Genomic DNA, 57454 nt, shown 5'->3' on the forward strand with positions numbered 1-57454 from the left:
TCCTCAACGAGCGCGCGGGGGGTGCGGGGGAAAGGTTGCTTGTACCCAGCCGGGGGTTCGGGGGGGGGTCACGATTCCGTTCGGGCCCGCCGGCGCCCGCCGGGGCCCCCCCCCCGGGGCGGCGGCGGGAGGGCGCGGTACGGCGCTCCGGGCGCCAGGCCCGGCCCCGGCTCGGGTGGAGCAGCGCGCCGAGGACGTGGCCTCCGGAGGCGCCGATGATCTCCCGGATGCGCTCCAGGTCGCTGCGGTGGACCTGGCGGGGGTCGCAGACGATCATGACGCCCTCCACCCGGTCGACCAGGGCGACCGCGTCCGCGTAGGACAGCACGGGCGGGGCGAGCACGATGACGACGCCGCCGGGCCGGTCCGCCTCCGCGACGATGCGGCCGACGGGCGGGGAGGTGAGGGCGCGCGGGACGTTGTCGACCGTGACGCCGGGGACCAGGGCGAAGGCCCCCGAGCCGGGGACGTCCACGTTGCGGCGGCCGCCGGCGGGCCATGCGCGGCGGCCCTCGTCGGCGGCCCAGTGCGGCGGGCGCGCCTCGGGGGCGGCGGGCCCCAGCTCGCGGGCGAGGGAGGGGGTGCGCAGGTCGGCCTCGATCAGCAGCACCTCGCGGCCCATCTCGGCGAAGGCGGCGGCCAGGTTGGCGGCCGCCGCTGCCGCCGCCGCGTTGTCGCCGCGCGGGGAGGTGACCAGCAGGCGGCGGCTCTCGGCGAACGACGGGTCGTAGGCGAGCCGGAAGGCGACCGCCCGGTACTCCTCCGCGAGCCGGGAGGAGCCCCGGCCGATGGCGAGGAGGCCCGGCTGGGCGGTGCGCTCGCGGGGGAGGGTCCCGAGCAGCGGTGCGCCGAGCGAGCGGACCAGTTCGCGGGTGGAGCGCACGGCGGGGTCGAAGACGAGGCGGACCCAGGAGAGCAGGAGTCCGAGGGCGATGCCGACGACGCCGCCGAGGCCGAGCAGCAGGGGCAGGCCGGCGCCTGCGGGCTCGGTGGGGGCGACGGGCTTCTTGTTGAGGTAGCCGGGGGTGGTGTCCAGCGCGTTCAACTCGGAGATCTTGCGGGTCAGTTCCGATATGGCGACGATGATGTTGGCACGGGCGCTGCTGACGTCGTCCGCCGCGGTGGCGCCGATCTGGTCCTCCAGCAGATCGCGTTTGTCCTCCAGCGGGTGGAGCTGCGCCCGGTAGCCGTCCGCCATGTTCTTGATGCTGTCCTCGGTGCGCGCCTTGCGGTGGGTCAGGTAGGCGTTGGCGAGGGCTTCGGCGCGGGCGCGGGCCTGCTCGGGGGCGGCCCCGGTGTAGGCGAAGCGCAGGGTGAGCGTGTTGGGCGGGTTGGTGACCTGGAGCCCGGCCAGGAGCGTGCGGGCGGCGACGGCGTCGCCCTGGTCGCGGAGGGTGTCGGCGGCGAGGGCGCCGACGGTGTCGCTGACGGCGGTCTGGCGCTCGGAGCCGATGTTGATGCCCTTGTCGGCGGAGGCGCCGGTGGCGAAGGGGTCGGCGGTGGCGGAGCGGACCTGCACTTCGCCGGTGGCGGTGTAGACCTCCTCGCCGCTGAGGGCCAGATAGCCGCCGCCGAGCAGGCCGATGGCGACTCCGGTGGCCAGCAGCGGCCGGTAGCGCAGGAGTTGGCGGAACTGGTCGCGGAGGAGCGCCGGTTCGTCCTGGTCGTCCAGGGTGCGGCTGGGCTGGGTCATCGGTGGCGGCTTTCCGTCGCGTCCTGCAGGATCTCGGCGAGCAGGGCGTCGAAGCGGGCCAGGCCCGCCGCGCTGCTCAGGTGGCGTTCGACGTACCGGGGCCCGTGGGCCCCGAGCGCGTCCGCGGCGGCCGGGTCGGCGGCGAGCCCCCGTACGGCCGCCAGGAGGGCGGCGGGGTCCTCGGGGGCGACGAGGACCCCGGCCCCGGAACGGCGGACCTCGTCGGCGGTGCCGCCCCCGTCGGCGACGGAGGCGACCACGGGGCGTCCGGCGGCGAAGTACGAGGTGAGCTTGGAGGGCACGCTCATGTCGAGGACGGAGGCGCGCTGGGTGACGGCGAGGGCATCGGCGGCGGCGAGGACGTCGGTGAACTCCTCGGCCCCGGCGGGCTCCAGGAAGTCCACGTTGGGCAGCCCCGCCGCGCGGGCGCGCAGGGCGTCGCGCTGGTTGCCGTCGCCCATCAGGACCACGCGGAGGTCCGGCGCCAGGCGGGCGGTCTCCACGAGGACGTCGAGCCCCTGCTTGAGGCCCATGTTGCCGGAGTGCAGCAGGACGGGGACGCCCTCGCCCCAGCCCAGCCGGGCGCGGGTGGCGGCCCGGTCGGCGGTGGGGCCCTGCACATGGGTCCAGTTGGGGACCAGGCGGATGCGGCCGGGGTCCACGCCGAGGGCGGTCACGCCGGGGACGAAGCTCTCGTGGATGACGCCGACGAGGGCGGCCCCGCGCAGGGCGTGGCGCTCGGCGGCGGCGGCGAGGGCGGCGGCCCGGCCGCCGCCCCGGATGCCGCTCTGCGCGGCGGCGGCGGCCATCAGGTCCTGGACGACGGGGAGGTAGGGGACGCGGTGGCGGCGGGCGAGGCGGGCTCCGATCACGCCGCCCGCGAGGCTGGGCGTCTGGGCGACGACGGCGTCCGGTCGGCCGGCGGGCGGGGCGAAGAGCCCGGTGGCGAGGACGCTGGCCTCGAACGCCGCGCGGCGCAGGGCGCTCTGCCGGGTCGGCACGTAGTGGCGGCGGCGGTGGACGGCGACGCCGCCGCGTATCTCCACCGTGCGCCACACGCCCCGGTAGCCGCGCTCCACCCGCCAGGACGGGTAGTGCGGCAGCCCGGCGAGCACGTCGACGCGTGCGCCCGACGCGGCCCAGTGCTCGGCGAGTTGGGCGGCGTACGGGCCGATGCCCGTGACCTCCGGTGCGTAGTTGGTCGACACCACCAGGAGACGGCGGTTCTGCAGCGGCTCGGGCCCTGCGACATCGGACATCGGACGATCGCCTTCCCCACGACGGTCGCCGCCCCCACCGGGGAGCGGCACCCGTCGAGCTTATCCGTTCACGGCTTGCACAAGTGTTCTTCACAGTAGGGTCGTTGGAGCATCGCCGGTCAGGTTCACCGCGGGGGGAGATACGGATGGCGCAGCACAGGGTGGGGTACGCGCCCGGAGTGTACGACCTGTTCCACGTGGGTCACCTGAACATCCTGCGGCACGCCCGCAGCCAGTGCGACTACCTGGTCGCGGGGGTCGTCTCGGACGAGATGGCCGCGCTCGCCAAGGGCCACACGCCCGTGATCCCGCTGCGCGAGCGGCTGGAGATCGTCCGCAGCGTGCGGTTCGTGGACGCCGCGTTCGTGGAGACCGTACCGGACAAGGTCGAGACCTGGCAGCAGGTCCGGTTCGACGTGATCTTCAAGGGCGACGACTGGCGGGGCACGGACAAGGGGGAGAGGCTGGAGCGCGACTTCGCGGAGCTGGGCGTCGAGGTCGTCTACTTCCCGTACACCGTGCACACCTCCAGCACCCAGTTGCGCCGGGCGCTGGAGGTGCTGGTCAACCGGCCCGGAGCGCTCTCAGCTCCCTGAACCACTTGGCGAGGAAGGCCGCCAGGAACAGGGCGTGCACCACCGCGAGGGCGGCGTACCCGGCGCGGAAGGCCGCGGGCGCGCCGAGCAGCAGGAAGACCAGGCAGAAGACGCCGTAGTCGGCGGGCAGCAGCGCCACGGCCCGCAGCCGGGAGGGCGGCGCCGTGTCCGCCGGGGCCCGCACCCCGCCGGACGCCGCCGCCCTGCCGAGCTGTTCGCGCAGCAGTCCCGCGCAGAACGTCAGCACGGCGGCGAACTGGAAGCCCAGCGGCACCAGCAGCCAGGCGCCGGAGGGCAGGTCGCCGAAGCGGTGGAAGGAGATCAGGACGGCGGTGTGGACGAGGAGCAGCTTCCCGCAGTCCACGACGTGGTCCAGCCATTCGCCGTCCGGGCCGCCCCCGCCGGTGAGCCGGGCGAGCTGGCCGTCGGCGGAGTCGAAGGCGAAGCCCGCGGCGAGGGCGGCGTAGACCCCGGCCGCGAGCCCCCACGACGGCTCGACGAGGGCGACGCAGGCCAGCGCGCCGTACGTGAACAGCGCGCTGACCACCGTGACCTGGTTGGGCGTCAGTCCCAGGCGGTACGCCGCCGCGGCCAGCAGCCGCCCGGCCGGGCGGTTCACGTACCGCGAGTAGAGCGAGACCCCTTTGGCGCTCTTCTGCGCGCCGCGCAGCGCGCGCAGCACCGTGTCCGTGCCTTCCATCCGCCCCCCAGCGTCCGACATGGTGCGCATCATGGCACGCGCGGCCGGGTCGGCGGACGGCCGTCCGGGACGGACGGTGCGCTGCGGGCGGTCAGACCCGTTCCAGCGGGCGGTGCGGCAGTGCGGGGAGTTCGGCGCGCACCGTGTCGCCGGGGCGGATCACCCCGCCCTGGCGCACCACGCTCATGACCCCGGCCTTGCGCACGACGGCGCCGGACTCGTCCCGGCCCACGACCTGCTTGAGGAGCCCTTCCCGGAAGACCTCGATCTGCCCGCAGGGGTTGCGCAGGCCGGTGACCTCGACCACGGCCTCGTCACCGATCCGCAGCAGTGCGCCGGTGGGGAGCGCGAGGAGGTCGACGCCCCGCGTGGTGACGTTCTCGCCGAGCTGTCCGGGCTCGACGGTGTATCCGGCGTCGGCCAGCTCGGTGAACAACTCCGCGTGGATCAGGTGCACTTGGCGCAGGTTGGGCTGGGTGGGGTCCTGCGCCACGCGGGAGCGGTGCTTGACCGTCTCCCCCGCGTGGGCGTCCCCCTCCACTCCGAGGCCGGCGAGCAGGGTGAGGCTGTCCCGGTTCGCCTTGCCGAACGTGTGGGAGCCGCTGCTGCTGACCGCCGTGACCGTTCCGTCCGCCATGATCCCCTCGTTCCCGCTCGGTGTGCGCGAACTCCCGACCCTAGGCGATCGCGCGGCGGCCGTCACCGCCCCGCGTCGGGCCGCTGCTCGGACCGCTCGCGGTCGGTGAGCTGCTCGTCGAGTTCGTCGAAGAGCAGGTCGCGGTGCTCGATCTGGCCGGTGCGGTACGCGGCGCGGGCGACCAGGTGCGAGGCGACCGGGCCGGTGAGCATCTGGAAGAAGGCGACGAGGGCGAGGGTGGCGAGGTCCATCCCGCTGCGCAGCCGCAGCGCGACCCCGGCCAGCACCAGGATGACGCCCAGGGTCTGGGGTTTGGTCGCCGCGTGGCTGCGGGCGAGGACGTCGGGCAGCCGGATCATGCCGACCACCCCGAGCAGGCAGATCGCGGCGCCGAGGAGGATCAGGGCGGCGCCGGCGGTGTCGACGATCTGGAGCCAGACGTTCACCGCGGACCCTCCCGGGCGTCGTCGGAACGGGGCGGGCGGGGCCGGTCGCGTACGGCGATGAAGCGGGCGATGCCCACCGACCCGGTGAACCCGAGGAACGCCAGCACCAGCATGATCGAGAAGTAGAAGGGGTCGCGCGCGAAGGCGGACTTGACGCCGAGGCCGCCGATGATCAGGGCGGCGATGACGTCCAGCGAGATCGCCCGGTCGAGCATGGAGGGACCGCGCCAGATGCGGGCCAGCAGGAGGCCCCCGGCGAGGAGGATCAGTACGGCGGCGGCGGTCAGCAGGACGCGGTCGACCTGTTCGGGTGCGCTCATGGTCCCGTCCTCGCGGTGCTGAGCTGGGGCGGTGGCGGCGGTTCGGCGACGCGGGCGATCTCGTCGGCGGTGCCGAAGGCCCGTACGGTCAACTCCTCCACGCGCCACACCGAGCGGCGCGCGGCGTCCAACTCCTCGGGCCGGTCGGCGTCCAGGACGTGGACGAAGACGGTGGCGGTGGCCCGGCGCACCTCGACGATGGAGCCTCCGGGCACGTTGGAGACGGCGACGGCCGTGGCGGCGAGCATCAGGTCGCTGCGGCAGCGCAGCGGGACCGCGATGACGGCGGCCCGGTGGGGCAGGCCGGCGAAGGTCTGCCCGGTGACCTTCACCGCCGAGGTGTACATGTCGTAGAAGAGGTAGCCGGCCAGGCAGAGGATGCCCCAGGGGTGCAGCCGCAGTCCGAGGTCGACCCGCGGCAGCGGGAAGGCGAGGCAGACGGCGACCGAGACGACCAGGCCGGTCAGCACGTTGGCCCAGGTCAGGGTGGACCAGAGCAGCACCCAGATGAAGGTGAGCCAGCAGATCAGCGGCAGGTCCAGGACCCGCTTGCGCCCCTTGCCGAACTCGCAGCTCAGCGGGGGGAGGTCGGCGGCGCGGAACGACAGCCCGAGGATGCGCCTCATCCGCCCAGCACCTCCTGGATGTAGGGCGTCCGCTGGAGGATCTCGGCGGCCGCGCGGTCGGTGTAGGAGGTGAAGGGGGCGGCGAAGACCGTGAAGGCGAGGCCCAGCGCGACCGTCGCCGCGGTGGCCGCGGTCATGGGGTGGGGCAGCCGGCTGGTGGTGGTGACGGATCGGACGCGCAGCGTCGCGGCGGCCGCCCGCCCCTCGGGCCGGCCCCGCGGTCCCACGGGCTCGTCGCCGGTGCCGGGGATGCGGTCGGGGCCCGCGTCGGAGTCGTCCTCGCTGTCGTCGCCGGACTCCAGGACCGTGCCGGCGGCCGCCAGGCCGGGCGGGGAGGCACGCCAGAACGCCAGATTCCACACCTTGGCGACCACGTACAGCGTCAGGAGGCTGGTGGCCGCCGAGCCGGCGACCAGGACCCAGGCCCAGCCGCCGCCGTCCGCGACGCCCGCGCGCATCAGGCCGAGCTTGCCGATGAAGCCGGACAGCGGGGGGATGCCGGCGAGGTTCATCGCGGGGACGAAGAACAGCACCGCGAGCAGGGGGGCGGCTCTGGCCAGGCCGCCGAGCCGGGTCAGCTCCGTGGTGCCGCCGCGGCGCTCGATGAGCCCGGCGACGAGGAACAGGGTCGTCTGGACGGTGATGTGGTGGGCGACGTACACGATGGCCCCGCCGTACCCCAGGCGCGTGCCGAGGCCGAGACCGAAGACCATGTAGCCGATGTGGCTGATCAGGGTGAAGGAGAGCAGCCGCTTCAGGTCGGTCTGGGCGACCGCCCCGAGGATGCCGACGACCATCGAGGCCAGGGCGACGGCCATCAGCAGGCCGCCGAGGCGGTTGCCGGGGAAGAGCAGCGTCTCGGCGCGCACCATGCAGTACACGCCGACCTTGGTGAGGAGGCCGGCGAAGACGGCGGTGACGGGCGCGGGCGCGGTCGGGTACGAGTCGGGCAGCCAGGCGGCGACGGGGAAGACGGCGGCCTTGATCGCGAAGACGGTGATCAGCATCGCCTCGATCAGGGTCTGCACGCCGATGGGGAGGTCCGGCAGGCGCTGGGCGAGCTGGGCGAAGTTGGCGGTGCCGGCGGCCGCGTAGGTCATGGCGATAGCGGTGAGGAAGAGCATCGAGGAGAACAGCGAGATGATCACGTACGTGGAGCCCGCCCGCATCCGGGGGCCGGTGCCGCCGAGGGTGAGCAGGACGAAGCTGGCGACGAGCATGATCTCGAAGCCGACGTAGAGGTTGACGAGGTCGCCCGCGAGGAAGGTGCAGGAGACCCCGGCGACGAGGATGAGGTAGGCGGGGTGGAAGACGGCGAGCGGGGTCTCCTTGTCCCGGTCGGTCATGCCCTGGCCGAGGGAGTAGACCAGCACGCAGAGCGTGACGGCCGACGAGACGGTGAGCATCAGCCCGGTCAGCCGGTCCGCGACCAGGGTGATGCCGAGCGGCGGGGCGAAGTCCCCCAGGTGGACCGAGAGCGGGCCCTCCCGGTCGGCGGCGATCATCAGGATCACCGAGAGCGCCGTGACGGCGGTGAGCACGGCGACGCTGATGAAGCGCTGGAAGCGCTGGAGCCGGGTGCCGAAGGCGAGGCTCAGGCCGGTGGCGCACAGCGGCAGCAGCACCGGCAGCGGGACGAGCGCGTTCATCCGGTGGCTCCTCGGTCGCGGGGGTAGCGGTCGTCGGCCTTGGCGTCGCCGCCGCGTTCGTCCTCCGGCGGGTCCGCGCCCAGGACGTCGTTCCAGAGGTTGCCGGAGGCGTCGCGGCCGCGGGCCTGGCGGGCGCGGTCGGCGCGCAGCCGTTCGCGGAGTCTGCGGCGCTCCTCGCGGTAGCGCTCGCGCTCCTCGTCGGTGGGCTCGTCGCCCGAGCGGAACTCCTCGCGCAACTGGGCCCGCTCCCCCATCACCTCGGCGCGCAGGACGATGCGCCGGTCCTCCAGGTCGTCGTGGACCTCGTCGGTGCCGGTGATCTGGTGGCTGCGGTAGGCCATGGCGAGCAGGAACGCGGTGGTGCCGAGGGTGATGACGATGGCGGTGAGGGCGATGGCCTGGGGCAGCGGGTCGGTGATCCGGTCCAGGTCCACCCCGTACAGCAGGGGTTCGGCGCCCGCGCGGCCGGTCGAGGCGAGGACGAGGAGGTTGATGCCGTTGCCCACGACGACGGCGCCGATCAGGATGCGGGTCAGCGGACGGGTGAGCATCAGGATGCCGCCGACGGCGCAGAGCACCACCGCGGTGGCCAGGAGCGAGGCGCTGACGGTCATCGTGCGACCCCTCCCGCCTCGGGCCCGCCCTCGGGCGCCAGGACGCCCGCCGCGCGTTCGATCTGCCGGTCCACCTTCGCGCCGAGGGCCCGCACGATGTCCAGGACGACGCCGAGGACCAGCAGGTAGACGCCGAAGTCGAAGAGGACCGGGGTGCTCATGTGGTAGTCGCCGAAGACCGGCAGGCGCCCGTGGTGGGTGAAGGCGTGCAGGACGGTGCCGTCCAAGAGTCCGAGGAGGGCCACCCCGGTGGAGATGAACAGCCCGAGGCCGGTGAAGAGGCCGGGTTGCAGGGGGGCCGCCTCCGCGAGTTCGAAGCGGCCGCCCGCCAGGTAGCGGATGATCAGGGCGATCCCGGCGACGAGTCCGGCGACGAATCCGCCGCCCGGCAGGCTCTCGGCGCAGAACAGCAGGTACAGCGAGAAGACCAGGATCGGGTGGAACAGCAGGCGGGCCACCACCTCGAAGACGACCGAGCGGTGTTCGGGGGCGAGGGTGGAGCCGGCGGCCAGCCAGTCGCGCTCGGGGGCCGCGTCGTCGCCCTGCGGCAGCCGGGAGGTGTGGTGCGCCGAGAGGGACCAGGCGGTGCGGCCCCGCAACTCCTCCGGGGCCATGGCGCCCTCGCTGCGGCGGTGCAGGTAGATGAGGCTGGTGACGCCGACCGCGGCGGCGGCGAGCACGGCGGACTCCCCCATCGTGTCCCAGGCCCGCAGGTCGACGAGGATGGTGGCGACGACGTCCTTGAGCCCGTGGTCGGCGACCTCCCGGACCATGGCGGCGCCGGCCGGTTCGGCGGTGCGCGCGGCCGCGGCGACCCACACCACGACGCCGATGGTGGCGGCCGCCGCGAGGGCCGTCGGGACGCGGGCCGCGCGCCGCCAGGTGCTGACGGTCTCGTGGAAGTGGACGGGCATCCGCCGCAGCACCAGCACGAAGACGATCATCGCGACCGTCTCGACGCAGAACTGGGTCAGCGCCAGGTCGGGCGCGCCCTGCACGACGAAGAGCAGGGCCGCGCCGTACCCGGTCAGGCCCGCGAGGACGACGGCCTTCATCCGCCGCCGCACGGTCAGGCAGAGCAGGGCGGCGGCACAGGTCAGCACGGCGACGGCGCCCTGGAGGGGGGTGTCCCAGAGGCGGGGCGGGTCCGCTCCCCGCCAGGGCCGGTCGACGAGGAGGACGGCGAGCTGTCCGGCGAGCATGACCAGCAGGGTGGTGGCCAGGTACACCGAGAGGGAGCCGCGCTGCATGAACCCGGTGACCTGGAGGGCGAGGCGTTCCTGCCCGAGCAGCAGGTGGCCGAAGACGCTGTCGGCGGTGGGCCAGGCGATCCGGCGGGAGAGGCGGGTGACAGTGGTGCGGCCGAGGAAGAGGGCGGCGCCCGCGGCCCAGGCGAGGGCCGACAGGAGCAGGGCGGCGCCGAACCCGTGCCACAGGGCGAGGTGGGAGGGGTGCTCGGGGGCCGGGAAGGCGTCCGCGTACGCGCCCAGCAGCCGGTCGGTCCAGCCGACGCCGGGGCCGAGGACCAGGCCGAGCACGGCGAGCAGGGCGGGCGGGGCGAGGAAGGCGGCGCCGACGCGGTGGACGGGGGTGTCGGGGACGCCGGGCTTGCGGGCGAACGCTCCCCAGACGAACCGCAGGGTGTACGCGGTGGTCAGCGCGGAGCCCGTGACGACGGCGGCCAGCGCCCACCGGTCGGCGGTGGAGCCGTGCAGCAGCGCGTCGAACGCGCTCTCCTTGGCGGCGAAGCCGAGCAGCGGCGGCAGGGCGGCCATGGAGGCGGCGGCGAGCGCGGCGACGGCGGCGACGTACGGCAGGGAGCGCCCCACTCCGGAGAGCCGGCGCAGGTCGCGGGTGCCGGCCGCGTGGTCGACGATGCCGGTGACGAGGAAGAGCGGCGCCTTGAAGAGGGCGTGCCCGAGGGTCATGGCGGCGGCGGCGAGCGCGGCGTTCCGGTTGCCGGCGCCGGAGAGCAGGACGAGGAAGCCGAGCTGGCTGACGGTCCCGTAGGCGAGGACGAGCTTCAGGTCGTTCAGGCGCAGCGCCCGCCAGCCGCCCAGCAGCATGGTCGCCCCGCCGAGGACGAGGACGACGGGTCGCCAGACGGGGACGTCGGCGAAGGCGGGGGCCAGCCGGGCGACCAGGTAGACCCCGGCCTTGACCATCGCCGCGGCGTGCAGGTAGGCGCTGACGGGCGTCGGGGCGGCCATGGCGTTCGGGAGCCACATGGAGAACGGCCAGATCGCGGACTTCGACAGGGCCCCGCACAGGACCAGGACGAGGGCGACGGAGACGGCGAGGGTGGTCTCGGGCGGGTCGGCGACGATCGCGGAGATCCGGTAGGTCCCGGCGGCGTGGCCGAGGATCAGGAAGCCGACCAGCATGGCCAGTCCGCCGAGCGTGGTCACGACGAGGGCCTGGAGGGCGGAGCGGCGGCTGTGCCGGCGCTCGCTGCCGTGGCCGATCAGCAGGTAGGAGAAGACCGTGGTCAGCTCCCAGAACACGTAGAGCGTGATCAGGTCGTCGGCGAGGACGAGGGCGAGCATCGCGCCCGCGAAGGCGAGGAGGTTGCCGGCGAAGCGGGCCAGTTGCGGGGTGTCGTCGGTGAAGTACGAGGCGCAGTAGAGCAGGACCAGCGCGCCGATCCCGGCGGCGAGCAGCACCATCAGTTCGGCCAGCGCGTCCAGGCGCAGGGCCACGAAGACGCCGTAGTCCGGAATCCACTGCCAGGACCAGGTGACCGCGTCGCCGGAGGCGGTGGTGTTCCAGCGGGTGAGGGCCCAGACGGCGGCGGCCGCCGGGGGCAGGGCGAGCACCACGAAGGCCCGTCGGCCGAGCCGGTGCACCAGCGGGCCCGCGCAGGCCGCCAGTGCGAAATGGCAGACGACGAGCGCGATCACCGCTGGAGGTCCGGAGGGGAGGGTGGGGCAACCGGGATGAAAGGCACTGAATACTCATATATCCCTCGGGCCGCTCAACCCGTCCGGCGCGCCGCAGACCGCCCGGACCGGTGGGGAGCGCGCCTCCCCCGCCACCGCGCGAGGCGTCGCCTCACGGCAGTACGGCGACCCCGTCGATCTCGACCAGCGCCTGCTCGTCCCAGAGCCGGGCCACGCCGATGACGGCCATCGCCGGGTAGTCGCGCCCCGCGAGCGTGCGCCAGATCCGGCCCAGTTCGGCGGCGTGGGACCGGTAGTCGGCGACGTCGGTGGCGTAGACGGTCACCCGCGCCAGGTCGGCGGGGGCGCCGCCGGCCGCGTGGAGCGCGGTGAGCAGATTGCCGAGGGCGGTGGCGAACTGCTCCGGCAGGGTCTTCCCGACGACCCCGCCGCGCGGGTCGAGGGCGGTCTGCCCGGCGAGGAAGACCAGGTGGCCGCCGGTGGCGACGACGGCGTGCGAGAAGCCGGTGGGCGGGGACAGCTCGGGCGGGTTGATCCGGTGGGACGGGCTCATGCGGAGGGCTCCTGGGTCGGGGCGGCGGGCTCCGGCGCGGCGGCCGGGGGGACGCGGCCAGCGCGGTCCGGGGCGGCCGCCCGGTACAGCTCCTTGGCGATGACGGTGCGCTGCACCTCGCTCGCCCCCTCGTAGACGCGGGGCGCGCGGACCTCGCGGTAGAGGTGTTCGAGGAGGTGGCCGCGGCGCAGGGCGCGGGCGCCGTGCAGTTGGACGGCGGCGTCGACCACGTACTGCGCGGTCTCGGTGGCGTACAGCTTGGCCATGGCCGCCCGACGCGGCACGCCGCTCTCCCCCGCGTCGTACGCCGCGGCCGCCGCGTACACCAGGAGGCGGGCGGCCTCGGTGCGGGTGGCCATCTCCGCGACCTGGTGCGCGACGGCCTGGAGGGCGCTCAGCGGGCCGCCGAACGCGGTGCGGCGGGCGGTGTGCTCCAGGGTCGCGTCGAGGGCGGCGCGGGCCATCCCGACGGCGAAGGCGCCCACGCTGGGGCGGAAGAGGTTGAGGGTGTCCATCGCGACCCGGAAGCCCGCGTCGGGCTCTCCGAGCACGTCGTCGCGGGTCACCGGCACGCCGTCGAACTCCAGGGTGCCGATGGGGTGCGGGGAGAGCATGTCGAGGGCGGACCCGGTGAGTCCGGGGCGGTCGCGGGGGACCAGGAACGCGGTGATCCCCCGCGCCCCGGCGTCGGCGGTGGTGCGGGCGAAGACGGTGGCGAAGTCGGCCTCGGGGGCGTTGGAGATCCAGCACTTCTCGCCGGTGAGCCGCCAGCCGCCGGGGGCGGGGTCGGCGGCCAGGCTCAGCGCGGCGGCGTCGGAGCCCGCGCCCGGCTCGCTCAGCGCGAACGCCGCGACGGCGCGGCCGGTCCGGACCTCGGGGAGCCAGCGTCCGCGCTGGGCGGGCGTCCCCGCCCGGACGATCGGGGCGGCGCCGAGCCCCTGGAGGGCGAGGGCGGTCTCGGCCTCGGTGCAGCCGCGGGCCAGGGACTCGCGCAGCAGGCACAGGTCGAGCGCCCCGGAGTCGAGCATCCGGCCGAGCAGCCCCAGCTCGCCCAGCGCGGTGAGCAGCGGCCGGTTGACGCGGCCGGGCCGGCCCCGTTCCGCCAGCGGGCGCAGCCGCCGCGCGGCGAGGGCGTGCAGCTCCTCGCACCAGGCGGTTTGTTCCGGTTCGAGGGAGAATGCCGTCATGGCGGCGCCTCTCTGGTCGCGTCTCGTCGGTTCGGGCCCGGTCGGGTCGCCCGCGCGCTCTCCGTACGGCCGCGCCCCGGCTTATCGCGGACCGTTGACTACCGTCACCCAAACGATACGCTCCAGAGGCGACAAGGGGGCGATCCTTCATGGAGCCGAATTCCTCGCCGAACACGCCCGCAGCCGCCGCCGACGCGTCCGCACGCGTCACCGGCGCGCCTCCCGCACCGTCCGCGCGCGTCGCCGGCGCGCACACCGACACGTTCACGCGCGACCACCTCCCGCCGCCGGAGCAGTGGCCCGTCCTGCTGCTGGACCGGCCCGAGCTGCGCTACCCGGACCGATTGAACTGCGGCCGCGAACTGCTGGACCGCACCGTCGAGGAGCGGGGGCCCGACCGCCCCGCGCTGCGCGGCGGCGACGGCGGCGTCTGGAGCTACGGCGAGCTGCGGGCGACGGTGGACCGGATCGCCCATGTGCTGACCGACGACCTGGCCGTGGCGCCGGGGAACCGGGTGCTGCTGCGCGGGCCCACCACGCCCTGGCTGGCCGCCTGCTGGCTCGCCGTCATGAAGGCGGGCGCGGTCGCGGTGACCGTGCTGGCGCAGGCGCGGGCGGGCGAGCTGGCCACCGTCTGCTCGCTGGCCCGGATCGGCCACGCGCTGTGCGACGCCCGGTCGGTCGACGACCTGCGGGCGGCCCGCGCGGTGGGGCTGCGCATCACGCCGTTCGGCGGGGAGGGGCCCGAGGACCTGACCCGGCTGGCCGCCGCCCGCGCCGGGGCCGGCCCCTACCGGGCGGTGGACACGGCGGCCGACGAGGTCGCGCTGATCGCGTTCACCTCGGGGACCACCGGCCGCCCCAAGGGCTGTATGCACCTGCACCGGGACGTGCTGGCCGTCGCCGACACCTTCTCCCGCCACGTGGTGCGCCCGCTGCCCGACGACGTGTTCGCGGGCAGCCCGCCGCTGGGCTTCACCTTCGGCCTCGGCGGGCTGCTGGTCTTCCCGCTGCGGGCCGGCGCGTCCGCGCTGCTGCTGGAGCGGGCCGGGCCCCGGCAGTTGCTGCCCGCGCTGGCCCGGCACCGGGTCTCGGTGCTGTTCACCGCGCCGACGGCGTACCGCGCGATGCTGGGGGAGGTGGCGGACCACGACCTCTCGGCGCTGCGGCGCTGCGTGTCGGCCGGGGAGGACCTGCCCGCGGCGACCTGGCGCGCCTGGTACGAGGCGACCGGGCTGCGCATCATCAACGGCATCGGGGCCACCGAACTGCTGCACGTCTTCATCTCCGCCGCCGACGACGCCATCCGGCCGGGGACCACCGGGGTGCCCGTGCCGGGGTGGCAGGCGCGGGTGGTCGACGAGCGCGGCGCGGAACTGCCGGACGGGGAGCCGGGGCTGCTCGCCGTGCGCGGCCCGGTCGGCTGCCGGTACCTCTCCGACCCCCGGCAGACGGAGTACGTCCGGCACGGCTGGAACATGACCGGGGACACGTTCGTCCGCGAACCGGACGGCTACTTCCGCTACGTCTCCCGCGCCGACGACATGATCATCTCCTCCGGGTACAACATCGCGGGCCCGGAGGTGGAGGACGCCCTGCTGCGCCACCCCGATGTCGCGGAGGCCGCCGTGGTGGGCCGGAGGGACGAGCTGCGCGGCGAGGTCGTGGTGGCGCACGTGGTCCTGCGCGAGGGCGCGGAGCAGACGGCGGAGTCGCTGCGCGCCCATGTGCGGGCGGTCCTCGCGCCGCACAAGTGCCCGCGCGTCTTCGTCGTCCGCCCCTCGCTCCCGCGCACCGCGACCGGCAAGCTCCAGCGGTTCCTGCTGAGGGAGGAGCCCGGCTCCCCGCCGCCGACCCGCCCTCTAGAGTGACCACGTGGCCGAGTCGCGCACCCCCCGTTCCCTGATCGTCACGCTGTACGGCGCCTACGGTCGCCCGTCCGACGACGCCCCGTTCCCGGTGTCGGAGCTGGTCCGCCTGCTGCACGCGGTGGGCGTGGACGCCCCGTCCGTACGCTCCTGCGTCTCGCGGCTGAAGCGGCGCGGGCTGCTGGTCGCCGTGCGGACGGCCGGCGGCTCGGCGGCCTACGCCCTGTCGCCGGAGGCCCGCCAACTGCTGGACGACGGCGACCGGCGCATCTACCGGCCGCCCGCGCCCCGGCCCGCCGAGGGGTGGGTGCTGGCGGTGTTCTCGGTGCCCGAGGCGGAGCGCGACAAGCGCCACCTGCTGCGCTCCCGGCTGGCCCGGCTGGGGTTCGGCACGGTCGCGCCCGGCGTGTGGATCGCGCCCGCCGCGCTGTACGAGGAGACCCGGCACACCCTGGAACGGCTCGAACTGGCCGCGTACGTCGAGCTGTTCCGCACCGAGCACCTGGGCTTCTCCGCGACCCGCGAGGCGGTGGCCCGCTGGTGGGACCTGGAGGCGATGGCCCGCCTCCACCGCGACTTCCTGGAGGTGCACGAACCGGTGCTGCGGGACTGGGAGTCGCGCTCGCCCGCCGATCGCGCGGCCCTCCCGCGCGCCGCCTACCGCGACTACCTGCTGGCCCTGGACGCCTGGCGCAGGCTCCCCTACGCCGACCCCGGCCTGCCGCCGGAGCTGCTGCCGGAGGACTGGCCGGGCGGCCGGGCGGCGGCGGTGTTCGGGCAGTTGCACGCCCGACTGCGGGACGCCGGGGAGCGCTTCGTACGACCGTGAGCCCATCGGGGGGCGTACGCGGCCAAGCCGCTGCCGGCCGTCGCGGCGGGCGTGGCGCGGGGCGCCCCACCGCTGCCGCGAACGCCTCAGCCCCCCGGTGTGGTCCGGGGTCCGGGGGCGTCGGCGCGGCCGGTGGGCGGGGGGCGGCTGCCGGCGCGGTACGGGAGGGGCCAGCGGGCGCCCGGACCGCTGTAGCCCTGCTCGGCGGCGGCGTGCAGCGTCCAGTGCGGGTCGTACAGGTGGGGTCGGCCCAGGGCGCAGAGATCGGCGCGGCCCGCCAGGAGCAGGGAGTTGACGTCGTCCCAGGAGGAGATCGCGCCGACCGCGATGACGGGGACGCCCACGGCGTTGCGGATGCGGTCGGCGTAGGGGGTTTGGTACGAGCGGCCGAACTCGGGGCGCTCGTCGGGCACGACCTGGCCGGTGGAGACGTCCACGGCGTCGGCCCCGTGCTCGGCGAAGGCGCGGGCGATCCCCACGGCGTCCTGCTCGTCGATGCCGCCCTCGGCCCAGTCGGTCGCGGAGATCCGGACGGTTGCGGGCCGTTCGTCCGGCCAGACGCGGCGTACCGCGTCGAAGACCTCCAGCGGGAAGCGGAGCCGCTTCGCCGGCGATCCGCCGTAGGCGTCGGTGCGCCTGTTGGTGAGCGGGGAGAGGAAGCCGGAGAGCAGATAGCCGTGGGCGCAGTGGAGTTCGAGGAGGTCGAAGCCGCTGCGCGCGGCGCGCCGGGCGGCCTCGGTGAACTGGTCGCGGACCCGGTCGAGTCCGGCTCGGTCCAGCTCGGTCGGGACCTGGCTGACGCCGGGCCGGTACGGGAGGGGGGAGGCGGCGGTCAGCGGCCAGTCGCCCCGGTCCAGCGGTTGGTCGACGCCCTCCCACATCACCTTGGTCGCGCCCTTGCGGCCGCTGTGCCCGAGCTGGACGCCGATGGCCGCGCCGGGGGCGTGGGTGTGGACGAAGCCGGTGATCCGCCGCCAGGCGGCGGCCTGTTCGTCGGTCCACAGGCCCGCGCAGCCGGGAGTGATGCGGCCCTCGGGACTGACGCAGACCATCTCGGTCATGGTCAGCCCGGCGCCGCCGAGTGCGCGGGAGCCCAGGTGGACGAGGTGGAAGTCGCCGGGGACCCCGTCGACGGCGGAGTACATGTCCATGGGCGAGACCACGACGCGGTTGCGCAGTTCGAGGCCGCGCAACCGCAGCGGGGTGAACATCGGCGGGGTGCCGGGCGGGCAGCCGAACTCCTCCTCGACGGCGGCGGTGAACGCGGCGTCGCGCAGGCGCAGATTGCGGTGGGTGACCCGGCGGCTGCGGGTGAGCAGGTTGAACGCGAAGCGGCGGGGCGGCTGTTCCACGTACGCGGCCACCTCCTCGAACCAGCGGAGGCTGGCGGCGGCCGCGCGCTGGGTGGACGCGACCACCGGGCGGCGTTCGCTCTCGTACGCGGCGAGGGCGGCGGGCAGGTCGGGCCCCTCCCGCACGCGGGCGGCCAGCGCGAGGGCGTCCTCCACGGCGAGCTTGGTGCCGGAGCCGATGGAGAAGTGCGCGGTGTGCGCGGCGTCCCCGATGAGCACGGTGTTCCCGTACGACCAGCGGGAGTTGGCCACCGTACGGAAAGCCGTCCAGGCCGACCTGTTGCCGCGCAGGGGCCGCCCGCCCAGGGCCCGGTCGAAGAACGCGGCGCAGCGGGCGGCGGACGCCTCCGGGGTGCAGGCGTCCAGCCCGGCGGCGCGCCACACCTCCTCGCGCATCTCGACGATGGCGGTGGAGGCGTCTGCGGCGTAGGGGTAGGCGTGCAACTGCATGACGCCGTACGGGGTTTCGGCGATCTCGAAGCGGAAGGCGTCGAGGGCGAAGTCGGCGGCGAGCCAGATGTAACGGTTGCGGTGCCCGGTGACGACGGGACCGAAGGCGTCGGCGTGCGCCCGGCGGGTGGCGCTGTGCACGCCGTCGGCGGCGATGACCAGGTCGTGGTGGGCGGCCAGCTCCGCGGCGGGCGGGGCCTCGGCGCGGAAGCGGAGGTCGACGCCGAGGGCGGCGCAGCGCTCGTGCAGGATCTCCAGGAGCCGGCGGCGTCCCAGCGCGGCGAAGCCGTGGCCGCCGGAGGTGTGGGTGCGGCCGCGGTGGACGACGTCGATGGTGTCCCAGCGGACGAACTCGCCCCTCAACGCCCGGTACACCTCGGGGTCGGCGTGCTCGATGCCGCCGAGCGTCTCGTCGGAGAGGACGACGCCGAAGCCGAAGGTGTCGTCGGGCGCGTTGCGCTCGTGGACGGTGACCTCGCGGTCCGGTCCGAGCCGTTTGAGCAGGGCCGCGGCGTAGAGCCCGGCGGGGCCGCCGCCGATGACCGCGATCCGCCGCACGGGCGGGGGCCGCCGGGCGGCGGCGGTCCGGCGCGTCGGGTCCACAGGCGGCACGAGGTCACCTCCCCCGCCACGTCGGCGGCCGCTTCCCGGTGAAGGCGGCGTGGAACTCGGCGTAGTCCTCGCCGTGCATCAGGAGGGCCTGGGTCGCGGCGTCCATCTCGACGGCGGCGGCCAGCGGCATGTCCAGCTCGGCGGTGAGCAGGGCCTTGGTCTGGGCGAGGGCGAGGGCGGGGCCGTCCGCGAGGCGGCGGGCCAGCTCGGCGGCGCGGTCGTCGGCCCGCCCCTCCTCGACCAGCTCGCCGACGAGCCCGATGCGCTCCGCCTCGACGGCGCCGACGGCGTCGCCGAGCATCAGCAGACGGGTCGCGTGGCCGAGGCCGACGACGCGGGGCAGCAGGTAGGCCGCGCCCATGTCGCCGCCCGAGAGGCCGACGCGGGTGAAGAGGAACGCGAACCGGGCCGAGGGGTCGGCGACGCGGAAGTCCGCCGCGAGCGCCAGGACGGCCCCGGCTCCGGCCGCGACCCCGTGGACGGCGGCGACGACCGGGAAGGGGCACTCCCGCAGGGCCCGTACGACCTGTCCCGTCATCCGGTTGAAGTCGAGGAGCCGCGCGGTGTCCATCGCCAGTGTGGCGCCGATGATCTCGTCCACGTCGCCGCCGGAGCAGAAGCCGCGCCCCTCGCCGGCGAGGACGAGGGCGCGCACGGAGCGTTCCCGTGACAGCTCGGCGAGCAGGTCGCGCAGGTCGGCGTAGGCGCCGAAGGTGAGCGCGTTGAGCTTCTCGGGGCGGGCGAGGGTGACGGTGGCCACACCACCGTCTCGGGTCAGCCGGAGGTGGCGCCATTCCTCGACGCGTGGGGCGGAGCTGGGAACCGGACTCATGGCGCAAATCCCCTCGGCGATCGGGCGGGTGCCGGCCGTGCGCGGACCGCGATCCGCTCCGAAGTTATCACCCATATGTGACCGTCGTCACGAGGGCGTCATACCGTAGTCATGAGACCGTTGTGGCGAAGGTCCCTTTCGTTCCGGCCGACCGCCTCTATGACCGCGCCGGAGTGGTTCGTATGGTTGAAACCAGGAAGTCTTGACCCGAGGACCGTCGACGGACCGTCGACGGTCCTCGGGGGGCCGTCCGGCTCTCGTACCACGAGGCCGTGCTGCCGTGAAGGCGAGACCGCGCAGTCGAGACCTCCCGCTACGAGGAAGCCCCCGCTCCCGAACGGAAACCCCCGCCCGTGCCGCCCGATGCCACCGTCCCCGCCTCCTGGCGCATCACCCTGCCGCACTCGACGGCGGCGGTGCCGATCGCCCGCGCCCTGGTCCGTACGGCGCTGTCGGACATCGACACCCCGGCCGACAGCGACACCGCCGAGCTGCTGACCGCGGAGCTGGTGGCCAACGCGGTCGAGCACACGCCGGGCGGCGACCCCATCGAGCTGGTCGTGGAGCTGCTGCCGACCGGCTGCCAGGTGGAGGTGCACGACCGCGACCCCGCCCCGCCGGGGGACCTCACCCGGCCGCAGCCGGGCTGCGAGGTCGATCCCTGGCAGGAGCACGGCCGCGGCCTGCTGCTGATCCGGACCCTCAGCTCGGCGTGCGGTCACCGCACCACGGAGCAGGGCAAGGCGGTGTGGTTCACGCTCCCGGCGGTACCGGCGCAGCCGGGTCCGTCACCGCTGAGCTGACCAGCCGGGAGCGCTTGCGGCCGTAGCCGGCGTACAGCAGCGAGCCCGCGGCCAGGAAGACCGCGAACTGGACCCAGGTCGTCCAGCCGGTCCCGTACATCAGGTACAGGCAGAACGCGACCCCGAGCAGCGGGCTCACGGGGTAGAGCGGCACCCGGAAGGGCCGCTTCAGCTCGGGGTGGCGGCGGCGGAGCAGCACCACCGCGGCGTTGACGGCCACCATCGTGGCGAGCGTCCCGATGGTCGTCAGGTTCACCACCACGTCGAGCGAGGAGAAGGCCGCCGGGACGGCGAACACGGCGGCGACGATCCAGGTGTTGGCGACCGGGGTGTGGGTCCGGGGCGAGACCCGCTCGAAGACGCGGGGGATCAGGCCGTCGCGGGACATCGACATGAGGATGCGGGTCTGCCCGTACATCACGGCGAGGACCACGGAGGCGATGGCCACGACCGCGCCGAAGGCGATGATGCCGCCGCCGATGTGGGAGCCGGTGACCTGGTTGACGACGAGCGAGAGGGCGGCGGGCTTGGCGGACACGTCGTCCGCGCCGAGCGCGCCGATGGCCGAGAGCGCCACCGCGCAGTAGAGCAGCGTGACGATGCCGATGCAGATCAGGATGGCGATCGGGATGTTGCGGCGGGGGTTCTTGACCTCTTCGCCGGCGGTGGTGATGGCGTCGAAGCCGATGTACGAGAAGAACGCCAGCGAGGCGCCCGCGGTGACCCCGCCGAGCCCGTGGGCCGCGAACGGCACGAGGTTGCCGTCCTGGAACGCGGTGAACGCCACGGCGCAGAACGCGAGCAGGATGCCGATCTTGAGGACCGCCATGGCGGCCGTGGCGGTCGCGCTCTCCCGCACGCCGCGCACCAGCAGCGTGGCGGCCATCGCGATGACGACCACGGCCGGGAGGTTGACCACGCCTCCGTCGCCCGGCCCGGAGGAGACGGCGGCGGGCAGCTCCCAGCCGACGAGGCTGTTCAGCAGCTCGTTGACGTACTGGCTCCAGCCCACCGCCACGGCGGAGACCGAGACGCCGTACTCCAGCAGCAGGCACCAGCCGACGAGGAAGGCGGTGCGCTCGCCGAGGGCCGCGTAGGCGAAGGAGTAGGAACTGCCGGAGACCGGGATGGCGCTGCCCAGCTCCGCGAAGGAGAGGGCGGTGAAGATGCAGGTGATCGCGGCGAGGACGAACGAGACCACGACGGCGGGCCCGGCTTCGGCGACGCTGTCGGACAGCCCGACGAAGATGCCGGTCCCGACGATGGCGCCGACCCCGAAGCAGACGAGCTGGAAGAGGCCCATCGTGCGCCGCAGGCCGTGGCCCTCCAGGTCGCCGCCGGATTCGGCGATGAGCTGGTCGGGGCTCTTGCGCCGAGGACCCGACCCGGACGGGCCGCCGGCCCTCCGAAGACGTCGGGACGGGCCGGAAGGCGGCGTGCCGGGGTTCATGGGGGCGGTTCTCATCTCTGGCGGTGCAGGTGGGGGGAGGGTTCCGTGCGCGTACGGAGGCCGTGGGGGGCCCGGACGGCACGGGGGTCGACGGGGTCCGGGCGTGCGAGCCCGAACCCCACCAAGAGCGACATGGTAGTCACCCCAGCACATGTTCACCCAATCGGGTGTATGGCCATGCGGACCCGGTCTACTTCCCGGCCAGCGTAGCCACCAGCACGGCCTTGATCGTGTGCATCCGGTTCTCCGCCTCGTCGAAGACGAGGGAGTGCGCGGACTCGAAGACCTCGTCGCTGACCTCCAGCTCGGTCAGCCCGTGCGCGGCGTGGACGTCCCGGCCGACCTGGGTGCCGAGGTCGTGGAAGGCGGGCAGGCAGTGCAGGAACTTCACGTCCGGGTTGCCGGTGGCGCGCAGGACGTCCATCGTCACGGCGTACGGCGCGAGCGCGGCGATGCGTTCGGCCCACACCTCCTTGGGCTCCCCCATCGAGACCCAGACGTCGGTGGCGACGAAGTCGGCGCCCCGGACCCCCTCGGCGAGGTCCTCCGTGAGGAGGATCGTCGCGCCGCTGCCCTCGGCCAGCTCACGGGCGCGCGCCACGACGGCCGCGTCCGGCCAGTACGCCTCGGGGGCGACGATCCGCAGGTCCAGACCCAGCAGCGCCCCGGTGACGAGGTAGGAGTTGCCCATGTTGAAGCGGGCGTCCCCGAGGTAGGCGAAGGCCGTCCCGGCGAGGGGCTTGTCGCTGTGCTCGGTCATGGTGAGCACGTCGGCCAGCATCTGGGTGGGGTGCCAGTCGTCGGTGAGCCCGTTGAAGACCGGGACCCCGCCGTACGCGGCCAGCTCCTCCACGACCCGCTGGCTGTCCCCCCGGTACTCGATCCCGTCGAACATCCGGCCGAGCACTCGAGCGGTGTCCTTCACGGACTCCTTGTGCCCCATCTGGGAGCCGGAGGGGTCGAGGTAGGTGGTGGAGGCCCCCTGGTCGGCCGCGGCCACCTCGAACGCGCACCGCGTGCGGGTCGAGGTCTTCTCGAAGATCAGCGCGATGTTCTTCCCGCGCAACCGCTGGACCTCGCTCCCCGCCTTCTTGGCCGCCTTGAGTTCGGCGGCCAGCGCGACCAGGCCGAGGAACTCCTCGGAGGTGAAGTCCAGCTCCTTGAGGAAGTGACGGCCGGTGAGGTCTATGGCCATGATGGCTGCTCCTGGGTCGGGCGGATGCGGGCGTGATCGGACGGGACCGCGGGACGGCGCGGACACGGGAAAGAATACGGAAGTCTATACGAGGTCGTGTATCTCTATACAGAACGGCCTCCCTCCGCGGCACCGCCGCGGCCCCTCCGCCCGAACCGAGCGGCCGTCGCTCCGTGCGCCGGAGGCGCGGGGCTGCGCTGTACCGCGCTCGGGCGCGGGGGTGCTGTACGGGGCCGCCGCCCGTTCTACGCCGGGCCGCCGACGGGGTCGCGTTCCACCGGGCAGCTCATGCAGCGCGGCCCGCCGCGTCCCCGGCCCAGCTCGCTCCCCCGGATCTCGATGACCTCGATGCCCTGCTTGCGCAAATAGGTGTTGGTGGTGGCGTTGCGCTCGTACGCGATGACGACTCCGGGCTCGACCGCGAGGACGTTGCAGCCGTCGTCCCACTGCTCGCGTTCGGCCGCGTGCACGTCCTGGGTGGCGGTGAGCACCCGGATCGCGTCGAGGCCGAGGGCCGAGGCGATGGCCCGGTGCATGTGCTCGGGCGGGTGGTCGGTGACCTTCAGCTCGCGTGGCCCGGCCCCCGGCTCGATGGTGTACGAACGGAGCATCCCCAGACCGGCGTACTGGGTGAACGTGTCGCCGTCGATCATCGTCATCACCGTGTCCAGATGCATGAACGCACGGCGCTTGGGCATGTCGAGCGCCACGATCGTGTGCGCGGACCCGGCGTCGAAGAGGCCGCGGGCCAGCATCTCCACCGCCTGCGGGGTGGTCCGCTCGCTCATCCCGATCAGGACGGCCCCCTCCCCCATGACCAGCACGTCGCCGCCCTCGATGGTGGAGGGGTAGTCGGCCTGCCCCTCGGACCAGTGGTGGAAGACGCCGGCCTGCGGACCGGTGAAGAGCGGATGGTGGCGGTAGATCGCCTCGAAGTGGACGGTCTCGCGGCGTCGGGCGGGCCGGCTCATCGCGTTGATGGAGACGCCGTCGTAGATCCAGGCGGAGGTGTCACGGGTGAAGAGGTGGTTGGGCAGCGGGCCGAGCAGGAAGTCGTCCAGGTCCATCACGTGGAAGCGGACGGAGGTCGGCTCGGTGTGCCGCTCCAGGTACTCCCGCTTGGTCATCCCGCCGACCAGCGCCTCCGCGAGCTCCTGGGAGGAGAACTCCTCGAAGGCCGCCCGCAGATGCTCGGTGGCGAGCGGCCCGTACTCCTTCTCGTCGAAGACGCGGTCGAGCACCAGCCGCCGCGCCACCGGGATGTCCAGGGACTCGCGCAGGAGGTCGCCGAAGAGATGCACCGCGACGCCGCGGTCCCGCAGGACGTCGGCGAACCCGTCGTGCTCCTCACGGGCGCGGCGCACCCACAGCACGTCGTCGAAGAGGAGCGCGTCCTTGTTGCTCGGGGTGAGCCGCTTCAGCTCCAGGTCGGGGCGGTGGAGTATGACGCGGCGCAGCCGCCCGGCTTCGGAGTCGACGTGGAATCCCATGCCTCCATCCTGACCGCGCGAAGCGCCGTTCACCCCGAGAACCTCGCGCGGATCGCTCCGCACGCGACGCCGGGGAACCCCGGCTCCGAGTGGCGGGCGCCCAGGGCGCCGACCGCTCCGGGCCCCGCGCCCTCCCCTGCCCGTCCCCCCGCCCGACGCGGGACGCCCCCCGCCCGACGCCGCCCGTCCGCCATTCGCCGCCCGCGCCGCCCGACGCCCCTGGCCCGTCGTCAAGGCTCCATCCGTCCGGCCAGCTCCGCGATCCGGTCCGGTCCCACCCGGCAGCAGCCTCCGACGAGCCGGGCCCCGGCCCGCGTCCAGGCCCGCGCCCGCCCCGGATCGAAGGTGCCGCGCCCGGTCCACCCCCTTCCGCCGGCGTCCCAGCCCTCTCCGCTGTTCGGGTAGGCGACGGCGGGTCGGCCCGTCACGACCACGGCCTGCTCCACGGCCCCCTCCACCTCGTCCGGCGCGCAGCAGTTGACCCCGACGGCCAGGACCGACCGCCGCCCGGCGGCGACCGCGAAGGCCTCGTCCAGCGGCTGCCCCGCACGGGTCCGGCCGCCCGCCACGCTGTACGAGAGCCAGAACGGCAGCCCCGTCTCCTCGGCCACCGCGACCAGCGCTTCGGCCTCGTCCACGTCCGGCACCGTCTCCAGCGCCAGGGCGTCGGGCCCCGCCTCGGCGAGCGCCGCCACGCGGGGGCGGTGGAAGCGCCGCAACTCCCGCGCGCTGAGCCCGTACCGCCCCCGGTACTCGCTGCCGTCCGCGAGCATCGCCCCGTACGGGCCGACCGACGCGGCGACCCACCCCTCCCGCTCCGGGTCCGCCCGGCGCACCGCCTCGACGGCGCTCCGGGCCAGGCCCACGCTGCGGGCGAGCAGCGTCCCGGTCCCGGCCCGGTCGATCCCCCGGCGGGCGAACCCCTCGAAGGTGGCCTGGTAACTGGCCGTGATGAGCACCTGCGCCCCCGCCCGGAGGTAGGCCAGGTGCGCGGCCGCGATCTGCTCCGGCGCGTCGGCCAGCAGCCGGGCCGACCACAGCGCGTCGGACAGGTCGCAGCCCTGTGCCTCCAACTGCTGCGAGAGCCCGCCGTCCAGGAGCACCGGCCCGGCGGCCAGCGCGTCGGCGAGCGTACAGCCGGTGCTCACGCCGTCCTCCTTCTCCCAGCCCACGCCGTCGGACGGGTGGGGCACGCCGGACCGGTGTCGCGGGGCCGATGGAAGCCGGCCCCGTCGCTCGGCCCCTCCCGCCCGAGCCCCTGGTCGATCAGCTCGCGTCAGGTCAGGTCAGGTCAGGTCAGGTCAGGTCAACTGGGACTGGATCCGCGAGGAGATCAGTTCCAGATGGTCCAGATCGGCCAGGTCCAGGACCTGGAGGTAGATCCGGGACGAGCCGATCTCCGCGTACCGGCCGATCTTGTCGACGACCTCGGCGGGCGAGCCCGCCAGTCCGTTCGCCTTCAGTTCCTCCACGTCCCGGCCGATGGCCGCCGCCCGTCGGGCCACCTCCGCGTCGTCCTTGCCCGCGCAGACGACCAGCGCGTTGGAGTACACCAGCTCGTCCGGCGCGCGCCCCAGCGCCTGCGCCGCGGCCCGGACCCGGCCGAACTGCTTCTCGCTGTCCTCCAGCGAGGCGAACGGGATGTTGAACTCGTCCGCGTACTGCGCGGCGAGCCGCGGGGTGCGGACCGCGCCGTGGCCGCCGATCAGGACGGGCACCTTGGCCTGGGCGGGCTTCGGGAGCGCGGGCGAGTCGGTGAGCTGGTAGTACGTGCCGTCGTAGCTGAACGTCTTGCCGACCTCCGTCGCCCACAGGCCGGTGACGATCGCGAGCTGCTCCGCCAAGCGGCCGAACTTCTCCTTCGGGAAGGGGATGCCGTAGGCCTTGTGCTCCTCCTCGAACCAGCCCGCCCCCAGCCCCAGCTCGACCCGGCCCCCGGACATCTGGTCGACCTGGGCCACCTGGATGGCCAGCACGCCCGGAAGCCGGAACGTGCCGGCGGTCATCAACGTGCCGAGGCGGATCCGCCGGGTCTCGCGCGCCAGTCCGGCCAGCGTGATCCAGGCGTCGGTCGGTCCGGGCAGCCCGTCGCCGGAACCCATCCGGAGGTAGTGGTCCGATCGGTAGAAGGCGTCGAAGCCCAGGTCCTCGGTGGCCCTGGCGACGGTGAGCAGTGTGTCGTAGTCGGCCCCCTGCTGGGGCTCGGTGAAGATGCGAAGGTCCATGCCTCCATCCTGCCCCTCCCCCGCCGGGTCCCTCTCGGCAACCCGGCCGACCGCCCTCCCCGCCCCCGCGGCCCTTCAGGGCCCCGCCGCCGTGGGGGCGGGGCCGCGTATGCCGCCGTAGGGGCTGTCGCGCTCCCGATCCCGATCGGCCAGCCGTTTGAGCATCCCGTGGACGCGGTCCAGCGATTCGTCGGCCGCGTCCATGGCTTCGATGCACTGCCAGTACAGGCCGTCCTCCCCCGTGTCGCAGGCCACTCCGACGAGCGCGATCCCGGCCTCGCCCAGCAGCAGCGCCAACTCCGCCAGCGTCGTGCCCACATCGGCGATCCCGGACATCTGGCCGGCCCTGGCGCCACCGGAGAACACCTTCGGATGGTCCAGCGCCGAGCACCCGCCGCCGATCTCACCGAGGGCCCGCGCCTCTCCCCGTAACTCGATCGGGCCGCACAGCGCCAGCCGGCTGCCGACCGCTCGGGCGAGGGCCTGGGCCTGCCAGGCCTCCGCCATCACGTCCAGCGCGCCCCGGCTGTCCGCCAGAGCCCGCCGCCCCGTCTCGATGAGTCGCTCCGCTTCCATGCTTCCCCCGTCCGTACGAAAACCCGCTCACCTCATTCATTACCCACAGTGAGGTAGACAGCACCGTAAGGCCAGAGGAATTCGGAAATCTGTGGACACTAAGTCGACTGTGGACAACTTCCTCACTCCGAAGAGTGACGATGCGGTTGATCGGGAGCGCTCGGGACGGGGAAGCGACTCTCGTTCCGTTCCATCTTGGCCGTCAGAGCCGCCACCGGGTCGACGCCCAACACCTCGCAGAACTGGAGGAGATAGGCCAGCACGTCGGCGACCTCGTCGGCGACCCGATGGGCCGCCGCCGGGTCCTCCATGACCCTGGACGACTCCTCGGGCGTCAGCCACTGGAAGATCTCCAGGAGTTCGGAGGCCTCGACGCTCAGAGCGGCCGCCAGGTTCTTGGGGGTGTGGTAACGGCCCCAGTCCCGTGCCGCCGCGAACGCGGCCAACCGCCGTTGGAGTTCCGCCACATCGTTTTCTGCCACCGCACAGGTCTACCACCGCGCACACCCCGGCCTCCCCTGACCCCGTGGATCACCACCGGACAGGCGCCCGCCCCGCCGTGCCGAGCCTGCCCGGCCGTCGGGGGGACGGCGGGCGGCCGGGGGCGGACCGTGTCGGTCGCCGCCCCCGGCCGCCGCGTCCTAGGACTGGGCGAGACCGGCGGGGGTGACCCCTTCGACCTCCATGCCGGCCGGCGCGAGCAGGAAGACGTTGCGGTCGACGCGGTGCATCCCGCTGCCGAGCCCGAAGACCACGCCACTGCTGAAGTCGAGGATCCGCTTGGCCACGTCCGATTCGGCCGCCGTCAGGTCGAGCAGCACCGGGACCTGGGCCACCAGGTACTCCGCCACCTCGCGGGCGTCCGCGAAGACCTGCACCCGCAGCACGACGAGTCGGCGCTGTTCGGCGGCGCGCTCGTCGGGGACGGTGCGGTGGTCGATGCGGGACGGCCACTCGTCGCGGCCGCGCAGGGGTACGACCTGGGCGAGCCCCTCCCACTGTTCGTCGGTGGCGTCGTATCTGTCGTACCGGTCGTACCTGCTCACAGGGCCACCCCGTCCGTCATCCGGTTGGGTTCGCGCCGGCTGCGCTCACTGTTCATCGGGCAATCCTCTCGTCCCTCACCCGTTCGGCGTACCAGCGACACGGCGAAGAGCCCGTCCGTGTCGCCCGTGCCGCCTCTCACCCGCGGCCGGCTCTCTCCGCCGCCGTCCTCGCACCGCATCCCGCGGAAGGTCCTGTTCGTCGCCCGTGACCGGACAGCGGTAAGCGTCGCACAGCCACGGCGGCGGCCGTTCCCCGCCCGCCCCCGTCGACCGGGCCCTGCTCGATTTTGTTTGCTGACGGCGCGCAACGCGCAGAAGCCTCCAAGAGAGGTCCGTCGGAGTCGGGGACGGACCGGCCCCGCCGCCTCCACCCGCCCGGTCGGCCGGAACCCGTCCTGGGAGATCATGGGCGCACCGGGCGCGCCCGCCCCCGCTCGTCACCGAACCGATCCCGGAGAGCCCTCATGCATCTCGTACCGTCCGCCGCCGGGGCGGAACCGCAGGGCGGACTCGTGGGCTGGGCCGTCGGGCTGGTCGAGACGTTGGGCGGCCCCGGCGCGGGGCTGGCCATCGCGCTGGAGAACCTGTTCCCGCCGCTGCCGAGCGAGGTCATCCTGCCGCTGACGGGGTTCGCCGCGTCGCGGGGCGTGCTCAGCCTGGCCTCCGCCCTGTTCTGGACGACGCTGGGCTCGCTCGTCGGCGCGCTCGCGCTGTACGGCATCGGAGCCGCCTTCGGCCGGGAGCGGGTGCACGCCCTCTGGGGGAGGCTGCCGCTGGTCAAGCCGTCCGACCTGGTGCGGACGGAGGAGTGGTTCGCCCGGCACGGCACCAAGGCGGTCCTGCTGGGCCGCATGGTGCCGGTCTTCCGGAGCCTGATCTCCGTGCCGGCGGGCGTGGAGCGGATGCCGCTGCCGGTGTTCGTCGCGTTGACGACGGCGGGCAGCCTGGTGTGGAACAGCGTGCTGGTGCTCGCCGGCTACTGGCTCGGGGACCAGTGGGACGTGGTCGGGACGTATGTCGGCGTCCTGTCCAAGGTCGTGCTGGCCCTGGCCGTCGTCGCGCTGGCCTGGTACGTGGTGGCGCGCGTCCGGGGCCGCCGCCGCTGACCCGCACCGCCGGGCTGGACCCGGCGGGCCCGCGCGGTCGGCCCCGGCGGCCGGGCCCGGCCGCACCGCTGGACGGCGCCGGGGCGGCCGGGGCCCCCGTCTCGGCGTTCTCGCCGGTCGCGGCCCCGTCCGCCCGAGGCCGTGCGCCGCGTCAGGACTCCTCGAAGTAGACGTCCAGGACGGCCTCCAACTCGGCCGGCCAGCGCTTCAGCTCGCTGCGGCTCCCGGCCTCGACCTCGGCGTTGAACCACCGGCGGCTCGACAGGTGCACGGTCACGGTGAACCTGCGGCCGAACCGGGCCGGGGTGATCTCCACCGCCCCGATCTCGTCCCAGTCGAAGTCGGCCTCCTGGTCGTCCAGCCGGAACCGGACGCCTTCGCGGGCCGCCCGGATCGAGCCGCGGCGGTCGCCGACCTCGAAGACGGGGCCCTCCTCGCCGCCGGCCCCCTCCGCTTCCGCGTCGGCGTCCGCAGCCGGAGCCGGACCCGCGGAGGCCGCCGTCGGGGCGTCGGTCTCCGCGTCCACGACCGGGCCGGCCTCGGGCTCCGCTGCGGCAGCGGCCTCCGGTTCCGGATCGGGCGTGCGGGACGCGGCGGGCGCCGCCAGTCCGGGCAGGGGGATGAACGCCGGGTCGGTGCCTGCGGCGAACTCGGGCTTCTTGTTGGACTCTATGCTCTGCTCCACGGCGGGCAGTATGGTCCACGAACCTGTACGTGACCAGTCGTCACCCTCCCGGTCGCCCTGCGTGTCCGTCCCGGAGCGCCGCGCGCACCCGCCGGCCCGGCCGGGAACGGCCGCCGGGACCGCACCGGACCGCGGCTACAGCAGGCCCTTGCGCCACTCCCGTACCAGCAGATAGCCGAGGTAGGCGCCGCCGATAGCCATGGTGTAGATCCCGACCGGCAGGTCGTCGAAGAGGGGCAGTTGCTGGGAGCAGAGGTCGGCCAGGACCAGCAGCAGGCCGCCGGTCAGGGCGGAGAGCAGCAGGTGCGGCCCCGAGGCGCGGGTGAGGCGCTTGGCGATCTGGGGCGCGGTCAGGGCGATGAAGGCGATGGGGCCGGAGACGCTGACGGCCGCGGCGGAGAGCGCGATGGCCAGGAGCACGGCCAGGGTCTTGGCCTTCTTCGGCTCGGAGCCGAGCCCTTCGGCGATGTCGTCGCCCATCTCGCCGATGTCGAGCCGCCGGGAGATGAGCGCGGTCAGCGGGGCGACCGCCAGCAGGACCAGCCAGATGGTGGTGGCGTCGGTCCAGGAGCGGGCGGTGAGGCTGCCGTTGACGTACGCGGTGAGGACGGAGGCCTTGTCGCGCTCCAGGGCGTAGACGACGTACTGGGTGACGGCCGCGCCCATCGCGGCGACCCCGATTCCGGCGATGACCAGCCGGGCGGGGTTGCGGAAGCCGGTGCCGGTGGAGACGTACACGAGGGCCATCGCGGCGACCGCGCCGAGGAGCGCGCCGACGGCGACCGGGACCGTGTCGGGGAACATGAGGGCGCAGATCGCCGCGCCCGCGCCGGCTCCCGCGGACAGCCCGATGACGTCGGGGCTGCCGAGCGGGTTGCGGGTGACGGACTGGAACAGGGCGCCGGAGAGGCCGAGCGCCGCGCCGACGCCGATCGCGACGGTGAGGCGGGGGCCGCGCAGCCGGTTGAAGACGAAGCGGTCCTTGCCCTCGGCGTCCCCGAGCAGGGCGGCGGGCAGGTCGGCCGGGTCGATGCCGAGGCGTCCCCAGGTCAGCGTCGTGACGGCCGCCGCGACGAGCAGGACGAGGAGTGCGGCCCCCGCGAGCAGGGGGGCCCGGCGCATCGGGATCGCCACGGTGCGGCCGATGACCAGGTAGCCGCGGGGGGCCTTGGCGGCGGGGGTCCGCCGGGCTGCGGTGTTCACGAGGCGCCCCTCATTCTGCGTACGGCGATGAGCAGCGCGGGCGCGCCGACGAAGGCGGTCACGACGCCGACCATGAGTTCGGTGGGGCGCATGACGACCCGTCCCACCACGTCCGCGAGGAGCAGGAGGGTGGGCCCCAGCAGGGCGGAGAACAGGATCTGGGCGCGGAAGTCGACGCCGACCAGGGCCCGGACGACGTGGGGGACGGCGAGGCCGACGAAGGCGATGGGGCCGACGGCGGCGGTCGCGGCGGCGCTGAGCAGCGTCGCGGCGAGGAGTCCGCCGCCGCGGGTGCGGCCGGGGTGGGAGCCGAGGGCGACGGCGGTGGCGTCCCCGAGCGCCAGGGCGTTGAGGCCGGGGCCGAGGGCGAGGGCGAGGAGGAAGCCCGCGACGGCGAAGGGGAGGACGGACCAGAAGACGTCGAAGTCCCGTCCGCCGAGCGCTCCGACGACCCAGTAGCGGTAGCTGTCGAACACCTGCGGTTTGCTGAGGGTCACCGCCTGGATGAACGCCATCAGCACGGCGGTGAGGACGGCCCCCGCGAGCACCAGGCGCACGACGCTGGACCCCGTGCCGGCGGAGCCGATGACGTGGACGAGCACGCCCGCGACCAGCGCGCCGGGCAGCGCCCACCACATGGTGTCAGCGGCGCCGGAGGCCCCGAACCAGGCCGTGGCGGCGACGATGCTCGCGGAGGCTCCGGCGTTGATGCCGAGGAGGCCCGGTTCGGCCAGCGGGTTGCGCGAGACGCCCTGCATGAGGGTGCCCGCGACCGCGAGGCAGAGCCCGGCCAGAACACCGAGGGCGGTCCTGGGGTAGCGGCTCTCGACGATGACGGCGACGTTGGCGTCGGCGCTGCCCCGCAGGACGTCCAGGACATCGCCGAACGAGGTGCTGCGACTGCCGAACATGACGCTCGCGCAGAGGGCGAGGGCGAGCGCCGCCGCCCCGGCGAGCAGGAGGAACGCCGACCGCGCGGCGCCGGTACGGGGGGTGCCGGCGCCGCTCGTCGGTGCGACCGTGGTGGTTGCCATGAGAGTGCAGTGTGCCCTGTGGCCTCGGGGGTGCGGGTACCCGGCCGGGGTTACTTGCCGGCGGTCTTGACGGCCTCGTCGATGATCGGCAGGTAGCGCTCGATCGTCCACGGCACGGTCAGCGGGTTGATGATCGAGGAGGCGGTGACGAAGGAGTTGTCGTTGCTCGCGACGACGGCGCCCTTCTTGACCGCGGGGATCTCGGCGTACAGCTTCTGGCCCTCGATCTCCTTGCGGTTCTTCGCGTCCGTGTAGAACGTGAAGATGAGGTCGCTGTCCTTGAGCTTCTCGGCGTTCTCCAGGCCGATGAGGGCGGAGTCGGTGCCGGGGGTCTCCTTGAAGGTACTCACGACCGGGTCGACCTTGAGGCCGAGCGAGGAGACCATCTTGACGCGCTGCTCCTCGGGCTTGAAGACGCCGAGGGTGCCGGGGCCGGAGTTGTAGATGTACGAGAAGGTGACGTCCTTGTAGTTCGGCCGGGTGGCCGCGGCGTCGGCGAGCTGCTTCTCGATCTTCGTCTTCAGGCCGTTCGCGTCCTCGGTCCGGCCGAGGGCCTTGCCGATGATGTCGATCTGCTGGTCCCAGTCGGTGCTCCACGCCTGGTCGGGGTAGGCGACCGTGGGGGCGATGTCCTTGAGGACGTCGTACTGCTTCTGCGTGATGCCCGACCAGGGGGCGAGGATGACGTCCGGCTCCAGCTCGGTGATGGCCTCGAAGTCGATCTCCTCGCCGCCCGTGAACTGCTTGGGCAGCTTGTCGCCGGACTTCTTCACGGCCTCGTTGATCCAGGGGAGGTAGCCGGACTTGTCGCTGCCCCAGGGGTAGCTCTCGATGCCGACCGGGGTCTGGCCGAGGGCTATCGCCGTCTCGGCGGAGCCCTGGCCGAGGGTGACGATGCGCTGCGGCTTCTCCTCGATCTTCGCGGTGCCGAGCGAGCTCTTGATCGAGACGGGGAAGGCGCCGCCCTTCGCGGCGTCCCCGCCCCCCTCCTTGCCGCCGTCGCCGTCCGAGGAGCAGCCGACCAGGACGACGGCGAGGGCGACGGCGGTGGCCGAGGCGGCGAGGGTGTGGCGACGCACGCGAGTGAAGCCGAGCATGGAGGGTCCTCAGGTTTGAACGAGCGAGTGAAGGTTAGGCTAGCCTAAGCCAGGGTCCGCCGTCGTCAACCTCCCCCTCCTCCTCCGTCTCGCGCGGGACCGCGGCCTCGCCGCACGCCGCGCCCGCGGGGCACGGCGCGCGGTCCGCGTACCGGCCCCGGAACCAGGGAAGTCGACCCCCCGCGGGCCGGGCGGCCCCCTTCGAGGGCGACCGGGGCCCGCGCCGCCCGTGCGCCGATCGTTATGGTTCCGCCACGCGCGAGCGCCGCCCGCGCCCGCCGAAGGCGTGGCGGGCGGTCAGTGCCCGTGCCCGCCTTCGGGGGTGGCCTTCCCGGCGGCGGGCTCTCCGGCGTGGAGGGTGAAGGCGGCGGTGCGGACCTTCCCCTCGTGGCGGAAGTCGAGGAAGAGGCGGTAGGCCCCGGTGCTGGGGGCCGTCGCGGTGAAGGAGATCTCCGGCCCCGGCTTCGTCCGGCCGTCGCCCGGCTCGCCGTTCGGGTGGACGTGCAGATAGGCGAGGTCTCCGGAGCGCAGGGCGACGAGGTGCCCGTACGCGCCGAGGTACGGCTGGAGGTCGGTGACGGGCCTGCCGCCCTTCTCCACGCCGAGCTTCAACTGGCTGCCCGCTCCGGGGCGGAGGGCCCCGTCGAGCGTCACCTCGTACCCGTCGACGGTCACCGTCCGCGCGGCGCGCGGCAGCGGCTCGGGCCGGGCGTCGCCGGAGGCGGAGAGGTCCGCGCCGAGGGTGAGGTTCTCGGCGTTCTCCACGTCCGGGGTGAAGTCGGCGAAGACCCGGTAACCGCCCGCCTCGGGCAGCTCGACGGGGGCGGACCACGTGCCGTCGGCCGCCCGGACCGGGTGCAGATGCCGGTACGTGGTCAGGTCGCGGGAGGCCACGATCAGGTGCAGCTCCTTGCCGTGCTCCCGGCGGAACGCCGTCACCGCACGGGACGTGGCCTCGTTCACCACGGTGAAGCGCAGCTCGGTGGCCCGGCCCGCCTCGACGCGCGGTGTCGCGAGGTCGAGGGCGAAGCCCCCTTCCGCGACCTGGAGCCCGCCCGGCGGTTCCGCCGCCCCCTTCTCCGGCTGACGCCCCTCCATCGCGGGGCCCTCCGTCGCGCTGTGGCCGTCGTCGTGCGGGGACGACTCCGCCGGGGCGACCGCGGGGTCCAGGACGTCGCCCACCGCGTACGCGGACCCGAAGGTCGCCGCGAGCGCGGCGGCGAAGGCGGTGACCTTGAGACCGGTGTTCATGACCCACTCCCTCGTCGGGGCCGCCCGATCGCGGCCACACCCCCGACGATACCCCCTGGGGGTATGAAGTCAAACGATGAGGGCGGCGGGGCGGGCGCGCAGCGCCCTGCACCCCTGGGGTATGCGGTGCCCGCCGGCCGGTGCACGGAGGCGCGGCGCGCCCGGCCCGGTCAGGCGGTCGTCCGGCCCTCCCCGTTCATCGCCGCGAGGGTGTGCAGCAGGGCGTCGGTCCGCTCGTCCATCGGGAAGAACGACTCCACCGCCAGCTCCGACAGCGTGACGTCGGCGGGGGCTCCGAACGTGGCGATCGTGCTGAAGAACGCCATGTCGCCGAGAGGGGTGCGGATGCGCAGCGGTACGACGATGCCGGTCGGGTCCACCGGGCCGGGATCCGCACCGGGGCCGGCGGCGAGGCTCGGGTCGGGGACCGGCGGCGGGTAGGCCGACACCTCCTCGTACAGCTCGCGCAGATCGCGGTGGCCGGTGGCGTTGACCTGGTGTTCCAGCCGGCCCAGCGCGTGGGCGCGCACCTGGGGGAAGTTCAGGCAGCGGGGGGCCAGTCCCTCCGGGTGGAGGATCAGGCGCATGACGTTGCCGCCGGACTCCGTCAGACGGGACGGCACGGAGTCGAGCAGGAGGGACATGGCGTCGTTGCGGTCGACGATGGACCACATGCGGTCGATCGCGGCGGCCGGGTAGGGCTCGTGGCCCGCCAGCATCGCCCGCACCGCTGACCGCACCATCGCCATCCGTGCGCTGTCGAGCGGGGACTCCCGGTAGGCGGGGGCGTAACCGGCGGCCAGCAGGAGGCCGTTGCGGTCCCGCAGGGGGATGTCGAGGTGGTCGGCGAGCCGCAGGACCATCTCCCGGCTGGGGCGGGCCCGGCCCGTCTCCACATACGAGAGGTGCCGGGTCGAGGAGTCGGCCCTCAGAGCCAGGTCGAGCTGGCTGAGCTTGCGGCGCCGTCGCCACTCACGGAGCAACTGGCCTATGCGGGGCGGGTCCTGGGAGTCCATCACTCCACCCTTCCACACCGGTTCCATGACCTCGGAGGTCATGGATGTCGCGGCTGGGCCCGTGCCACGGTGGCGTCTGCCCACCACCCCCATCCCCGCCTTGGAGGAGCCCGTGATGACCTCTGCGACCTCTCCCGCCGTCGCGACCGCCCCCGTACGGGACGCCGCCCGGTTCCTGCGCCTGGTGCTGCGCGTCGACAGCGTGAGCACCGCCGTCATGGGCGTCGCGATGGCCGCCGCCGCCGGCCCGCTCGGTTCCGCCACCGGGATGCCGGTGGCCTTCACCGTGGCGTTCGGGATCTTCCAGATCGGCGGCGCGGTCGTCCTCGCCCTGGTCGCCGGCCGCCCGGTGATCCCACCCGCACCGGCCAGGACCGTCGTCGCGGTGAACGCCCTGTGCTCGGCGGGCTGCGCCGTGACGGCCTTCGCCGGCTTCCTGCCGCTCACCGGCTTCGGGGTGGTGTTCCTGCTGATCGGCGCGCTGATCGTGGCGGTGTACGCCTCGCTCCAGTACGCCGGGGTGCGGCGCATGACCTCGACGGCGGCCTGACCGGCCGCCAGGCCGGCCCCTCTCCGTCCGAGCGGGGAGGGACGGGGGCTCGCGATGCGCTCCGCCCTGGGCGCTGTCCGGCGGATCACGGGCGGAGCCACAAGTGGACTGCCGCTGCGGTGACTGCGCCGTGGAAGACGTAGACCCTCTTGTCGTAACGGGTGGCGACCGCACGGGAGTTCCTGAGTCGGTTGATGGTCCGCTCGACCTCGTTGCGGCGTCGGTAGTGGCCGCGATCGAAGCCGGCGGGTCTGCCGCCCGCGCTGCCTGTGCGGCGGCGGTTGGTCCGCTGGTCCTTCGGTGCGGGGATCGTGTGCCGATGCGGCGTCTTTCGCACGGAGCGGCGATTGCGGCGGGAGCTGTAAGCCTTGTCGCCGCTGACGTGTTCGGGCCGGGTCCGGGGCCGCCCGCCCAGCGGGCGGGGGACTCGAATCCGGTCCAAGACCTCGATCATCTGCGGGGCATCACCCCACTGACCTGGAGTACTCAGAAGCGCCATGGGGCGACAGCCGCCTTCGCCGGCGAGGTGGATCTTGGAGGTCATGCCGCCCTGGGACCGTCCGAGTCCCTCGTCGGGGCGGTTGTGCCGGTGCAGGGGTCTGGGGTGGTGAATCGGCCGAGGTTGGGGTCGTAGTAGCGGGCCGCGAAGTGGTAGAGCCCGGGTGGGGTTCTGGCACCCGCCGGCGAAGCGGTACGGCTGCGGGATCTGCTCCGTGGTGGTGGCACGCTCGACGCCGCGAGGACTGTACGCGTAGGTGTTGGCCCTCGTGCCCGCTTCGTCGGCCAGGGCGATCACCGATTCATGACTGTCGTATCTCGCCGATCAAGAACTACCCCTCCCCCTCCGTACCACCGCGAAGGCCAGCAGAGCCACCCCCAGCAGTCCCATGCCTCCCAAGAACAGATACATCTCATCACCTGTCTGTACGCCGGCCACCAAAGCCGCGATAGATATCACAACGCACACGACAGAAAATACTTGTAGCTTGCTTTTATCGTTCATATGCAACCTCCACACTCGATATCCGTCATGCCTTCTTGCCGGAATCTGTCCACGCCCTCTCGCCCTCGCGCGAGCTCTGTCGGGGGGGGGGGGGGGGGGGGGGGGGGGGGGGGGGGGGGGGGGGGGGGGGGGGGGGGGGGGGGGGGGGGGGGGGGGGGGGGGGGGGGACCGTACCCCCCCCCCCCCCCCCCCCCCCCCCCCCCCCCCCCCCCCCCCCCCCCCCCCCCCCCCCCCCCCCCCCCCCCCCCCCCCCCCCCCCCGACAGAGCTTGTGGGCTGACGAGCTATCGGTGCCATCCCACACTCATCCGTAGCTGACGATGTCCATGCCGGCATAGCCCATTGCGCCACCAACCGCGCAACTGGCAGCTACCGCGCCTACCGTTCCGACTGGGCCACCGAGAACGCTTGCCGTCTGGATGATTCCCGTTTCGGCTGCGGCACCGAGGCCACTGATGCAGCCGACAGCGGCTCCCACCTTATTCTCGTGATCACTCAGGAAGTCTCCTGCCTTTTGCAGCCATCCGAGACCTGAAGGGTCGATGTTGTTGACGGGGTCGCCTGCGGCGTAGAGGTAGGGGTTCTTCTCCTGGCCGGAGGGGTCGGGGGTGGTGAAGCGGCCGAGGTTGGGGTCGTAGTAGCGGGCCGCGAAGTGGTAGAGCCCGGTGGGGTCCTGGTAGCCGCCGGCGAAGCGGTACGGCTGCGGGGCCTGCTCACTCGTGCCGGCGCGCTGAACGCCGCGCGGGCTGTACGCGTACGTGTTGACCTTGGCACCGGACTCGTCGGCCAGGGCGACCACCGAGCCGAGGGCGTCGGTCAGGTAGTAGTGGTTCTTCCCCCCGCGGGTCATGGAGTTCAGGGTGCCCCCGGGTTCGCGGTTGAATCCCGTGTCCACACCGGCCGTTGAGGTCGCGGAGAGACCGAGCGGGCCGTTGTGGAAGAAGGTGTCGCCCAGCTTGACGCGCTCGGACTGGTCGGTGGAGCCGTACCGGCCCGCGTATGTCTGGCCTCCGGTAGTGATCGACGTCATCTGCGAGTAGTCGCTCCACTTGACCCCGGTGCGGGCGTCCTCGGGAGTCGACGCCCCTGCGGTCTCGTTGCCGATCCGGTCGTAGGACCAGCCGACCGTGGAGCCGTCCTTCGCGGTGATCTGCTGGGCGTCGTTGATCGTGTAGGTGGTGCCGCGCGGGCAGCCCTTGTCCACGCCCTGGGAGGTGAGGTTCCCCGCGAGGTCGTAGCAGTACTGCCAGGAGGAGGTCGGCGTCGCGCCCTTGTTCTCAGCCGCGTACGAGAAACGGCCGGCGCTGTCGTACGCGTAGCTCGTCTTCGTGCCGGCGACCGCGTCCGTCGTGGTGCGGATCTTGCCGCCGTCCTGACCGTCCTGGCGGGCGTAGGTGTAGGCCAGGTCGACCAGAGTGCCCTTGGGGCTGGTGGCCTTGATCTTCTCCGGGCGGCCGGACTTGTCCGGGGTGACTTCCTGGACGGTGCTGCCGGGATAGGTGGTCCTGGTCCGGATGCCGTTCTTGTTGTACGCGTACGTCGTGGCCTTGCCCTGGGGGTCCTTCAGCTCGGCGAGCTTGTTGACCTTGTCCCAGGTGTAGTCGGTCAGGCCCGCCGGGTCCTCGTAGGTGTCGACGTTGCCCGCCGGCGTGTAGGCCAGCACCGCCTGCGACCCGTCCTGGAGTGTGCGGACGGTCTCACGGGAGAGCGGATCGAAGGCATACCGCACCACACCCGTCTTGTCCGAGCGCTGGATGAGGTTGCCGTCGCCGTCGTACTCGTAGGTGACGTCCAGGTAGTTGGAGGAGTCGACCTTCTTGACCCGGTCGCGGTGGTCGTAGTCGTAGGTGATGGTGATGCCGCGGGCGTCCTGGGCGAAGGAGACCCGGCCCAGGTCGTCGTAGGTGTAGGTGGTCGTGCCCAGCGGGGCTGGGGCCTTGACCGTCTTCAGGTTGCCGCGGGCGTCGTAGGTGAACGTGGTGGAGACCGACTTCGACGCGGTCATCTTCGTGGTGACCTTGCAGACTTGGCCTTCGAAGCCACCACACGTGGGGGTGGCGGGGTTGTAGTCGAAGGACTGGTTGCCGCCACTTGCGCCCTCGACGGCGACGGATTTGGTGTTGCCCGCCGTGTCGTAGGTGTAGTTGGTCTTCTCGTCGTCCGCCGTCGTCAGGCTTCCTGGGAGGTCGGCTCCCGCGATCGTCTGGTACCCGGTCACGCTCGCGGTGGCCCCGGTGGGCAGAGTCGAGCCGGTGGGGTTGTTGCGGGAGTCCCACCCGTAGGTGGTGACGTTGCCGCCCACGCCGCCGACGCCCATGGCGTCGGTGGCCTCCTCCACGTTGCGGTTGGCGTCGTACTTCTTGGACCGCGACTGCTCCAGCGCGTCGGTGACCTTCGTGACCAGGCCGTCCGCGTCGTGGTCGTACTTCGTGGACTGCTGCTCCGGGTCGGTGACGGTCGTCCGGCCGGCTGCCGAGGGGGAGGTGGCGGAATAGGCGTAGGTCCAGGTCGGGCCGGTGTGGCCGGCGCCGTTCAGTTCGGTGGCCCGGAGCATCGAGGTGACGCGGTTGTGGGCGTCGTAGGTGAAGACCGTGACCCGCCCCTCGGGGGTGGTGATCTTCGTCAGGCGGCGCGAGGGGTCGTAGCCGAAGACGGTGGACTTGCCCTCGGTGTCCGTCGTCTTCGCCAGGTCGCCGGCCGGGTTGAGGTCGAAGACGGCGGTACGGCCGGTGTGGTCCTTGGCCTGCCACTGGTTCGGGTAGGTCTTGACCAGGTCCACCCACCGCCCCGAGCGGGTCTCGGTGAGCTTGAACCCTTTGTGTTCCGAAACCTCGTCGTGCTGGGCGACGGTGATGGCTCCGTTGTTCTTGTCGGTCACCTTCGTCAGCGTGCCGTGCTCGTCGTAGGTGTCCTTGGAGCCCGACTTGCGGTCGGTCAGCGTGTACGTGCCGTCCGCGTTCTTCCTCAGGTCCTTCGAGTAGCCCTTCGGGGTGGTCAGCGCCCCGCCGGCCTCCTTGGCGAAGCGGACCGTCGCCCCGGTGGCGTCGTACAGGACGACCTCGTCCGCGTTCGACAGGTTCAGGTAGCGCTCGTACTCCTGCCACCACCGCTGCGACACCTTGCCCCACGGGGCGTCCAGCGAGTTGTAGGTACGGGCCAGCCGCAGTTTCTGCCCGACCCCGGCGATCTCGAAGTCCGTGCCCGCCAGCATCAGGTTGCCGTTGGAGTGGTTCACGCGGGCCACCAGCGCATCGGTGACGCGGAAGTCGGAGATCTGGTGCCAGGGCACCGACCCCTGCCCCTCCGGGACGTACGCCGATAACGCGTCGGCCGCCGACCCGCGGGCGGCCTGCCGGACCGGCGCGTGCGGAACGCCCGTCTCGGCCCGCTCTCTCTCCTTCTCCAGCCAGGCGGTCTTCTCCTGCGAGGGCGCCGCCTCCACCTCATTGCCGGTCGGCTTGTTGGAACCGACCCGCACCGGTGGGATCTCCGCCTTCGGCCCGTACGAGCCCCATGCCGAGACCGGGGCCGGAGCCGGGGTGCCCGGTGCGGCCAGCGCCGGGAGCGCGGAGGCGCCCAGCGCTGTCACGACCAAGGCAGCCGTCAAAGTGCCTCTGGGAGAAGTACGGGCACGCCGAAACGGTGTGCCGGAAACACGCGAAACCATGCGATCCCCCCACGGGATACGAAGAAACGGTGACCTCTGCAGTCACCGGAGCACCACACGCTGCCACGGGTCCTTCACGCGGCACGAGTGCGTCCCCGAACAGAAATGCGTAAACGTGTGAGAACGAGACGTCATTCTCGACCGGTTCATCCCGAATCAGGATCTCGGGCGGTCCTTTCTTTCCCGATGACAACTGTTTCGGCGTCAATGAATCGGGGCCAAAAACCGACCACGCAAACCATCGCCCCTCACGCTCGAACGCACGCTTTACCTCGAACGCACGCTTTACTAGGACCAGGCACGGCGCGGGCCTTCTGCGACACCAGCAGACCGGTCGGCACCGCGAAGTCGACCGCATCATTGAGGACCTCGTCGGCGGCGCGGGCACCGCCGACCTCGAGCTCGCCTACCAGGTCGACGGCACCGCTGGACCGCGCCGACATCGCACGGCGACCTCGTCGCCCGCGCTCGACAGGTCGAGAACGACGGACTGATGCACCGAAGCGGCAAGAACCGCGCCTATCTGCGCCGCCGCGCCACCCCCGACAAGGCCGACCAGGCACGCGACCCCCGCGAGCTCGGCCCCCGTGGCGGCCGGCCACCGAGCTTCGACCCGGTCGACCACCGCAGGAGGAACCGCGCCTTCGCTCCCCGATACGAGAAACTCGCGGTCCGCTACAGGGCGGCTGTCCTCATCCGAAGTCGTCGTCTTCCGCCTCTCGGGTCGCAGTGACCGGGTTCCCGCTCAGCCTGCCGTCACGGCGGCCAGGTACGCGGTGACGGCGGCCGCGTCCCGGGTGCGCAGTCCGACGTGTCCGTCCGGACGGACCAGGACGAGTTCGTCGTCGTGAGCCTGATACGCCGCCCCTGCCGCGGCGTGCGGGTCGAGCAGGTCGGAGCCGATCGAGTAGGCGTTGACCCCGGCGACGTCGGGCAGCGGGCCGGCGCCGAACCGGTAGAGCGTCCAGTCGCCGCCGCGTTGCAGCTCGAACAGGCGCACCGGGCGCCCGTCGGGCCAGGAGCAGAGTGCGTCGGGGCTGCGGTCGCCCGGGTGGGGGCCGGCGCCGTCCCAGCGTGGGCTGAGCGGGCCGCCACGGTAGGTGATCCCCATGCCGGACATCGCATCGAGGTCGGAGTCCTCGAACCGCGCGAAGCGCGTCAGCAGTTCCCTGGAAAGGCCCAGCGCGGCTGCGGCCATCGGCAGCCGTTCCTGCTCGTAGGTGTCCAGCAGCGGCTCGGGCGCGCCGTTGAGGACCGAGGCCAGCTTCCACCCGAGGTTGATCCCGTCGTGGATGCCGGTGTTCATGCCCTGGGCGCCTGCGGGTGCGTGGACGTGGGCGGCGTCTCCGGCGAGGAGGACGCGTCCGATGCGGTAGCGGTCGACCATCCGCTCGTTGTAGCGCCAGCGCGAGGTCCACAGGGCTTCGCGGAGCGTGACGACTCCGCGGCCGTAGGCGTCGTCGACGAGAGCCTGGTAGGTGGCGAGGGTCGGCTCGACGTCGCCGTCGCTCTCGTCGATCTCGGCCTGGAGCACGAACGCATCAGTCGCGGGCAGCGGCACCAGCGACAGGCGCTGACCACCGGATCGGCGACGGGCGTGCCACCAGTCGCGGTCGACGCCGTCGAGCCGGAAGTCCCCGAGCAGCATCTGCTGTTCCTCGCGGGTCACCCCGAGGAACGACACGCCCGCGAGCTTGCGGACGGTGCTGGACCCGCCGTCCGCGCCGACCAGCCACCCGGTACGCACGCGCTCGCCCGAGGAGAGGTCGACGGTGACGTCGTCATCGCCGGGCCTCATGCCGACCAGGCTCGTGCCGAACTCGATCCTGGCGCCGTACCCCGCGAGCAGGTCGCGCAGGGATTCCTCCAGTCGCCACTGCGGCAGTACCACCGGGCGGGCGAACGGTGTGGTCGGTGTCGGCTCGACGCCCTTGGTCATGTCGTGCTCGTGCACGCCGCCGTCGGGGTCCACGTACCGGATCACCAGGCGCGTCCGTCCGGCGGCGAGCAAGCGCCCTGCCACACCGAAGCCGTCCAGGAGTTCGAGCGTGCGCGGCTGGACGCCCTTGCCCCGACTCCCGGTCTGCGGCTCGGGTCGAGCATCGACGATGCGCACCTTCACCCCCTTGCGGGCCAAGGTCGCAGCGGTGATCAGGCCGGTCGGGCCGGCTCCCAGGATGAGGACGTCAGTGGCGGTCATACGGGAACCGTAACACTAACGTGTTAGGAATTCGTAACGCGTTAGCCTTTGCTATCCTGGTCTGATGGATTCGAAGGCGGGGCGCCGGGAGCGCAAGAAGGCGGCGACGCGGAACCACATCGCGGAGGTCGCGCTGCGCCTCTTCGTGGAACACGGCTATGACGAGGTGGGTATGCGCGACGTGGCAGAGGAAGCGGACGTCGCCGTGACCACCGTGTTCGCACACTTCGCCTCCAAGGAGGCCCTGGTCTTCGACCAGGACGAACACCACGAAGAACGCCTGGTCGGCGCCGTGGCGAACCGGAGCCCCGATCAGTCACTGCTCGACGCGCTGCGCACCGAGGCGCTCAACGCCGCCCGATGGTTCTCGACACCGAAATCCCTCTCGTTCTGGACCCTCGTCGAAAGCTCGGCCGCGCTGCGCGGCTACGCCTCCCACATGCAGGCGCGGCACGAGCAGGCCCTCGTCTCCGCCATCGCCTCGGACCCCGAGGCACCCACGTCCGCCACCGCCTGTCGTGCGCTCGCCCGCTTCACCCTGGACGCCTGCTCCCTGGCCCGGAACGCCGAGAACCCGCCGGCCGCGGTGGAGGAGGTCTTCGATCTCATCGAGCCCGGCTTCGCGCCCGCGGCGGGCCGACAGCCGGCGAAGCCGCTGAAGTAGCCGCCCTTCCTCACGTCCGGGCCGCAATGTCGGTACACGGCCGGTGCCGGACCGGCCCGGCCCCGGCCACCGGGCCCCCTCGGGGGCAGGTGAGCCACGACCGATCGAACGAACGAGGGATCCCTCCGTGCCGTACGCCCCTGCCCCCGCGAGCCTCCCCACCCTGGTCGTCGTCAGCGGACCGCCGGGAACCGGCAAGACGACGCTGGCCCGGAAGGTCGCGGAGGAGCTGGGCTGTCCCGCGATCGTCCGGGACGAGATCAAGCAGGGGATGGTCCTGGCCACGCCCGGCCGCCGCGGCGGCGGTGACGACCCGCTCGACCACCGGACGCTCGCCGTCTTCTTCGACGTGCTGACGTCCCTGCTCGCGGCGGGGACGACCGTGGTCGCCGAAGCGGCCTTCCAGGACAGGCTGTGGCGGGGCGGTCTGGAACCCCTCGCCGCGATCGCGCGCATCCGCGTCGTGCGCTGCACGGCGCCATCGGCCGTCGCACGGGCGAGGATCGTCCAACGCGCCCAGGACTCCGCGCACCGGGCCGCCCACGCCGACCAGGAGCTGCTCGACGCGATCGACGCGGGGACGTTCTCGTACGAGCGCTTCGCGCCCATCTCGCTCGACGTCCCGACGCTGACCGTGGACACCTCGCACGGGTACCGGCCCGGCCCGGAGGAGATCGCGGCGTTCCTCGGCGACCCCGCGTAGGGCTCCGAACAGACGGTCGCCCCGGGGGGGGGGGGGGGGGGGGGGGGGGGGAGGGGGGGGGGGGGGGGGGGGGGGGGGGGGGGGGGGGGGGGGGGGGGGCTACACCCNNNNACCCCTCTCCCCCCCCCCCTCCCCCCCCCCCCCCACCCCCCTCCCCCCCCCCCCCCCCCCCCCCCCCCCCCCCCCCCCCCCCCCCCCCCCACCGCCGTGCGGGTGCGCGGCGGGCCGGGCGCGTCTACCAGCCGGCCTTCACCGCGTTGTAGGCCGTACGGCACTCGGCGGCGGTGGCCTCCACGGACAGCGTCTCCATGGTGTCGACCCAGATCTTCTTCGCCACCTTCTCCAGCTCCCGCGTCGCGGCCGGCACGTTCGGGGCGTACTTCTTGATCGTCGCCAGGGACGACTTGGCGAACTTGTTGCACGCGGGCCCGGCCGCGTTGCGGTAGCGGGTGTCCAGGTCCGTGGCGACCGCCTGGCCGTTCTCGGTCGCCCAGGTGTTCCATGCCGCGCACGCCGCCTCGGTGAAGGCCGCCTGTTCGGCATCGCTCAGTCCCATGGCCTCGCCCAACGCGGTGTTCTTGACCTTGTCGGGGACCGTGAAGTCCACGACGGGGAACTTGTCCAGGGTTTCCAGCAGCGCCTCCTGACACGCGGGCGGCAGCGGGGCGGCGTGCGCGGTGGAGGGGGCGGCCAGCGCGGAGGCGGACAGGAGGACCGCGGTCAGGACGGTGCGCTGGACGGTACGCGAAAGGGTCATGGGTGGGCGCTCCTTGCACGAGGGGTGTGGGTCCGGGCGCCGCGTCAGCGCCCGGCGGCTACAGAACGATCACCGCCGTTCGCGGGTCACGGCCCTCCTGGGCGGCACACAGGGCCGTCGACCTCCCGTGCGACGAACGGGCGGCGCCCCGCGCTCCCCCTCGGCGCACCCGCCCGGCTCACCCCGCGGCGGTGCGCTCGGCCAGCTCGGCCACGGCCCGCTCCCACAGCTCCGGCAGCGACTCCCCGAGCGGGAGGACGCGGTCGGCGACGAAGGACACCTCGGCCCCGTCGCCGAAGAACGACAGCCCCACCCCGAAGAGGTGGCCGGGAACGAGCAGGGGCAGCAGGGCGGCGCCGGTCACCCGCGTATCCCCCAGGCTCCCCCGTTCGGCGAGCGGCATGGAGGTGGCCATGACGTCGGTGACGCGGGGCGAGAGCATCCTGCGCAGATACCACGCGGTGGGGCGGCCCGGCATGAAGCGGACCAGGTCCTGGACGGCCTGCCGCCACACCGCGCCGCGCAGCTTCCGGGTCCTCGCCACGACCTGGTCCAGTCGCCGCAGGGCCGTGTCCCCGTCCCCGGACCCGGCCGGGCGCTCCGGTGCGGGGTGCACGGGCAGCTCCAGCGGCAGGGCGAAGCAGCGGTTCCCCCACGTCTGGTCCTCCTCGGGGCGGCGCGCGTCGACGGGCAGCAGGGCCGTGACGCGGGGCAGCCGTACGCCGGAACGGGCCGACCACAGCGCCAACGCCCCGGCGAGCGCGGCCAGATGCGCGTCGTGGGCCGAGCCGCCGCGCGCGGCGCCGATCCGGCGCAGGGTGTCCGCCGGCACGCGCCCGCGCCACAGCCGCCGCTCCCCGGACGGGGCGGGACCGGGGTCCGGGCGGGGGCCGCGGACGGCGAGGACGCCGACCGCGAACCGCACGGCCAGCCCGAGGGCCGCGCCCACCCGGCGGGGCGTCCCGGCCCAGTGCGCCCGGCCCGGCACCGGGCGGGCCGACGGCTCGCCCTCGCCCAGCATGGCCCGGAAGGTCATGGCGGCGGCCGAACCGTCCTGGCAGGCGTGGAGGAAGCGGTAGCACACGGCGTACGCGTCGGGGGCGTGGCCGTGGACCAGCCAGATCCCCCAGTACGCGCCGGGCGCGAGAGGGGAGTTGAGCGCGGTGTCCAGGGCGGCGTCCCACCCATCGGGGCCGTCGGCGACCACCTCGCGCACCTGCCGGTCGACCGCGAAGTCCGCGTCCGGCCGCCACCCGGACCGCCGACCGCCCTCGACCCGGCTCGTGAGCAGGGGCAGCGAGTCGAGGCGGAAGCCCACGTACGCGCGCAGCTCCGCCAGGGTGGGCGGCGGACCGCTGAGGCAGACGACGCCGCCGGCGTCCCAGCGGACGTCGGGCCTACGCCGTTCCAGGTCGAGGAAGGCGCGGTCGAGCGCGTGCGTGGGGTGGCGGCGGGGCGGGGGCACGGACGGGGCGGGGCGTTTGGACGGTTCGGGGCGGGCGGACTGCTCGGCGTCGGTCATGGGCTTCGGGCTCCGATTCGGGCCGGGGGCGGGCGCGCCGGCGGAAGGGCGGGGGACGCGGGAGCCGCCTGGGCCGGGTGGCCCGGCCGCCCCGGCGCACCGCTGCCCGGACCGGCGGACCCCTCAGAATGCCCCCGGCCGGAGGCGGTCCCGTCCGGCACGGCACGCCGCACCGGCCCGGGCGGCCGGGCGTGCGCTCGGGTCCGCGGCGGCCGGCCGCGCCCGGCCTCCGCTCCCCGCGGCCCCCGGTTCCCGTGCGGTGGGGGGCCTGCGGCGCCTCGGCACCGGCCGCCTCCGACGGCGACGGGGGCCGCCGGGACGAGCCGGGGGGCCCGGCCGGCGGGTTCCCCCGAAAGGAGGACGGGGCTCGGGCCGCGCCCGTACCGCTTCGGCCGTCGCCCCACGCCCCGCCCGTCCCGGACGGGCCTGACCTGCGGTCATACCGGCACCGCGCGGGGCGGGCGCGGCGCCGGTCGCGGTCGGCGTACTTCGTTCGGGTGAGCGGGAGGAATCGGGGGCGGCGCCCCGCCCGCCGTCTGCCATCGTGTGCCGTGCGCCGGGGGCCTCGGGCCCGGGGAACCCCCGACGGACACCGGCCGCCCCGGACCCCGCCGGACGGGCCGGACCGTGCGCGGTGCCCCGGTGGCACTCCGCGTCGCGGGACGGCCGGCGGCCTCCCGTCCGCCCGCACCCGGTCGCCGTATCGGCGGGCCCCGCCCTCCGAGCACGCGGTCGCGGGCCCTTTCCTCCCACTGCCCTTGGAGCCGCGCTCGTGCACGTCGCCCTCACCGGCGCCACCGGATTCCTCGGACTGCGCCTGCTGCGCCGCCTGCTCGACACGCACCCCTCCGTGACGGTCCTGGCTCACGCCGGGTCGGGGGACGCCCTGCGCCGCATCGTCCGGTTCTTCGAACTGACGGGCGCGGCAAGGGCGTTCACCGCCGCGCTCCCCCACCGGCTGCGGGTGGTGGAGACCGATCTGGCGCTGCCGCGACTGGGGTTGTCCGGACGGGCCTTCCAGCGGCTCGCCGACGGCCTCGAAGCGATCTGGCACAGCGCGGGCAGCATCAACCTGGAGGAGGACCTGCCCGAGCTGCGCCGGACCAACGTGGAAGGGACCCGGCACGTCCTGGAGCTGGCCGCCGCGGGGAGCCGGACTCCCCTGGTCCACCACGTCAGCACCGCGTTCGTGGCCGGGGCGCGGCGGGACGGCGTGGCGTACGAGGACGAGCTGGACGACGCCCGCGGCTTCGAGAACGCCTACGAACGGTCCAAGTACGAGGCGGAGCTGCTGGTCCACGCCTGGTCCCGTGCGCACGGCCGCCCGGTCGTGGTGCTGCGGCCGAGCATCCTCGTCACGGACCTGCCGCCGCACCCCGAGCTGCCCGCCCACCCGCTGCTGGTCGTCGAGCGCATCCTGCGCGACGCGTGCCGTGCCGCCGGGGCCGCGGGCCCGGAGCCGGGCGGTGGGGCGTCCGCGTCCGGCGGTCCCGCCGGGGCGCGGGAGCGCGGACCGCGCGTGCGGGCGGTGGGGCATCCGCACGGCCGGCTGAACCTGCTGCCGGTGGACCACGCGGCCGAGGTCATGGTGCGGCTGGCCGGGCTGGCGCCCTCGGGCGGGGTCGACACGTACCACGTCGTCCATGACCGCGATGTGCCCGTGCCCACGGTCGCGGCCCTCCTGGAACGGCTGGCGCCGATCCGTATCGACCTGGTCGCCGCCAGGCCCGAGCCCCGGTCGGCGCTGGAGGCGCTGCTGGACTTCTACCCCGGCATGACGGCCTACCTCGCCCACCGGCGGCGGTTCGACGACACGCGGGTCAGGACCCGGCTGGGGCCGTCCGCCGCCTGCGCGCCGGTCGGCCTCGACTACCTCCTCGCCGGTCTGGCCCCGCGCGGCACGGACCCCGCCGGGCCGTCCGGGACACCGGCGCCCTCCCCGTCCGTCTGACCTTCCAGCCCGTTGGAGCCTGCCGTGCCCGTTCTCGCCACCCCCGGTCCCCCCGCCGCCATCGCGGCCCGCGCCCGGCTGATCCGGGAGCCCGTCCACATCGTCAGCGGGCCGGGCGGCCGCGAGCTGGGGATCGCGACCGGCCCCCGGCCGGCCGGTCCGGTGCTCGGCACGCTGCCGCCGCTGTACCCCGAGTGGCTGGGCGGTCGCACCTTCTGCGAGGCGCACGGCGTCCGCTTCCCCTATGTCGCCGGGGAGATGGCGAACGGCATCGCGACCACGCGGATGGTCGCGGAGATGGCGCGGGCGGAGATGCTCGGCTTCTTCGGGGCGGGGGGCCTGGGGTACGCCGAGGTGGAGCGGGCCGTCCACACGCTCGCCGGTGAGCTGGGGCCCCGCGCGAACTGGGGCGTCAACCTCATCCACTCACCGGCCGAACCGGAGCTGGAGTCGCGCGTGGCCTCCCTGCTGCTGCGCTGCGGCGTCCCCCGGATCTCCGCGTCGGCGTTCATGGAGCTGACCCCGGCGGTCGTGCTGTGCTCGGCCCGCGGGCTGCGGCGGGGGCCGGACGGCGGTGTCGTACGGCGTACGCGCGTACTCGCCAAGGTGTCCCGGCCCGAGGTGGCCGAGAGGTTCCTCTCCCCCGCCCCGCCCGCCCTGCTGGGGCCCCTGGTCGCCCAGGGGCAGTTGACCGGGGAGGAGGCGGAGCTGGCGGCCCTGGTGCCGGTGGCCGAGGACGTCACCGTGGAGGCGGACAGCGGCGGGCACACCGACAACGGGCCGCTGCCGGTCCTCCTGCCGCGGATCGCCGCCCTGCGCGACGCGCTGGGGCGGCGGTACGGCTACCACCGGCCGGTGCGGATCGGCGCGGCCGGGGGCCTCGGCACACCGGACGCGGTGGCCGCCGCCTTCGCGCTCGGCGCGTCCTACGTGGTCGTCGGCTCGGTGAACCAGACCGCCGCCGAGGCCGGCCTGTCCGACGAGGCCAAGGCGATGCTCTGCGACGCGGACGTCTCCGACGTGGCGATGGCACCGGCGGCCGACATGTTCGAGCTGGGCGTGAGACTGCAGGTCCTCAGCCGGGGGACGATGTTCGCCCAGCGGGCCGGCCGCCTCCACGCGGCATACCGGGCCCACGGCTCGCTGGAGGAGATCCCGCCCGCACTGCGCGAGGTGCTCGAACGCGACGTGCTGCGCGCCCCGTTCGAGGAGGTGTGGCGGCGCACGCGGGCCTTCTGGCAGCAGCGCGACCCCGCGGAGATCAGCCGCGCCGAGGCCGACCCGAAGCACCGCATGGCCCTGGTGTTCCGCTGGTACCTGGGCAGTTCCAGCCGGTGGGCGATCACCGGGGAGGGGGCGCGGCGGGCGGACTTCCAGATCTGGTGCGGTCCCGCGATGGGCGCGTTCAACCGGTGGGTGGCGGGCTCGTTCCTGGCCGACCCGGCGCGCCGGACCGTCGTGCAGATCGCGCTCAACCTGCTCGAAGGGGCCGCCGTGCTCACCCGCGCCCACCAACTGCGCACGTACGGCGTCCCGTTGCCGGCCGAGGCGTTCGCCTACGCGCCGTGCGAGCTGGCGTGAGCGGCACCGGCGCCGGCGAGGCGCCGGTGCCGACAGTCCGAGACCGAGGAGAGACCGTGCCCCGACCGACCCCCCGCCAGGTCCCCGTCGCCGTCGTCGGCGTCGGCGCGCTGGCGCCCGGCGCGACGGACGCGGCCGGCTACTGGCGGATCGTGGCCGGGGGCCGCGACCTGATCACCGAGGTGCCCGCCTCCCGCTGGCGCGTGGAGGACCACTACGACCCGGACCCGGCCGCCCCCGACAAGACGTACGCCCGCCGGGGGGCCTTCCTCCCCGAGGTCGACTTCGACCCGATGGCCTACGGGGTGCCGCCCGCCAACCTGGCGTCGACGGACACCTCCCAACTGCTCGCCCTCATGGTCGCCGACCAGGTGCTGGCCGACGCCGGCGGCCCGGACGCGGTCGACCGGGACCGGACCGGCGTCGTCCTCGGCGCGGCCGCCCTGGAACTGCTGCCGCACATGTTCGGGCGCACCCAGCGCCCGGCGTGGCTGGCGGGGCTGCGGGAGAGCGGGCTCGGGGAGGCCGAGGCGCGGGCCGTGTGCGACCGCATCGCGGCCCGCTTCGCGCCGTGGCGGGAGTCGTCCTTCCCCGGCCTCCTCGGCAACGTGGTCGCGGGCCGGATCGCCAACCGGTTCGATCTGCACGGCGTCAACCACACGGTCGACGCCGCCTGCGCCAGCTCCCTGGCGGCCCTGTCGACGGCGGTCGGCGAACTGGCCCTGGGCCGGGCCGACCTGGTGATCAGCGGAGGCGTGGACACCGGGAACGACATCGGCATGTTCCTGTGCTTCTCCAAGACGCCCGCGCTGTCCCCCAGCGGCGACTGCCGGCCGTTCTCGGCGGAGGCGGACGGGACCATGCTCGGCGAGGCGGTCATCATGTACGCGCTGAAGCGGCTGTCCGACGCGGAGCGCGACGGCGACCGCGTCCACGCGGTGATCCGGGGCATCGGCGCCTCCTCCGACGGCCGGAGCACCGCGATCTACGCCCCCCTGCCCGGCGGCCAGGCGCGAGCCCTGCGGCGCGCGTACGAGGAGGCCGGGTACGGGCCGGGGACCGTGGAGCTGGTCGAGGCGCACGGGACCGGGACGAGAGCCGGGGACGCCGCCGAACTGGAGGCGCTGGTCGAGGTGTTCGGCGCGTCGGGCCGTACGGACGGGCAGTGGTGCGCGATCGGCTCGGTCAAGTCGCAGATCGGCCACACCAAGTGCGCGGCGGGTGCGGCGGGGCTGCTCAAGGCGGTCATGGCCCTGAGCCACCAGGTGCTCCCGCCGACCGTGAAGGTGGAGCGGCCCACCCCGGCCGCCGCCGACCCGGACGGCCCGTTCTACGTCAACACCGAGGCCCGCCCGTGGGTGCGGCCGGCCGGGCATCCGCGCCGGGCGGCGGTGTCGAGCTTCGGCTTCGGCGGCAGCAACTTCCACGTCACGCTGGAGGAGTACGCGCCCCCGGGCGCGGGCGGCCGGGCGGCCCCGCGCCACCGCTCCGCGCCGAGCGAGCTGGTCCTGTTCGGCGGGGACTCCCCGGCGGACCTGGCCCCGCCGCGGGCGGACGACGGGCGTCCGCTGGCCGCGCTGGCGCGGGAGAGCCACGCCGCGTTCCGACCCGACGCGCGGGTGCGGCTGGCCGTCGTCGCCACCGGCGTCGAGGACCTGCGGGAGAAGCACGCGCGGGCCCTCGCGCTGATCCGGCGGCACCCCGGCGGGGCGGTCCCGACGCCCGCCGGGGTCCGGTACGCGTGCGGTCCGGCCGAACCCGGCCGCGTCGGCTTCCTCTTCCCCGGACAGGGCTCCCAGTACGTCGGGATGGGGGCCGGACTCGCGATGCTCGCCCCGAGCGCCCAGGCCGTGTGGGACCGGTGGGGCGGTGTCCGCTTCGACGGGCGGCCCCTGCACCGGGCCGTCTTCCCGCCGCCCGCCTTCACCGACCGGGAACGCGCGGAGCAACAGGCCCTGTTGGACGCCACCGAGTGGGCGCAGCCCGCTCTGGCGGTGCACGCGCTCGCCCTGCTGGAGGTGGTGCGGGGGCTGGGGCTGCGGCCTGACCGCGTGGCGGGGCACAGCTTCGGCGAGCTGGTGGCGCTGCACTGCGCGGGCGTGCTGGACGCCGAGGCGCTGGTGGGGCTGGCCCGCCGCCGGGGTGAGCTGATGCGGGACGCGGGGGGCCCGGCGGGGGCGATGCTGGCGGTGGCGGCGGACCGCGCGCACGTGGCGCGGGTGCTGGCCGGCGGGTACGGCGACCTCTGGCCGGCCAACCACAACGCCCCGCGCCAGGTGGTGCTCTCGGGGACGGAGGAGGCGGTCGTCCGGGCCGAGCGGGCGTTCGCGGCCGAGGGGACCGGGACCCGCCGGCTGGCCGCCTCGACCGCCTTCCACAGCCCGCTGGTCGCCCCGGCCGTCGAACCGCTCGCCGCGTACCTGCGCACGGTGCCCCTCGCCGAGCCCCGCATCGAGGTCCACGGCAACGCGGACGCCGCGCCGTACCCCTCCTCCCCCGACGCCGTGCGCCGCCGGATCGCGGACCACCTCGCCTCGCCGGTGCTCTTCCAGGAGCAGGTCGAGGCGATGTACGCGGCGGGCGTGCGGACCTTCGTCGAGGTCGGCGCGGGTACGGCGCTGACCGGCCTGGTCGGCCGGATCCTCGGCGACCGCCCGCACGCGGCCGTCCCCCTGGACCGGCCGGACCGGTCCGGGGCCGACGCCCTGCACGCCGCGCTCGGCGCACTCTCCGTACGCGGAATCCCCCTCGACCTCGAATCCCTCTGGGCGGCGTACGCCACGCCCGGAGCCTCAGCGAAGGAGCGCGAGCCCCGAATGACCGTGAAGATCAGCGGAGCCAACTACGGTCAGTTCCCGCCGCCCGGCCCGGCGTCCGGCCCGGCGTCCGGCCCGGCGTCCGGCCCGGCGTCCGGCCCGGCGTCCGGCCCGGAACGCGGCCCGGAACGCCTGCCGCGCCCCGACCCCGTATCCGCGTCCCAGCCGGGCGCCCCGGCGGTCCCCGAGGCCGCGCACGATCCCGCCCCGGACCCCGCCCAGCGGCCGCCGGTGTACGCCGCGCCGTGGCCGCCGGAGCCCGACCCGGTGCACGCCGCGGGGGCTCCCGAGGACGCCGCGGGCGCCTCGGACGGTGGCTGGCTCGCCGCCGTCGAGGGGGTCCAGCGGCAGACGGCGGAGGCCCACGCGGCCTGCCAGCGCATGTTGACCGAGAGCCACATGGCCTTCCTGCGGATGACCGAGACGACCCTGGCCGCGATGCTCGGGGCGCCGCTCACGGGGGACGAGGCGCGGGCGCCGCTGCCGCTCCCCCGTCCCTCCTCGCCCCGGCAGGCGCCCGTGACCGTGCTGCCCGCGGCGCCCGCCGCGCCGCCGGCGGCGGTCACGGGCGGTGTCCCGGCGGCGGTGCCCGCGCCCGCGCCGGCCGCGCCTCCCGCCCCGGCGCCCGTCCCCGCGCCGGCCCCCGTCCCCGCGCCGGCTTCCGCCCCCGCCGCCGAGCCGGCGGCCCCGTCGGCCGCGGAGCTGGAGGAACTGCTGCTGTCGGTGGTGGCCCGGCTCACCGGCTACCCCACCGACATGCTCACCCCGGACATGGAGTTGGAGGCGGATCTGGGCGTCGACTCCATCAAGCGCGTGGAGATCCTGTCGGCCGTACGCCGGGAGGCGGGTGACGTGGTGACGGGAGACGTGGCGCGGCTCGGCAAGCTCCGTACGCTGCGCGAGATCGTCGACACGCTCACCGGCGAGCCCGCCGGGGCACCGGAGCCCGAGGCCCCCGACGGGTCCCGCGTCCGCGCGGCCGCCCCCGCCGTGCCCGAGGCCCGCGAACCCGCCGCGCCGTCCGCGCCCCCCGCCGGGGCCGGTGCGGGGGCGCCGCTGACGCGGCTGGCGCCGCGCGCGGTGGAGTCGCCCGCGTCCGGACTGGTCACGGCGGGACTGCTGGACGGGCCCGTCGTGGTGGTCGGCGGCGGCGCGGACGGGGGCCCGGTCGCCCGTCTCGTCGCCCGGAAGCTGGCGGATCGCGGCGTGGACGCCGGCGCCGCCGCGGAGGCCCCCGCAGCGGCGCACGGAGTCGTCCACCTCGTCGCGCTGACCGCGAGCGGCGCGCCGGACGAGGCGCGGGAGGTCCACCTGTCGGCGCTCCGCGCGGCGCGTGCGGTGGCGGCCCGAGCGGAGACGGGCGGCGGGCTGTTCGTGACCGTGCAGGACACCGGGGGCGATTTCGGGCTCGCGGGCCGCGCGCCCGAGCGCGCGTGGCTCGGCGGGGTCGCCGCCCTGGCCAGGACCGCCGCGAAGGAGTGGCCGGACGCCTCGGTCAGGGCCCTCGACTGCGAGCGGGGCGGCCGGGACGACGACGAGGTCGCCGAGGCGGTCGTACGGGAACTGCTGGACGGCGGCGCCGACGGGGAGGCGGGCCTGCGCGCGGACGGCGTCCGCACCCTCCCGCGGATGGTCCCCGAGCCGGTGGCGCCGGGCGCCGTGCCCCGGATCTCCGCCGCGTCGGTGATCGTGGCCACCGGAGGGGCGCGCGGGGTGACCGCCGCGGCCCTGCTCGACCTGGCCCGGACCCACCGCCCGAGGATCGTGCTGCTGGGCAGGACCGACCCGGCCGCCGAGCCCGCCGGGACGGCGTCGGCGCTCGACGAGCCGGCGCTGACCCGTCTGCTCGCGGAGGGCCGCACGGGGGACGCGGCGGACTCCTCGCCCGCCCGGCTCGCCGAGCGGGCCCGCGAGATCCTGGCCGCGCGCGAGGTGCGGGCGACGCTGGCGGCGCTGGAGGCCGCCGGGTCGCCCGTCCGGTACGTGCGGGTGGACGTCCGCGACGGCGACGCCCTCGCCGAGGCCCTGCGCGACGTGCGCGAGGCATGGGGGCCGATCACCGGCATCGTGCACGGTGCGGGCGTGCTGGCCGACAAGCGGATCGCCGACAAGACCGACGAGCAGGCCGAGGCGGTGCTGTCGACCAAGGTGGACGGTGCGCGGGCGCTGCTGGCGGCGACGGCGGACGACCCGTTGGACACGATCTGCCTGTTCTCCTCGGTGGCCGCCGTGTACGGCAATCCGGGGCAGGGCGACTACGCCATGGCCAACGAGATCCTCCAGCACGTCGCGTCGGTCGAGCGGGCTCGCCGCCCCGACTGCCTGGTGCGGTGCGTGGCCTGGGGCCCCTGGCAGGGCGGCATGGTCACCCCGGCGCTGGCCGCGCGCTTCGACCGATCCGGCATCCCGCTCATCCCGCTGGAGCGGGGCGCCGCCGCCTGCACGGCCGAGCTGGACGGCGCCGCCGGCGGCGCGGCGCTCGTCGTCCTGGCGGCCGGGGACGACCCGGCCGCCCTGGCGCCGGCGGGTGGTCCGCGCCGCGCCCAGGTGCTGGTCCGCTCCGACGTCCTGCCGCAGCTCGCCGACCACGCGCCCGCCGGGGTCCCCGTGCTGCCCGTGGCGCTGGTCCTGGGCTGGTTCGCGGGGGCGGCCGCGGCGTGGCTGCCGGCCGCCGGCCCGCTCGTCCTGCGCGATCTGCGGGTGTACCGGAAGTTCGCCCTGCCGGACCTGGCCGGTGCGGGCCACCGGCTGACGGTGCTCGGGAGCCGGGGCGCGCCCGGTTCGCCCTCGGGCCTGGAGGCGGAGCTGCGGGGCGAGGACGGCGTCGCGCACTTCCGGGCCGTCCTCGACGCCGGGGCCGGGGAGCCGGAAGCGGCAGCGTGGGAGGTCCCGCTCGACCTGGAGCAGCCTGTTTCGGCCACCTGGTACGACGGGCCGGTCCTCTTCCACGGGCCCCGGTTCCACGCGCTGCGCACGGTGCGCGGCGTCTCGGAGCAGGGGGCCGAGGCGACCGTCGTGGGCCTGCGCGCCCTGGGGTGGCCGGGCGGGCACGGTCCGCTGGACCCGGCCGCCGTGGACGGGGCGCTCCAACTCTCCCTGCTCTGGGGGGCGGAGGTGCTCGGGGCGGCGGCGCTGCCGATGGCCGTCGCCGAGTGCCGGGTGCACCGGACCGGCCCGGTCGACGACGCCGTGCGGTGCGTGGTGCGCGGGCGGACGGCCCATGGCACCGGGGCGCGCTGCGACGCCGCGCTGCTCGACGCCGACGGGTCCGTCCGGCTGGAACTGATCGGCGTGGAGCTGGTCCGCCGCCCCTCCTGACCCCGCCCCCTGCCCCGCGCCACGCCACCCCGCCGTGAAGTGAGACTCGCATGGATTTCGAACCGATCGCCGTCGTCGGCCGGGGCTGCGTGCTGCCCGGCGCGCTGGACCCGGACGCGTTCTGGGAGAACGTCGCCGCCGGGCGCGTGAGCCTGTCGGCCGCCCCGGAGGGCCGCTGGCGGCTGCCGCGCCCCTGGGCCATGGGCTCGGTCGACGACCACCTCGACCGCACCTGGACGGATGTCGGCGGGTACGTCGAGGGGTTCGAGTCGGTCTTCGACCCGAGCGCCTTCCCCGGCGCCCCGGAGCGCGTCGCGTCGCTGGACCCGCTCTTCCACTGGGTCCTGTACGGGGTGCGGCAGGCGCTCGCCGAGGCGGGCCAGGAGGGTCCGCTGCCGCGCGGGGGCCTGGTGCTGGGGAACCTGTCGTACCCCACGGCCACCGGGGCGGCGTTCGCCGAGCACGTCTGGCTGTCCGCTCAGCCGCCCCCGCTCCCCGACGCCCTGCTGAGGGGGGAGCGCCGCGTGCGCCCCGACGCCCGCAACCGCTTCTCCTCCGGGCTGCCCGCCCGGCTCGCGGCGCGCGCGCTCGGCCTCGGCGCGGGTGCGTGGTCCCTCGACGCGGCGTGCGCCTCCTCGCTGTACGCGATCAAGCTGGCGTGCGACCGGTTGCACGACGGCACCGCCGACCTGATGGTGGCGGGCGCGGTCAGCCGCCCCGACCCGCTCTACCTCCACGTGGGGTTCTGCGGGCTGTCCGCGACGAGCCGCACCGGGCGCAGCCGCCCCTTCCACCGGGACGCGGACGGGCTGGTGCACGGCGAGGGCGCGGGGTTCGTCGCCCTGACCCGGTTGTCGCGGGCGCGTGCGGCCGGGCTGCCCGTGCTCGGCGTGATCCGCGGGGTGGGGCTCTCCAACGACGGGCGCGGTTCCGGGTTGATCAGCCCGGCGGAGGAGGGCCAGGTGCGGGCCATGCGCCTGGCGTACGCGGGGGCGGGCGTCGCTCCGGAGTCGGTGTCGCTGGTCGAGTGCCATGCGACGGGGACGCCGGTGGGGGACGCGGTGGAGGCGCGCGCCATGGCCCGTGTCTTCGCGGCGGCCGACGACGTGCCGATCGGGTCGGCGAAGTCGAACGTCGGGCACCTGCTGGCGTCGGCGGGGGTGGCGGGGCTGTTGAAGGTGCTCGGCGCGATGCGCGCGGGCGTGCGCCCGGCGACGCTCGGCGCACGGCAACCGCTGGACGCGCTGGCGGGCACCCCGTTGCGGGTGCTGACCGCGTCGGAGGAGTGGGCGGGGCCGCGCAGGGCGGCGGTGAGCGCCTTCGGGTTCGGCGGGACCAACGCCCACCTGATCCTCGACTCCCCCGACGACGCGCCCCCGCCCGCCGCGCCCCGGCCCGCGTCCGGCCGGGCTTCGGGCGGGCG

General features: G+C 74.4%; 44 protein-coding genes and 2 pseudogenes (1 of these 46 cut by a window edge). 12 read left to right on the forward strand and 34 right to left on the reverse strand.

Annotated features, from left to right (window positions below; genetic code table 11):
- Nucleotides 1-1693, reverse strand: a 1693-nt coding sequence (locus tag ACZ6EJ_RS11205; RefSeq protein WP_469266299.1) for a P-loop NTPase family protein, incomplete at its 3' end; no start/stop codon positions are given.
- Nucleotides 1690-2952, reverse strand: coding sequence for a glycosyltransferase (locus ACZ6EJ_RS11210; protein WP_469266300.1), 1263 nt, complete (start codon nucleotides 2950-2952; stop codon nucleotides 1690-1692). The genes ACZ6EJ_RS11205 and ACZ6EJ_RS11210, both read right to left, overlap by 4 nt.
- Nucleotides 2953-3098: 146 nt before the next feature.
- Between ACZ6EJ_RS11210 and ACZ6EJ_RS11215 the strand changes: the two genes are divergently transcribed.
- Nucleotides 3099-3548, forward strand: coding sequence for an FAD synthase family protein (locus tag ACZ6EJ_RS11215; protein WP_469266302.1), 450 nt, complete (start codon nucleotides 3099-3101; stop codon nucleotides 3546-3548).
- Here ACZ6EJ_RS11215 and ACZ6EJ_RS11220 read toward each other — a convergent pair.
- The 10 genes from ACZ6EJ_RS11220 to ACZ6EJ_RS11265 form a co-directional block, all read right to left on the reverse strand.
- Nucleotides 3517-4248 carry a CDP-alcohol phosphatidyltransferase family protein gene (locus ACZ6EJ_RS11220; RefSeq protein WP_469266416.1) on the reverse strand — a complete coding sequence of 244 codons (732 nt, stop codon included), beginning with the start codon at nucleotides 4246-4248 and terminating at the stop codon, nucleotides 3517-3519. The genes ACZ6EJ_RS11215 and ACZ6EJ_RS11220 overlap by 32 nt on opposite strands.
- A gap of 91 nt (nucleotides 4249-4339) precedes the next feature.
- Nucleotides 4340-4885, reverse strand: a complete 546-nt coding sequence (locus ACZ6EJ_RS11225; RefSeq protein ID WP_469266304.1) for an MOSC domain-containing protein — start codon at nucleotides 4883-4885, stop codon at nucleotides 4340-4342.
- A 62-nt stretch (nucleotides 4886-4947) separates the two neighbouring features.
- On the reverse strand, nucleotides 4948-5331 hold the full coding sequence (gene mnhG / locus ACZ6EJ_RS11230; protein WP_469266305.1) for a monovalent cation/H(+) antiporter subunit G: 384 nt from the start codon (nucleotides 5329-5331) through the stop codon (nucleotides 4948-4950).
- Nucleotides 5328-5651: an MrpF/PhaF family protein gene (locus ACZ6EJ_RS11235; protein WP_469266307.1), complete on the reverse strand. Its 324-nt coding sequence runs from the start codon at nucleotides 5649-5651 to the stop codon at nucleotides 5328-5330. The genes mnhG and ACZ6EJ_RS11235 overlap by 4 nt, the downstream gene beginning before the upstream one ends.
- Nucleotides 5648-6277, reverse strand: a complete 630-nt coding sequence (locus tag ACZ6EJ_RS11240; RefSeq protein WP_469266309.1) for a Na+/H+ antiporter subunit E — start codon at nucleotides 6275-6277, stop codon at nucleotides 5648-5650. Before ACZ6EJ_RS11240 ends, ACZ6EJ_RS11235 begins: the two co-directional genes overlap by 4 nt.
- Nucleotides 6274-7926 (reverse strand): Na+/H+ antiporter subunit D, encoded by a 1653-nt coding sequence (locus tag ACZ6EJ_RS11245; RefSeq protein WP_469266310.1) that lies wholly within the window; start codon nucleotides 7924-7926, stop codon nucleotides 6274-6276. Before ACZ6EJ_RS11245 ends, ACZ6EJ_RS11240 begins: the two co-directional genes overlap by 4 nt.
- Entirely contained in the window at nucleotides 7923-8540 is a 618-nt protein-coding gene (locus tag ACZ6EJ_RS11250; protein ID WP_469266311.1) for a Na(+)/H(+) antiporter subunit C, read from the reverse strand. Before ACZ6EJ_RS11250 ends, ACZ6EJ_RS11245 begins: the two co-directional genes overlap by 4 nt.
- Nucleotides 8537-11440: a Na+/H+ antiporter subunit A gene (locus ACZ6EJ_RS11255; RefSeq protein ID WP_469266312.1), complete on the reverse strand. Its 2904-nt coding sequence runs from the start codon at nucleotides 11438-11440 to the stop codon at nucleotides 8537-8539. Before ACZ6EJ_RS11255 ends, ACZ6EJ_RS11250 begins: the two co-directional genes overlap by 4 nt.
- A gap of 151 nt (nucleotides 11441-11591) precedes the next feature.
- Nucleotides 11592-11993, reverse strand: a complete 402-nt coding sequence (locus tag ACZ6EJ_RS11260; protein ID WP_469266313.1) for a RidA family protein — start codon at nucleotides 11991-11993, stop codon at nucleotides 11592-11594.
- A complete protein-coding gene (locus ACZ6EJ_RS11265; RefSeq protein ID WP_469266315.1) occupies nucleotides 11990-13180 on the reverse strand; it encodes an acyl-CoA dehydrogenase family protein in 1191 nt (396 codons plus the stop codon). The genes ACZ6EJ_RS11260 and ACZ6EJ_RS11265 overlap by 4 nt, the downstream gene beginning before the upstream one ends.
- Nucleotides 13181-13329: 149 nt before the next feature.
- Between ACZ6EJ_RS11265 and ACZ6EJ_RS11270 the strand changes: the two genes are divergently transcribed.
- Nucleotides 13330-15051, forward strand: a complete 1722-nt coding sequence (locus ACZ6EJ_RS11270; protein WP_469266316.1) for an AMP-binding protein — start codon at nucleotides 13330-13332, stop codon at nucleotides 15049-15051.
- A gap of 4 nt (nucleotides 15052-15055) precedes the next feature.
- Nucleotides 15056-15877: a PaaX family transcriptional regulator gene (locus ACZ6EJ_RS11275; protein WP_469266317.1), complete on the forward strand. Its 822-nt coding sequence runs from the start codon at nucleotides 15056-15058 to the stop codon at nucleotides 15875-15877.
- A gap of 86 nt (nucleotides 15878-15963) precedes the next feature.
- Here ACZ6EJ_RS11275 and ACZ6EJ_RS11280 read toward each other — a convergent pair whose 3' ends face one another.
- Together ACZ6EJ_RS11280 and ACZ6EJ_RS11285 are read right to left on the reverse strand one after the other, a co-directional pair.
- Nucleotides 15964-18291 (reverse strand): bifunctional salicylyl-CoA 5-hydroxylase/oxidoreductase, encoded by a 2328-nt coding sequence (locus ACZ6EJ_RS11280; protein WP_469266318.1) that lies wholly within the window; start codon nucleotides 18289-18291, stop codon nucleotides 15964-15966.
- Nucleotides 18292-18295: 4 nt separating this feature from the next.
- Nucleotides 18296-19123 (reverse strand): enoyl-CoA hydratase family protein, encoded by an 828-nt coding sequence (locus tag ACZ6EJ_RS11285; RefSeq protein ID WP_469266320.1) that lies wholly within the window; start codon nucleotides 19121-19123, stop codon nucleotides 18296-18298.
- A gap of 353 nt (nucleotides 19124-19476) precedes the next feature.
- On the opposite strand from ACZ6EJ_RS11285, the gene ACZ6EJ_RS11290 reads away from it, so the two are divergent.
- Nucleotides 19477-19926, forward strand: coding sequence for an ATP-binding protein (locus ACZ6EJ_RS11290; protein WP_469266321.1), 450 nt, complete (start codon nucleotides 19477-19479; stop codon nucleotides 19924-19926).
- On the opposite strand, the gene ACZ6EJ_RS11295 is transcribed toward ACZ6EJ_RS11290, so the two are convergent.
- From ACZ6EJ_RS11295 to ACZ6EJ_RS11330, 8 genes are all read right to left on the reverse strand, one after another.
- Nucleotides 19877-21376 (reverse strand): amino acid permease, encoded by a 1500-nt coding sequence (locus ACZ6EJ_RS11295; protein WP_469266323.1) that lies wholly within the window; start codon nucleotides 21374-21376, stop codon nucleotides 19877-19879. The genes ACZ6EJ_RS11290 and ACZ6EJ_RS11295 overlap by 50 nt on opposite strands.
- A 190-nt stretch (nucleotides 21377-21566) precedes the next feature.
- Nucleotides 21567-22571, reverse strand: coding sequence for an ornithine carbamoyltransferase (argF, locus tag ACZ6EJ_RS11300; RefSeq protein WP_469266325.1), 1005 nt, complete (start codon nucleotides 22569-22571; stop codon nucleotides 21567-21569).
- Between the two features lie 245 nt (nucleotides 22572-22816).
- Complete coding sequence (locus ACZ6EJ_RS11305) at nucleotides 22817-24061, reverse strand: arginine deiminase (protein ID WP_469266327.1); 1245 nt, start codon at nucleotides 24059-24061, stop codon at nucleotides 22817-22819.
- A gap of 230 nt (nucleotides 24062-24291) precedes the next feature.
- Nucleotides 24292-25209, reverse strand: coding sequence for a homocysteine S-methyltransferase (mmuM, locus tag ACZ6EJ_RS11310; protein WP_469266328.1), 918 nt, complete (start codon nucleotides 25207-25209; stop codon nucleotides 24292-24294).
- A 153-nt stretch (nucleotides 25210-25362) separates the two neighbouring features.
- Nucleotides 25363-26286 (reverse strand): LLM class F420-dependent oxidoreductase, encoded by a 924-nt coding sequence (locus ACZ6EJ_RS11315; protein ID WP_469266329.1) that lies wholly within the window; start codon nucleotides 26284-26286, stop codon nucleotides 25363-25365.
- Nucleotides 26287-26361: 75 nt separating this feature from the next.
- Complete coding sequence (locus ACZ6EJ_RS11320) at nucleotides 26362-26862, reverse strand: DUF6099 family protein (protein WP_469266331.1); 501 nt, start codon at nucleotides 26860-26862, stop codon at nucleotides 26362-26364.
- A 122-nt stretch (nucleotides 26863-26984) separates the two neighbouring features.
- Nucleotides 26985-27344: a nucleotide pyrophosphohydrolase gene (locus tag ACZ6EJ_RS11325; RefSeq protein ID WP_469266332.1), complete on the reverse strand. Its 360-nt coding sequence runs from the start codon at nucleotides 27342-27344 to the stop codon at nucleotides 26985-26987.
- 159 nt (nucleotides 27345-27503) lie between these two features.
- Nucleotides 27504-27908 carry a cell division protein SepF gene (locus ACZ6EJ_RS11330; protein ID WP_469266334.1) on the reverse strand — a complete coding sequence of 135 codons (405 nt, stop codon included), beginning with the start codon at nucleotides 27906-27908 and terminating at the stop codon, nucleotides 27504-27506.
- Between the two features lie 464 nt (nucleotides 27909-28372).
- On the opposite strand from ACZ6EJ_RS11330, the gene ACZ6EJ_RS11335 reads away from it, so the two are divergent.
- Entirely contained in the window at nucleotides 28373-29014 is a 642-nt protein-coding gene (locus tag ACZ6EJ_RS11335) for a DedA family protein (RefSeq protein ID WP_469266336.1), read from the forward strand.
- 151 nt (nucleotides 29015-29165) lie between these two features.
- On the opposite strand, the gene ACZ6EJ_RS11340 is transcribed toward ACZ6EJ_RS11335, so the two are convergent.
- The 6 genes from ACZ6EJ_RS11340 to ACZ6EJ_RS11365 form a co-directional block, all read right to left on the reverse strand.
- Nucleotides 29166-29699: a hypothetical protein gene (locus tag ACZ6EJ_RS11340; RefSeq protein WP_469266337.1), complete on the reverse strand. Its 534-nt coding sequence runs from the start codon at nucleotides 29697-29699 to the stop codon at nucleotides 29166-29168.
- Nucleotides 29700-29834: 135 nt separating this feature from the next.
- Nucleotides 29835-30902, reverse strand: coding sequence for a FecCD family ABC transporter permease (locus tag ACZ6EJ_RS11345; RefSeq protein WP_469266339.1), 1068 nt, complete (start codon nucleotides 30900-30902; stop codon nucleotides 29835-29837).
- Nucleotides 30899-31936: a FecCD family ABC transporter permease gene (locus tag ACZ6EJ_RS11350; protein ID WP_469266340.1), complete on the reverse strand. Its 1038-nt coding sequence runs from the start codon at nucleotides 31934-31936 to the stop codon at nucleotides 30899-30901. Before ACZ6EJ_RS11350 ends, ACZ6EJ_RS11345 begins: the two co-directional genes overlap by 4 nt.
- Nucleotides 31937-31986: 50 nt before the next feature.
- Nucleotides 31987-33033 (reverse strand): iron-siderophore ABC transporter substrate-binding protein, encoded by a 1047-nt coding sequence (locus tag ACZ6EJ_RS11355; RefSeq protein WP_469266342.1) that lies wholly within the window; start codon nucleotides 33031-33033, stop codon nucleotides 31987-31989.
- A 297-nt stretch (nucleotides 33034-33330) separates the two neighbouring features.
- Entirely contained in the window at nucleotides 33331-34284 is a 954-nt protein-coding gene (locus tag ACZ6EJ_RS11360) for a hypothetical protein (protein ID WP_469266343.1), read from the reverse strand.
- Between the two features lie 170 nt (nucleotides 34285-34454).
- Entirely contained in the window at nucleotides 34455-35300 is an 846-nt protein-coding gene (locus ACZ6EJ_RS11365; protein WP_469266418.1) for a helix-turn-helix domain-containing protein, read from the reverse strand.
- 115 nt (nucleotides 35301-35415) lie between these two features.
- Here ACZ6EJ_RS11365 and ACZ6EJ_RS11370 point away from each other — a divergent pair, with 115 nt between their 5' ends.
- The gene (locus tag ACZ6EJ_RS11370) at nucleotides 35416-35850 is read left to right on the forward strand and encodes a hypothetical protein (protein WP_469266345.1); all 435 of its coding nucleotides are present in this window, start codon (nucleotides 35416-35418) and stop codon (nucleotides 35848-35850) included.
- 85 nt (nucleotides 35851-35935) lie between these two features.
- Here ACZ6EJ_RS11370 and ACZ6EJ_RS11375 read toward each other — a convergent pair.
- From ACZ6EJ_RS11375 to ACZ6EJ_RS11390, 4 genes and pseudogenes are all read right to left on the reverse strand, one after another.
- Nucleotides 35936-36445 (reverse strand): annotated as a pseudogene (locus ACZ6EJ_RS11375) (IS5 family transposase); the annotation flags it as partial.
- Nucleotides 36445-36661: pseudogene (locus tag ACZ6EJ_RS11380) on the reverse strand (RHS repeat-associated core domain-containing protein); the annotation flags it as partial. The pseudogenes ACZ6EJ_RS11380 and ACZ6EJ_RS11375, both read right to left, overlap by 1 nt.
- A gap of 495 nt (nucleotides 36662-37156) precedes the next feature.
- On the reverse strand, nucleotides 37157-40441 hold the full coding sequence (locus ACZ6EJ_RS11385; RefSeq protein ID WP_469266420.1) for an RHS repeat-associated core domain-containing protein: 3285 nt from the start codon (nucleotides 40439-40441) through the stop codon (nucleotides 37157-37159).
- An 823-nt stretch (nucleotides 40442-41264) separates the two neighbouring features.
- A complete protein-coding gene (locus ACZ6EJ_RS11390; protein WP_469266347.1) occupies nucleotides 41265-42719 on the reverse strand; it encodes an FAD-dependent monooxygenase in 1455 nt (484 codons plus the stop codon).
- 64 nt (nucleotides 42720-42783) lie between these two features.
- On the opposite strand from ACZ6EJ_RS11390, the gene ACZ6EJ_RS11395 reads away from it, so the two are divergent.
- Together ACZ6EJ_RS11395 and ACZ6EJ_RS11400 are read left to right on the forward strand one after the other, a co-directional pair.
- Complete coding sequence (locus ACZ6EJ_RS11395) at nucleotides 42784-43383, forward strand: TetR/AcrR family transcriptional regulator (RefSeq protein ID WP_469266349.1); 600 nt, start codon at nucleotides 42784-42786, stop codon at nucleotides 43381-43383.
- Between the two features lie 127 nt (nucleotides 43384-43510).
- Nucleotides 43511-44086 (forward strand): P-loop nucleotide/nucleoside kinase family protein, encoded by a 576-nt coding sequence (locus ACZ6EJ_RS11400; RefSeq protein ID WP_469266350.1) that lies wholly within the window; start codon nucleotides 43511-43513, stop codon nucleotides 44084-44086.
- 235 nt (nucleotides 44087-44321) lie between these two features.
- Here ACZ6EJ_RS11400 and ACZ6EJ_RS11405 read toward each other — a convergent pair whose 3' ends face one another.
- Both ACZ6EJ_RS11405 and ACZ6EJ_RS11410 read right to left on the reverse strand, forming a co-directional pair.
- Nucleotides 44322-44843: a hypothetical protein gene (locus ACZ6EJ_RS11405; protein WP_469266351.1), complete on the reverse strand. Its 522-nt coding sequence runs from the start codon at nucleotides 44841-44843 to the stop codon at nucleotides 44322-44324.
- Nucleotides 44844-45021: 178 nt separating this feature from the next.
- Complete coding sequence (locus ACZ6EJ_RS11410) at nucleotides 45022-46365, reverse strand: hypothetical protein (RefSeq protein WP_469266353.1); 1344 nt, start codon at nucleotides 46363-46365, stop codon at nucleotides 45022-45024.
- Nucleotides 46366-47137: 772 nt separating this feature from the next.
- On the opposite strand from ACZ6EJ_RS11410, the gene ACZ6EJ_RS11415 reads away from it, so the two are divergent.
- The 4 genes in view from ACZ6EJ_RS11415 to ACZ6EJ_RS11430 are tightly spaced (at most 56 nt apart) and all read left to right on the forward strand, a layout consistent with a single transcriptional unit that may run on beyond the window.
- Nucleotides 47138-48316 (forward strand): SDR family oxidoreductase, encoded by a 1179-nt coding sequence (locus tag ACZ6EJ_RS11415; protein WP_469266354.1) that lies wholly within the window; start codon nucleotides 47138-47140, stop codon nucleotides 48314-48316.
- Nucleotides 48317-48340: 24 nt separating this feature from the next.
- Nucleotides 48341-49897: a PfaD family polyunsaturated fatty acid/polyketide biosynthesis protein gene (locus tag ACZ6EJ_RS11420; RefSeq protein ID WP_469266356.1), complete on the forward strand. Its 1557-nt coding sequence runs from the start codon at nucleotides 48341-48343 to the stop codon at nucleotides 49895-49897.
- A gap of 56 nt (nucleotides 49898-49953) precedes the next feature.
- Nucleotides 49954-56031: an SDR family oxidoreductase gene (locus ACZ6EJ_RS11425; protein ID WP_469266358.1), complete on the forward strand. Its 6078-nt coding sequence runs from the start codon at nucleotides 49954-49956 to the stop codon at nucleotides 56029-56031.
- A 50-nt stretch (nucleotides 56032-56081) separates the two neighbouring features.
- On the forward strand, nucleotides 56082-57454 hold the beginning of the coding sequence (locus ACZ6EJ_RS11430) for a beta-ketoacyl synthase N-terminal-like domain-containing protein (protein WP_469266360.1). The gene runs 5203 nt beyond the window's last position; the window shows 1373 of its 6576 coding nt (coding positions 1-1373); it begins with the start codon at nucleotides 56082-56084; its stop codon lies beyond the right edge, outside the window.

The organism is Streptomyces sp. NPDC041970 (assembly GCF_055588985.1).

Coding starts and splice junctions, on each gene's coding strand:
- ACZ6EJ_RS11210 (WP_469266300.1), bottom strand. CDS start 2,952: ATGTCCGATGTCGCAGGGCCCGAGCCGCTGCAGAACCGCCGTCTCCTG.
- ACZ6EJ_RS11215 (WP_469266302.1), top strand. CDS start 3,099: ATGGCGCAGCACAGGGTGGGGTACGCGCCCGGAGTGTACGACCTGTTC.
- ACZ6EJ_RS11220 (WP_469266416.1), bottom strand. CDS start 4,248: ATGGAAGGCACGGACACGGTGCTGCGCGCGCTGCGCGGCGCGCAGAAG.
- ACZ6EJ_RS11225 (WP_469266304.1), bottom strand. CDS start 4,885: ATGGCGGACGGAACGGTCACGGCGGTCAGCAGCAGCGGCTCCCACACG.
- ACZ6EJ_RS11235 (WP_469266307.1), bottom strand. CDS start 5,651: ATGAGCGCACCCGAACAGGTCGACCGCGTCCTGCTGACCGCCGCCGCC.
- ACZ6EJ_RS11240 (WP_469266309.1), bottom strand. CDS start 6,277: ATGAGGCGCATCCTCGGGCTGTCGTTCCGCGCCGCCGACCTCCCCCCG.
- ACZ6EJ_RS11245 (WP_469266310.1), bottom strand. CDS start 7,926: ATGAACGCGCTCGTCCCGCTGCCGGTGCTGCTGCCGCTGTGCGCCACC.
- ACZ6EJ_RS11250 (WP_469266311.1), bottom strand. CDS start 8,540: ATGACCGTCAGCGCCTCGCTCCTGGCCACCGCGGTGGTGCTCTGCGCC.
- ACZ6EJ_RS11260 (WP_469266313.1), bottom strand. CDS start 11,993: ATGAGCCCGTCCCACCGGATCAACCCGCCCGAGCTGTCCCCGCCCACC.
- ACZ6EJ_RS11265 (WP_469266315.1), bottom strand. CDS start 13,180: ATGACGGCATTCTCCCTCGAACCGGAACAAACCGCCTGGTGCGAGGAG.
- ACZ6EJ_RS11270 (WP_469266316.1), top strand. CDS start 13,330: ATGGAGCCGAATTCCTCGCCGAACACGCCCGCAGCCGCCGCCGACGCG.
- ACZ6EJ_RS11285 (WP_469266320.1), bottom strand. CDS start 19,123: ATGAGTCCGGTTCCCAGCTCCGCCCCACGCGTCGAGGAATGGCGCCAC.
- ACZ6EJ_RS11295 (WP_469266323.1), bottom strand. CDS start 21,376: ATGAACCCCGGCACGCCGCCTTCCGGCCCGTCCCGACGTCTTCGGAGG.
- argF (WP_469266325.1), bottom strand. CDS start 22,571: ATGGCCATAGACCTCACCGGCCGTCACTTCCTCAAGGAGCTGGACTTC.
- ACZ6EJ_RS11305 (WP_469266327.1), bottom strand. CDS start 24,061: ATGGGATTCCACGTCGACTCCGAAGCCGGGCGGCTGCGCCGCGTCATA.
- ACZ6EJ_RS11315 (WP_469266329.1), bottom strand. CDS start 26,286: ATGGACCTTCGCATCTTCACCGAGCCCCAGCAGGGGGCCGACTACGAC.
- ACZ6EJ_RS11320 (WP_469266331.1), bottom strand. CDS start 26,862: ATGGAAGCGGAGCGACTCATCGAGACGGGGCGGCGGGCTCTGGCGGAC.
- ACZ6EJ_RS11335 (WP_469266336.1), top strand. CDS start 28,373: ATGCATCTCGTACCGTCCGCCGCCGGGGCGGAACCGCAGGGCGGACTC.
- ACZ6EJ_RS11350 (WP_469266340.1), bottom strand. CDS start 31,936: ATGGCAACCACCACGGTCGCACCGACGAGCGGCGCCGGCACCCCCCGT.
- ACZ6EJ_RS11355 (WP_469266342.1), bottom strand. CDS start 33,033: ATGCTCGGCTTCACTCGCGTGCGTCGCCACACCCTCGCCGCCTCGGCC.
- ACZ6EJ_RS11360 (WP_469266343.1), bottom strand. CDS start 34,284: ATGAACACCGGTCTCAAGGTCACCGCCTTCGCCGCCGCGCTCGCGGCG.
- ACZ6EJ_RS11365 (WP_469266418.1), bottom strand. CDS start 35,300: ATGGACTCCCAGGACCCGCCCCGCATAGGCCAGTTGCTCCGTGAGTGG.
- ACZ6EJ_RS11370 (WP_469266345.1), top strand. CDS start 35,416: ATGACCTCTGCGACCTCTCCCGCCGTCGCGACCGCCCCCGTACGGGAC.
- ACZ6EJ_RS11390 (WP_469266347.1), bottom strand. CDS start 42,719: ATGACCGCCACTGACGTCCTCATCCTGGGAGCCGGCCCGACCGGCCTG.
- ACZ6EJ_RS11395 (WP_469266349.1), top strand. CDS start 42,784: ATGGATTCGAAGGCGGGGCGCCGGGAGCGCAAGAAGGCGGCGACGCGG.
- ACZ6EJ_RS11405 (WP_469266351.1), bottom strand. CDS start 44,843: ATGACCCTTTCGCGTACCGTCCAGCGCACCGTCCTGACCGCGGTCCTC.
- ACZ6EJ_RS11410 (WP_469266353.1), bottom strand. CDS start 46,365: ATGACCGACGCCGAGCAGTCCGCCCGCCCCGAACCGTCCAAACGCCCC.